Here is a 57,671-nt window from a genome sequence, read left to right on the forward strand (position 1 = left end):
TTGCGTTCGCAAAACTACGCCAAGCCGAACTCGCATTTTGACCATATATAAAACTAAATCCACAACCCCAACGGGCCGCCAGCCTAGGTGTGTGATAAGGCTTGGTCTCTTACTATACTAAAAGAGATCTAAGCATCCATGCTGTTTTTTCGTGGATCTGCATTCTTTGTGTTAGAAGATCAGCAGTAGGTTCGTCAGAGGCTTTGTCTACTAGGGGAAAAATTTCGCGTGCGGTTTTTGCAACTTGTTCGTGGCCTGCTAGTAGGCTTTTGATCATTTGTTCTGCGCTTAGCTCTCCGTCTTCTTCTTTGATGGATGAAAGTTCGATGAATTCACGATAAGAACCTGGGGCTTTGGCACCCAGTGCGCGAATTCTTTCAGCGATATCATCCACGGCTACTGCTAACTCTGTGTACTGAGTTTCAAACATCAAGTGCAAAGTGTTAAACATAGGACCTTGAACGTTCCAGTGAAACTTGTGGGTTTTAAGGTATAAAGTGTAACTGTCTGCTAAGAAATGCGCTAAACCTTTTGCAATGCTTTTTCTGTCTTCTTCATTTATGCCAATGTTGATCTTTTCCATTGAACTCTCCTTTTTGATTGATTTCTTACTTTTGACTTGAGTGTATTGTATCAAAATTATGTTTTAACTGTAGCACACCCCCTATCATAAGTAAAATATATATTGATTATTACTGCATATATATTATATATAATAATCCAATTAGAACATATTGTCTTTATGAGAATTAGGAGTTCTCGTGCCCAGTTTAACACAAATGAAGTACATCGTATCCGTTTTTGAAAACAAGAGCTTTAGCCTCGCCTCCAAAGAGTGCCACGTCTCTCAACCTAGTTTGAGCATGCAAATTCAAAAGGCTGAAGACGAACTTGAAGTCACCATTTTTGATAGAAACTCTAAGCCTATCTCTGTTACCGATAAGGGCCTTAAGCTTGTGCAGCAAATGAAAATCATTTTAAATGAGAGCAAGCGCCTCAGTGACCTGAGCAAAATCCAAGCAGGAACCTTAAGTGGGCAGATTGATCTTGCGGTGATTCCCACCGTAGCACCTTATTTGCTTCCATTGATTCTAAACCCTATTGCTCAGGATATGCCTCATGTGCAGGTGAATATTTTTGAACAGACCACTTCTGAAATCTTACAAAATTTGAAAAGCAAAGAGATAGATGCTGCTATTCTGGCGACTCCGCTTAATGAGCCCGATCTTATTGAATCCCCACTTTATTACGAGCCCTTTTATGTGCTAGCCCACAAAGCTCATCCTATTTTAAAAAACAAAGTGGTGCGCGAACAAGATATTGCTAAGTTTCCGATTTGGCTTTTAGACGAAGGACATTGCTTTCGTACACAAACACTTTCTGTGTGTTCTCCTCGTCACCATCAAGATGTCTTTGCCAATGTGAAGTACGCTGGGGGCAGCATTCATACCCTGATGCAAATTGTACTTGAAAGCGATGGTTGCACTTTGATCCCACATCTGGCTCTTAAAGATCTCTCTCCTAATACCATCAAAACTCATGTGCGCCCTCTTAAAAAACCCACCCCTTCCCGAGAGATCAGTTTAGTCATGCACAAATCCCAATGGAAGACCGATGTTTTATCCAGAATCAAAGCTCTGACTCTTCAAACTATGGACAAAGAATTATTAAAACCCCATGGACTGGAAGTCTTAGAGATTGAAAACGGATAAGAAGTATAAAATCCCTATGCAGTAGGTGTAAGACGTAAAATGAGATTGAACTCACCAAGCAGCGTGAGGCAGGGATTAAAATAAAAGAGAGGGCGTTCTTTAATTCGTATCTGGCTTGAAAGGGCTGATGTACCCCTCTGCAAGAGCTACTGAGCAGCCGTTTGGTCTGCCGTGGACTCTACGTTCACAGCGTCTACAATATCACAGTAGCTGCGTTTAGAGCCCGTACCTGCACACCCAGAGCTTAACCCTGCCAGCAAGAGTCCCAATAAAAAGTGCTTCAAACCACGCATTTTCATATAAGAATATTATGAGCGGATTTCTTGCCTTAGGCCAGCAATCTGCATATAACCATTCTACTTCTGGACTCAGGGGCAGGGCTGACACACCAATATTTTTATTGGCTCCACTCTGGGTTTAAATGAAGGCCAACAAGGCACTATTTCAACACGTGGAGGAAGACATGGGTGACGAAAACAAACTGTACGGTCAAATAGCCATCGAAAACAATCAGCTTGAGAGCTTTGATAACAGAAACCCTAAACGTGACTATATGATCGAATTCGAATGCCCAGAGTTCACTTGCCTTTGCCCTCGTAGTGGTTTCCCTGATTTTGCGACCATTTACATTTCCTATGTTCCTGATCTGAAGTGTGTGGAGCTGAAATCCCTTAAGCTTTATATCAATGGGTTTAGAAATCAAAATATCTTTCACGAAGACGTCACCAATATGATTCTTGATGACCTAGTGAACCTTCTTCAACCTCGTTGGATGGAAGTCGCCGCAGACTTTACCGTGCGCGGAAACATCCACACCCTTGTACGTGCCGTGCACAAAAAACAAGGCTACGAGCTGCCCGAAGATTTAGCTTAAATACGAATAAAGCTTTATCAGCTTATCGGGCAGTGACCCCGCGGGGCCCATAAGTACACTTTTAATCTGAACGCGTAGCTCATAGTTAGATTTAACTTAAATATTATTCTAAATTGTTTTAGTATCCTAAGTCTGCGCACCCTTAGCTCAGTTGGATAGAGTAACTGGCTTCGAACCAGTTGGTCGGGAGTTCGAATCTCTCAGGGTGCGCCAATCGCAAACTCCTCTCAAACTGAGAGGGCTACTGAGATTCGAGTATTTTGTAGATTTGGGTGTCGGTGAGATCTAGGCTTTTTAGGATGTAGCTTGCTGTAAGAGCCTCTTGAATGGAAGAGCCTATGGTTTTTGCTTGTTTGGCGGCTTCTTGAAAGCACAGGGCTGCGGCGACAGAGATATTAAAACTTTGTGTAAAACCCTTCATGGGAATCAGGATATTGCCATCACAGTATTCTAAGGCTTGATCTGTCACCCCTTCTTTTTCATTTCCAAAAATTAAAGCCACTTGCTGACCAGAACCGCGAGGAATGTCTTGAATCTCTATCGATTCTTTAGATAGATGAGTGGCATAAATTTTCACATGGCGCTCTTTTAAAAAACTCAAAGCCTCTGCCGTATTGGACCAACGATATATGTTTAACCATTTGTCCGCACCTTGAGTGACTCGCGCAGACTCTTTAAATTTTTCACTGCCCTCAATGATGTGCATTTCATAAAAACCAAAAGCTTCAGCACTTCTCATGACGGCACTGATGTTGCCCCTATCATAAATATTTTCCAACACAGGAATAAAACTTGAACTTCTTTGGGGAACAATCTTTTGAATCTTTTCTAAACGCTCTTCTGTGATCAAACCCACAAAAGTATTTACGATCTGCTGAGGGGAATACCAGCTGTCAGCAATCTTAAGTTGCTCTGGCCATTGATCCGATAAAAAACGTCCTAGCTTTAATGACATAAGGGGATGTCATACCTAGTTCTAGCTTGAATTTCAAGGCTAATCTAAATTTAAGTCTACAGCCGTAGACCACTGCTCTATGGGACGAGCAAAATGTAAATGATTAAGACCAAAACCTGAAGGCAAAGCTTGATGGCTCTTTTGTTGTAGTGCGTATTTGGAAAACTGGGGTTCATAAGGCGTCTGCGTTTCATTGTCGTAAAAGATCACATCCACAGCTTGGGGTTCAAAAAGATCACATATCTTTTCTACCCACGACTGTACATCTTCTCGTGCCACACCATTAGTTTCAAAGCTGATGTAATTTTGATCCACTTCAGGGGTGACATGCACTGTACCGTAGTGTGTTCCTTTAAAAGCATTGGCAGAGTATCCGCAAGGAGTAAACCAATAATGATCCAATTCATACTCTGGAAAAATCTGCCCTACGGCTTTTTCAATAGCTATGCGCTGTTCAGGGGTATTCTTTAAAAAAGATTCCGTCTTATTTTTGCTGATTCTATAAATCAAAACTTCAGTCAGATGTTCTTTTATAAGCCGCTTGGAATCTGCGACATATTCAAAGACATAAAGATGATGAGAGTCACGCTGACCCAAACGATAGGCTTTTCCCGCACCCAGTTCTTGCTTGAGTGTTTTAAAGTCGGCTCTGGCAAAACTTTTTTGCATGTCGGGATAATGTTCATTTTTTCGGGAAAAATATAGACTCGAAATGTTTTCTTTTCCTATATGACGAATCAACATTTGTGCTGATTTGATCAACTGAGTTTGACCGCAGGTGATCATCAACACTCGGTTTTTCCAGACAAACAGACTGGACTCTGAAATCAAAAAGGCTTTTAAATGTTCCGTCTTAACCGAATTTAAAATCAAAGCGCCACAGGACTTAAGCAGGTCGCCCCAATACTGATCAGGATAACTTAAAAAATCCACAGAGTCGTTACAGGTCAACTCTAGCTTCTTTTCTGGTCCTTCATAGTCCAAATTCATCCCTTAAGCTCCCTAGTGATCACAAAATATTTGTCTTCATCTTAGCAAACAGGTAAAGCATCAGTATATGTACACCTCAACTCGTGAACCTTTTTTTTCTGTCATCATACCCACATACAACAGACTGCCTTATCTCAAGTTGGCCCTTAATTCTGTATTACGTCAAGACTTTCAAAATTTTGAAGTCATTATTGTCGATGATGGATCCACAGATGACACTTTGGTTTGGACTCAAGAATTACAGAAAACCGAGCCACGCCTGCGAGTGCTTCATCAGCCCAATCAAGGTGTAAGCACTGCCAGAAACACGGGCATTCAGTCCGCAATCGCACCGTGGATTGCCTTGCTGGATTCAGACGATCAATGGATGCCAGAAAAACTAAGCGTCTGTCATGATTTTATTCTGAACAGACAAAGCCATCCTATTTTACATAGCGATGAGGTGTGGCTAAGAGAGGATCGTATTGTAAAACAAAAACTTAAACGCCCATCTGGAGACGCCTTTGCGGAGTGTGTAAAACAATGCTGCATCGGTCCCTCCACTTCAGTCCTTCATCGCAGCGTCTTTGCCCATGTTGGACTTTTTAGATGCGATCTGCCTGTATGCGAAGACTATGACTTTTGGTTACGAGCCACATCACGCTTTATGGTGACCCACATTCCTTTAGCTTTGATTCAAAAACATGGAGGCCATGAAGATCAACTCTCTACGCGCTTTCATTCTATGGACTTCTGGAGGCTCAAAGCTTTGGTCTTTCAACTTTGGAATCCTTTTTTAACTTCAGATAAAAAGGCTCTAGTTGCAGAAACTATGATTCAAAAAAGTGAAATTTTACTTAAGGGATATGAGAAGCATCACAACCTTGAGAATAAAAATACAGTGCTTGAACTCAAAAAGCAGGCTCAAGACTCTCTATATCACACCCAAACTAATAGCGAGCTCACGCATCGACACCACGAAAATAGATCGTGACCCGATGAGCGCTCTAGCTGTGATCTAGATATTTTAAGATACTAAATACTGCTTCTCTGATTTACGACCTAAATATTTTCAAAATGCTGATGCAGGGCTTTGCTAGTGACTTCACAAACCCAGCGCTTAAAACGCTGACCAGTGCAAAGACGTTTGATTTTGATTTCTTTTCCTAAAAGAAGGTTTTGATCTTGCCAAAGTTTAATATGAACACTTTCATTTTTTACACCTTTGATTTCAAGATGTAGAGGTTGTTTTTTTAACATCTCATCCGTTGCATAAGTGTATTTTAGGTTTGAAAGTTCTTTTTTATTTTTCTTCTTCAACTCCACCACACGATTTAGGAATTCACCTTCAGTCAGATGATCCTCAATACTTAGATGAACCTCTGTATTTGATTTTGATAATACACGGAACGACTCCCACAAATAATTAAACTCATTGATGGAGTGCAAATAATCTCTAAACTCATTTTCTAGTCTTAAAATAGGACCTGACTTTGAAGGATCAAAACTAGGTGGAGCCCACAACTTAAACTCCACAATCGGAGGCATGGCTCGATAACCTGATAAAAATTTAAGTTCATCCACTACTGTATCTGCAATATAGGCCACTTCGGATTCAGGCAGCTCAATGAATTGCCAAGTCAGAAGCTTAAGTCCTTCAGCAGGAGCCAGAAGCCTGACTCGTTCTTCTAGGTGTGTCTCCCAGATGTACTCCATCTCTACGGGTGGGCCTGGCAAAAAATAAAGCTCAGTATTTTGCGGTTTTCGTTTAAGACTAAACCCAGAGGCTGTACCCACTAGGTTCGTGTAAATTTCCGCCCCTTCAGGAAAGTAAGCCTGCCACTTATGACCCTCACGCGCTTCCACTTGCAAAATCAACACGCGCTCTTGAATGCGTTCCCACTCCTTGTCCACAAGATTCAGTTTAAGGCCCAACCAATCGGCCACTAGCTTACGAGTCAAATCATCGGTCGTAGGCCCTAGGCCTCCTGTAACAAATACCGCATCACTGCGGCCTGAGAGGTACTCTAAGGCCTCCAAGATTTTAAGGGGATCATCAGCCACTGCCCAATGATAATTTACATCTAAATTCAATTTAGAAAGTTTTTGCGCTAACCAAGCAGCATTCGTATTTATGATTTGACCTGAAACAACTTCACTACCTGTAGCTAATATACTGACTGACTTCATTTTTACACCTAAATTGCATGGTCCTATCCCGTACACTGACCCTAGAGATTGCATTGCCTTATTTCGTGCACTTGGATTAAAAGTATGTCATAACCTTAAAAAAGTAAACTTTTTGGCGAGTTTATTTTGTACCAAATGCAAGCTGAAGGTTAGCAAAAGTTTGACTCTATATGAACAAACCTTTGCCTTACTTAACGAAGGCAAACATAAGGTGAACGACTACAGCGATCAAATAAGGTAGGTGTGTTGTTCTTCCCAATGAACGCCAATTGGAGTGGGTGACATGAAAAAAGTCAAAACTGGAGTTTTTCAAAGAGGTTTTGCCCTAGCCAAACTGACCCTTAAGTCTGGAACCTTGGCCGCCACATCTGTGATGAATTCCGACAAAGAAGCACATATCATAAAACAAATGCAACTGCTTTCTAAAGAGCTTGGAATGCTTAAGGGCAGCATCATGAAAGTTGGGCAAACTCTTTCTATGTACGGCGAGCACTTCCTTCCTCCTAAAGCCAACGAATATCTAAAAAATCTACAGTTCAACTCTCCTCCTATTGAGTGGTCAGGCATTAAAAAATTTCTGCTTGAAGAGATCGGAGAAGACGTTTTGTCGGAACTTGATATCGACAAGACCTCAAGTGCTGCCGCCTCCTTGGGGCAGGTGCATAAAGCCCGACATAAAAAGACAGGTCAACTCTTAGCCATTAAGATTCAATACCCAGGAGTTGAGTCTGCCATCAAAAGTGATCTTAAATCTATTAAAGCCATTCTTGGATTATCCAAAATTCTTCCTGGAGGTTTACAAACAGATCAGTTTTTTGAAGAGATCGAAACCATGCTCATCCAAGAGACCAATTACAAACTTGAAAAGACTTGGACAGAGCAGATGTATGAGAAACTCAAACCTTATCCGCAGTTTGTGGTTCCACAGGTGCAACCTAGATACTGCTCTAAACATGTGATCACCACCAGTTACGAAGACGGTGTAGCTTTAGACTCTCCAGACGTTCAAGCTCTTTCACAAGACAGACGAAATACTTTAGCTCTTAATTATTTAGATTTGTACTTCAAAGAGCTTTTTGAGTTTAAACTTGTGCAAACCGATCCTCATCTAGGAAATTATCGAATTCGTATCTCTAAAGACCCCGCATCGCAACCAGATCAACTTATACTCTACGACTTTGGAGCCATGAGAGAGGTGCCCGATCACTTTGGGCTGCCCTTTAAACAATTAGTAGAAGGAGCCGCCCAGCAGGACAAAGAGATGATTATCGAAAGCGCCTATAAGCTGGGTTATCTTAAACCTGATGACGATCCTGAGCTTAAAAACAGATACTTCAAGGTGTGTAGCCTCATCGGTGAACCCTTTGCCGAAGACCCCACGTTTCCTTTTACCGACCAAGATGGAAACTATGATTGGAAGCGCACCGATCTTCCACAAAGAGTGTCCGTAGCGGCTAAAGAGATATTTAAATTTCATAAACTTAGAGTTCCACCTAGGGAATCCGTATTTCTAGATCGTAAACTTGCTGGAGCTTTCTTTTTGGTGAGTGTCTTAGGTCTTAAGGGTAAAGCAAGAGAAGTACTTAGAAGATACTACTAACTACTGAACTTTGGTTTTTTTATAAAACTTCTCTTGAAACTTCATAATCTTTTTAAAGTCTTCTTCTGAAGAGAGTTCTAGCATTAAACGTTTCTTGAATTTGCTTTCAATTTCGCGCATTCTTTGAATGCCTTGTTCAATGAACTTTCCGTTGATCTTTTTAGACTCTTCATGCAGTTCGCGGATCATATTGGCTTCCATGGCAATAAACGGAACCAGATTGTTTTCACTTAACTCAAGTTCATCTGTAAAGTACGCCTGAAGTTCGATGATCCATTGCTCGCGGTAATCTGCATTTAACACCTTATCCACGTAACCATTAGTGTAGAGTACAAGATCTGTGTAGTTATCTTTAAACTCATCTGATTTTTGAGGATCAAAGTATTCAAACAATGCCTCTTTAGCTTCATTCTTACGTGCTTCAACTCTTTCTGCACTTTCTTTTTTATTCACTTCTGCGATTTCACGGACTTGATCTTTGAAACGTTCTTTCAGAAAAGGGGCACCGACAAAAACCATAAACACCGCTACCACCGCAGCCACAGCAGACATCTTCCAGAATTTTTTAACACGTTTTTGCTGATTCAGAGTTTTAGCTTCAAGCATTGTTTCTAACAACTCACCTTCATCAAACACTTCACCTGTAAGTACAGCACCCACTGTGCCTTTGATGATCCCCTCAATGCTTGCTAAAGATTCGGGCTCCTGTCTATTCAGATAAGGCTTCATCTTGGTCATTAACACAAGCTCAAGTTCTTTTTTCAGTTTTTCAGCATTGGCTTGCAAACGACGTTTTTCTGTCATTTCAAAAACTTTCTTCTGCTCATCAATATGTCGAACGGCATTAAGCTTAGTCTCTTGCGCTTCCTGCTTGGCATCCTTTAGAGCTTTTTCTGCCTCACGAGTGGCTCGAGCTTTGATCTCTTCCACCTCAGCAGTTGCTCTTTCCTTAAGGGCAGCCATCGTTTTATTTGCTTCCTCTACAGATTCAGCCATCTCTTCATCAAATTTTTTCTTTTGTCTTTCGGCTTCTTCTTTGGCTTTCGCAATAATATGCTGAGATTTTTCTTGTGCCTCTTTAAGATGAGTTTGGGCATCCTCACGAGACTCATCAATGATATCTTTGGCCTTACTTTGCGCAGACGTGACAACCTTATTCGCATCTGCTTCAGCACCACTTCTTAAGGCTTCCGCCTCATCCTTTGCTGTCTTGAGGGCTATAGCTGCATTCTGCTCTGCTGTTTGAATGATCTGTGTGGACTGAACTTGAGCATCATCCACCATATTCTTGGATTTAGAGCTCGCCTCTTCTACTAAGTTTTGAGCCTTAGCATTGGCCTCGTCCATAACCTGTGTGGATTGTGTACTGGCTTCTTCAATCAAACGTTTTGATTCTTCCTGTCCACTGGCAATAATATCTGCTTTAGACTGGTTAGCCTCTGACTCAGCGTTTTGTTTATAAGTCTCGGCCTCTTGTAAAATTCTTGATTTTTCAGCATCAGCTTCTTTTAAAATACTGTCTTTTTGTGCCAAAGCCTCGGCTTCGGTATTTTGTTTAAAAGTTTCTGCTTCTTGAAGAATCCGTGCCTTTTCTGCCTCAGCCTCTTTAACAAGTGTGTCTTTGGCTGCTTGCGCTTCTTCTATTGTACGTTGATTTTCTTGTTTTTGATTTTCCAAGTCAGACAACAGCTTTGCAACTTCGGTCTTCAACGCATCAGCTTCTTGCTGAGAGTTTTGCACAATAGACTTTAGATCTTCATTTTTAGTTCTAAATTCTTCATTTTGTACTTTAAAGGTTTCAATGCTTTTTTCAAGATTTGCAATTTCAGACTTTTTACCAACAATCTCTTGTTCTAATGATTGTAACTCTGAAGTGTTATTTTTAATCGTTTCAGCTAAACTTGTTTGTTCTTCTTGTAGCTTAGCTACAGCTGTAACATGATTTTGAACTTGCTTTTCTTTTTCTTCACAAGCTTTGTGCAATTCACCTGATTTAGCAATAAGTTCACTTAATGTATTACTCAAGTCAGATAATTTTTTGTTGGTGACCTGTTGCTCTTGTTCTTTTTGCAGCACTTCCGTAGCAATAGCTTTCTTTTTTTCTTCTAAATTAGAAATTTCATTTAACAGTGCAGTTTTATCCCCTTGCAGGCTTTTTGTAGCACTGTCCATCTCTTGTCGTATTTTATCAAGCGTTGCCTTTTCAGTGCTTACTTCTGCATTTAAATTTCTAATAGTTCCACGAATCTTATCCGCTTCACCTAGAAGTTCACGAATGATCTTGCCTTTCTCTTCGCTTTCTTTGATCAGTTCTGCACTTTTAGAATCAAAACTACTGATTTCGTCTTTTAAAGCTTGTAACTTTCCTGCATAAGACTCTAACTCTTTATCTTTTTCATTAAGTTCGTCCTGCAAAGACTGCTTTTCATTCTTTAAAGACGCTACATCTTCTTCTAAAGTGGTCTTTTGTAAATTTAAAGTTTTAATCTCATTACTTAATTCACTATGGTCCGCACTTATAGCTGAATGTGAAGCCACATGAGGATTCTCATTCGAGCGGCTAGGGTGTGAGGACATAGCTCCGTAATCTGGTGCTGAACTGACAGCATGAGATGCCACCTCGTTCTGATCCTCATCAGAAGATAAGGCCACATTTAAATCTGAATCCTCAGACTTTAAAAAATTCTCGCTCACTTTACTTCGATCAATACCAGGAGGTCCTGATTGTGTTCTTGGAGGCTGAGACTTAAAGGAAGGCTCCTTAGCCTCTGAATCGAAAGATTCATCAGACTGCGAAAAGGACGCGGCACCAGAGGATTCCCCACGCAGTTTTTTCTTTTCTTCTTCAATTCTTTTTAATAACATTTCTGCATCAGACAAAGCATCATTCGAAGATATCCCAGAAGATACTGGCTCAGATGAATCTTTACTGATCTGTTCGTTATACTGCTTGATCTTTTGTTCTCGTTTACCAAGATCAGGCGCAGAAGAATCTGAAGCACTCTTGTCTTCATTGGCAACCAGCCTCAGTATAACATCTTCTTTTGCACCAAAAACCAAGCGATCCGTACTTTCATAAGCTTTAGCATAACCTGGTTTTAATTTTTCTCCGTTTAGATAGGTACCATTAGTGGAGTTTAGGTCTTCAACTAATATGATACCATCGCGGTACATGATTTTAATATGGTTTCTACTTACATTTTGAGAATCAATCTGAACGTCACTTTTTGCAGAGCGACCGATTATAAAATCAGTCGAAGAGCAGATTTTAACCTGCTCTTTTCCCTCTATTTTAAAGTATACTTCGACGTTCTTCAGTTTAAACATTTTTTACTCTATATTGCTCTCTTATGAAGCTTTTTTCCTTTTCTTTCCAAGAATCAATTCTTCGTTTAATGCTTGCTCTGCAAGAACTTCATCTGGGTTTCTGTTCTCGTCAAACTCTGTTAAGTCATCTGGAACATCATTGTTTGCACTTAGGTGCCATAATGTATCCAACGCACTTTCCATTCTTTCAACAGCAGACACAAAAAGTTTTTCTGGTGACAAACTTGTATTGAATAGGTTGAGAGTCACTGACAACGAAATACCCATTAAAGATGTACTCATCGCAAAAGCAATTTGAATCAAGAAGTTGTCCATTACAGCTTTAGTTGCATCTGGATCAGCAATGTCCATAGCACCTAGTTCTGGTAGTGCTTGCATAATACCTAAGAATGTACCAAATACCCCAAGTACGATGAAGATACCTGGTAATGTGTTGATCACATCGTTTAAAGTATTGATCGAAAAGATTCCAAAAACTTTGCTAAAGCAAGGGTTCTTTGAAAATGCCTTTTGAGTGATCGTACCTAATCTAGGATGGTTCGCCTCGTTATATCTAACATGCTTTAAGTGTTTAAGCATATCGTCTACAAGAAAAGCAGCACCTTGTTTAATCATAAATACTCTATCACCAACAGTCATCACGAAGTCAGGCTTTCTTCTTTTCATAATGAATCTGACCTTAAACAACTCATAATAAGTCTTTTCTAATAGTCGTTTAGTAATAACGTAGAATGAAAGAGAGGTCTTTGTTGATCTTTCATCTAAAAAGTTTTCAATTCTTTTTTCAAACTCTTTAGCCATCCACTCTTCACGTTTAACAGTATAGTAGATGATAAATCTTACTACTATTGCTGAAATAAACGCGAACATCATCACTGGTATTAGCCAGTGGGAGGCAAAAGCCACCAAGGCATCTACAAATCCATGCACTACTTTTTGCGTTTCCATTCCTAAACTCCTTTAAGGTTCCATATTAAATTTAATCATTACACGTTGCGATTTTTTACAGTCGTATTTTGCGCAATATTCTGCGTTAGTCATACTGCTGATCTCTCTGGCGTTTTCGCCTTCCGCCAAGAAACTTCGTCCAGTCACCTTCACCATTGGTAATATATCTTTTTGGTGTTTGTATTGGATCTTTGATGTATCAAATACATAGTCAAAGATGGCTCTTGCTCTGTAATAACTTAAATCCATGTTATAGTTTACAGCATCTCTGTTTGAAGCTTCTAAACTTACAGGGTTGACGTACTTACCTTTATACGTAGGTGATGCAAAACCCACGATTTCAATAGATTTAACCTTTTCCGCCACTTTTGGGTCTTGCAATAGACTCTTAGAATAAGCTGGCATGAATTTCTTAATTACATCTTCCATACCTGGCTTTAACTCGGCTTTGCCAGATTCAAAGTACTCTCGACCAAACGAGATCACCACATCACCTGTGTTTTCATCTACATCTGCCGTTAAACCTGATTTTGCTAAGTTTTCTTTGATAGCTTGAATGGCTTTTTTCTTTGCGTCAGCCATCTCTTTAAGTTTACTCACGTCTTTAGTAAGTTGTTGTTTTTCACCTTCTAAAGCTTGTGCTTTTTCTTCTAGTTCATTTTTAGCTAATAAAGTCTCATCTAAGTTACTTTGAACTTCTTGGGCTTTAGCTTGAAGATTTTTAATTTGTCCAGACAAAGCTCTTTCTTTAGCAGCAGCTTCTTTTTGAAACTCTGCCATTCTTTGTGCTCTTTGTTGAGCCGTAAGTTTTTGTTTGGCCAATTCACTCTCAAATTTTTGCTTTTCAGATTCAATTTGTTTTTGATGTTGAGTTTGTAAATTTGAAATCTGTTTTGTAAATTTACTTTTCTCTTCCACTAAGTTCGCAATTTGTGACCCTTGCTGTTGCAGTTCTTGGCGAGCTTGATCTAGCTCTTTATTAGACTCCTGTAGAACTTGTGTAACCTCTTGCAACTCACTTTTTGTCTTTTCGTTAATGGCTTGCAGTTGGCTGACCTTAGCTTGGCTTTCTTCTTTAAGCTCTTGGATCTGCTCGTTCATTTTATCTTTACTGATTCTATTAGCCTTATACGCATTTTGAAGTTGAGCAATTTTGATATCTAACTTTTTATTAGTATCTGCAATTTCTTTTTCACCCTTTTTAATTGCGCTTTCTTTTTCTTTGACTGTTTTGTTTAAGTCTTCAATTTGTGCCACGTTGTCTTTGATGACTTCGTTCTTTTTAACAATGGTTCTGTCACGTCGCTTAATTCGAGCTTGTGAAATCATATTGTTGTTAATAATGTTACGAACCATCTGTTGGTATTGATTTAAAGCTTCTTCTTTTTGTTCATTTTCTTCAGCAAGTTTACGTAGGTTTTCTTTTTCCTGCCCAGCTTCTTCTTTTAAGAGCACCAACTTATCCATAAGTTGTTCGTACATCTTTTGCTCATCATCAGAGGCACCGTGATGTAGATAATCTTCTTTTAAAGTATTATAAACTTTGATCTGTTGCTGCAAATCATCTCTTTGCTGTGCAATAGCCTGGTATTCCATATGGGACTGAATGTTTGACGTACCACTTCTTATGCTCGAAACAACATAGAGTAACAAGAAGATCAGAGACATCACAGAGAACAAGTCAGAATAACTTGCCCAGAAGTCACCTTGATCTTGCTTTTTGATTTTATCGTAATCAAAAGCCATATTTCACCCTTTCCTTACGCATTCTACTAAGGGTTTTATCGGCTAAAACTTTTTTTGGAACACTGGACCTGGGTCCTGTATTGGTTTTTTTTGCGACGTCTATCTATCTATTAGGACTGGATTTTTTGATAGGTCACGAGTGATGTTCTTCTGATGCGCCTCAATCGTTCCTCCGCCAATTTCCAGCAATTTGGCGTCTCTCCACAGCCTTTCGACTGTATACTCTCCAACGTAACCGTAGCCTCCAAGTACCTGAATGGCTCGATCTGAGACATTTTTTCCCATGGTGGAAGCAAAGAGTTTAACCCCGTCAGAGTCCACTCTCTCTCCACTGCCGCTTGGGCCCAGCTTTTGAGCGGTTTGATAAACATAAGCACGCGCGGCTTTAAACTCCGCATAGCTATCGCCAATGTACTTTTGAATCTGCCCAAAACGGTTCAAAGGCAACTTAAAGGCTTCTCTTTCTGAAGCATACTTGACCATAATCTCTAAACTTCTTCTGGCAATTCCTAGACTCATGGCTGCCAAAGTCAGACGTTCAATCTCTAGATTTCGCATCATGTGTTTCATCGAATCGCCTTCTTCACCAATCAACCACGACTTTGGGACTTGGCAGTCTTCAAAAACTAACTCAGCGGTGTTAGAGGCGCGCATTCCTAATTTATCTTTGATCTTTTGGCCTACACTAAACCCTTTATGCTCTTTTAATACCATAAAGGTGGAAAGATTCTGACTGGAACCCGTTTTGGCGTAAACTAAAACTCCATCACAGGCAGTCCCCTCATCGTCAATGCAACCATTAGTGATCCACATCTTTCTGCCATTCAGGATATAATCATTCCCTTTTAACACAGCTGTGGAAGACATTCCTAAAACATCTGTACCCGCATCAGGTTCTGACATGCCCATGGCTCCAACAAATTCACCAGAGCACATTTTAGGAAGTAGCTGCTGTTTTTGCTCTTCATTCGCATTCACATAAAAGTTATTTACACAAAGCATAGCATGAGCCAAGTACGCCAAACAAAATCCTGGGTCTACAGCCGCTAACTCTTCATGAGCAATCACGGCAGCTGTGGCATCCATTCCCGCACCCCCGTACTCTTCGGATACCGTGATTCCTAAAAGCCCTAACTCTCCTAAGTTTCTAAAAAGCTCAACGTTAAATTTCTCTTCGCGATCATACTGGGCAGCCTGTGGCTCAACCGCACTTTTAGCAAAGTCTCGCACCATTTCTCTTAACATCGAATGCTCTTGAGTGGGGTTAAATATATCTGCGCTCATACTCACCTGCCTGCCTGGGTATTTTGAAATTCAAAATAATAAATGTAATTCAAACAAAATATAATCTTTATCATGGATTAGGCAAACCCTTTAGACTGAGTTTGGGGGTTTTGGGCCTAAAAAACCCCTTAAGTCTTAAGATTTTCCCTACAAAAAGTGACTTTTAAGCCATAACCCGCTATGGTCCCCTCCATGTCAGATTTTATTTATTTAGATTATAATGCGTCTACACCGCTTGCAGAAGAGGTTTTACAGGCCATGATGCCTTATTTTACTCAACATTACGGCAACCCCAGCTCGATGAGCCACTCTTATTCTTGGGCCGCAGCTGGTGGAATGACTATGGCTCGCAAACAGGTGGCCCACCTGCTTCATTGCGATCCCTCTGAAATCATCTTCACCAGTGGCGCTACAGAGTCCATCAACCTTGCTTTGCGAGGGGTTTTAGAGCAGCAGCCTGAGATTCAAACATGGACCACCGAAGTCGAACACGCGGCAACTTTTCAAACCCTTAAATCCGCCGAATCCAAAGGCTACAAAATCTTTTGGTTGAAAAACGAAAAAAACGGCCTTGTGCCCATGGACACCCTACGCGCTGAACTGGAACGCGCTCCTAAAGAAACCCCCAAATTGGTCTCTTTTATTCTAGCACAAAATGAATTTGGCAGTCTTTATGATCTTAAAACTTTAAGCGACATTTGTAAGGAGCATAAGGCTCTTCTGCATGTGGACGCCACCCAAGCTGTTTTAACCCAGCCCCTTGATGTTTCAAAAACCCCTGTGGATCTCTTGTCTTTTTCTGCCCACAAGATCTATGGTCCTAAAGGCACTGGAGCTCTTTACATCAATAAAGCCACGTTAGGCCGCAGTCTTGCGCCTCAAAGTTTTGGTGGAGGACAAGAGTTTGGACTTCGTTCTGGCACTCCCAACGTTGCAGGTATTGTGGGAATGGGCGCCGCGTGTGCCCTTGTAGAAGCACGCCAAACCAAAGACCAAGAACATTTTAAAAACCTTTATCATTTTTTCTCTACAAAAATGGACCAATCAGGAGTGAAGTTTTTTCTTAATGGCGATGCCCAAAGTCGTATCTTTAATACCATTAGCATCACTTTTCCTGAACACAATAGCGACACACCACTGACTTTGGCACTAGCCCCATTTTGTCTGACTCAAGGATCAGCCTGTGGAGCTGGGTCCACAGGACCCAATCGCGTGCTGTCTGCACTAGGACTTAATGAAAGAGAAACGCAAAATACTCTACGTATAGGCCTAGGACGCCACACCAGTGTTTCAGAATTAGAAAAACTTGTGGAAAAACTCCAACAAGTGATATAATAAAGTTCACATTTACGAGGAGAACCATGATTCAAGTCAGTGACACTGCTGCAAAAAAAATTCTAGCTTTACGAAGTGAAGAAAGCCGTGGCGAGCACGAATTCTTACGCATCCGCGTAAAAAAAGGCGGCTGTTCAGGGTTTTCTTATAAGTTAGATTTTGACAGTGAACTTTCTGAAAATGACAAAGAATATGAAATCAATGGGATCAAAGTAACCATAGACAAAGAAAGTTTACTTTATTTGATTGGTATGGTTTTAGATTACGAAGGTGGTTTAAATGGCCAAGGCTTTGTCTTTTCTAATCCCAACGCCACTAAGACCTGCGGCTGCGGTTCTTCGTTTGCAGTTTAGCTCTGCTGCTTTTCATTGATTTATCTTAGATATCTTTTTCAATGCTTAAATCTCGATACACTCTTGCCACCCAGAACTGCTAGAAATTCCCTTGAAGTCGGTTTCATACATAAAGAGTGGGCGCACCTATTGGTGTTAAGTTCTAGAAACTTTGTCCATGGCAATATGGACTAGGGCTTCACCTTGGGTGACTAAGGGCAGTCTATTGATTCCTACAATAAGTCCTGTATATTCTGATAAGATTCTTCCCATTTCAATCCCATTGATATCGTAGATGCGGCACAAGAGTTGGCCCTTTTTCACTCGATCGCCAAGTTGAACATTAAAAATCGTAGTGCCACTAGCAGATGATCTCACCCAAGCGCTTTTAGCAAAAATATGGGCTCTTTCAGGAAGAAGCTTAATCAGTCCTTTGGGTAGAATTCCAATGGTGGTCATGGCTCTAAGACACCCATTAAGGCCCGCTTGTGTGATCTCTTCGTCAAATCTTAAGGCTTCGCCACCTTCAAAAACCACAATCTTGACCTTTTTCTTTGAAGCCACTTCACGTAATGATCCATCGCGCTCTTCAGAATTCAAAACCACTTTGACCCCAAAACTTTTGGCGAAGATTTTAGTTTGGTCGTCTCTGATTTTGGCGCGGATTTGCGGCAAGTTATAACGATGAATAGAGCCCGTATGCAAATCAATACCATGAGTGCATTTGCTAACGATCTCTTTTAAAAAAGTATGTGCAATTCTTGAGGCCAGACTTCCTTCATGCGAGCCAGGAAACGATCTGTTCAAATCGCGACGATCAGGCAAATATCTAGACTTATAATTGTAACCAAAAATATTTACGACAGGAATGATGATCAAAGTTCCTCGAACTTCATTCATCGCCTCATGCTCTAAGAGTTTTCTAATGATTTCTATGCCATTGATCTCATCGCCATGAATGCCTGCACAGATGAACATGCAAGGGCCGTCTTTTTCACCACGAATGACATGTACAGGAATTTCTAAGTCTGTCGCATCATACAGCTTGGCTGCTTTTAAATGAATAAGCCGCCTTTCGCCTGGAAGAATTACGTGACCCGAAATTTTAAGTTTTTTCACTTAGCCCTGTCCCCTCACTTTGTTGGTCTTTTTCTTTTCGACAGCATTCTCGATAAACTCAATGATCCGTCCAGCGATATCTTTCCCTGAAGCGGCTTCAATGCCCTCAAGCCCAGGAGATGAGTTCACTTCCAAGACTAAAGGCCCACGATTGGAACGAATGATATCTACACCTGAAATGTTTAGACCCATCGCCTTGGAGGCTTGAACTGCTAAAGCCCTCTCTTCTGGAGTGATTTTGATCGCTGAAGCTTTGCCCCCACGATGTAAGTTGGAGCGAAACTCACCCTCTGGAGCTTCCCTTTTCATCGAAGCCACCACTTTATCACCAATGACAAAACAACGAATGTCTGTGCCACGCGACTCTTTAATAAACTCTTGCACCAAAAAATTACATTTAATTCCGCGCAAAAGATCAATCACACTTTCTGCGGCCTTCTTGTGTTCGGCTAGCACCACACCTTTTCCTTGAGTCCCTTCTAAAATCTTAATAATACAAGGGGTGCCTCCCACTAAATTCAAAAGATCACCCGTCATTTTTGTGGAATCCGCAAAACCCGTGATCGGCAGTCCAATCCCCTTACGAGCCATAATTTGTAAACTTCTAAGTTTATCCCTTGAACGTGCAATGGCTACAGACTCATTCACCGCAAAAACTTTTCCCATTTCAAACTGTCTTAAAACAGCCGTACCATAAAAAGTAACTGAAGCCCCAATCCTTGGAATGATGGCATTAAAATAATCTAAAGTCTTTTCTTTATAATGCACGGTGGGCTTATGTGAAGTGATGTTCATATAACATTTGGTGGGATCAATCACCTCCACCTGATGACCGCGCTGCTTTGCCGCTTCCACGAGTCTTTGAGTCGAATAAAGAGTAGGGACTTGTGATAAAATTCCAATATACATTTGGCAACCACCTATATTTTTTTGTTTTAAATTTTATGAACCTTGTAAAAAAGATTTTGTAGGAACAATTAAAAAGTTTTTGAGTGCTTGACGTCCCAATAACATTCTAAACCCCATCAAGTCTCGATTGACCAAAGTCAGTTCAATCTCAAATTCCTTATCTGCGATTTTTACTCTAGTCTTAATCACGGGTCGAACAGAAACCTGCCCATTAGAACTTTTTACAAGCCGAAATTCTACAACTTTGGCGCGAGCCTTAATGACGGGTCTTTGTTTTCTTTGAGTGGGGTGGATCAAAAACTCCACATATTCATAACGACCTTTTCTATAAAACACCATATTGCTCACATGCAGTGCCGACGTGCGTGCCCCCGTATCAATCTTAACCTTGATGCGTTTCACTTTAAGGTCAGGTAGAAGCGCCCATTCACGCCATCCTAGAACAGTTTTTTTCATGTCTGCTTTTGTGACTTTCATAGAAGAACCCTGTCCTAACCTGACCTATTCACCGTTTTTTTGTTGTGAAGATTTGTTCTTTTTGTGGTTCCGATAACGTCTGTTGGATCGTTTGCGTCCATCTGCCTGCGCCCCCGCCCCATCGTTCGGTTTGCCATGCTGTTTATTGCCACCACTATTGTCATGACCAGAGTTTGATTTACTCTGGTACTGTTTATTACCGTTATGATGGCGCTGCGAACCTTCTTGACGTTGCCTGTGTCCGTCATGCTGCTGGGATTGATTATTATTGCCAGATCGTCGCTGCCCTTCGTAACCTTTCTGACCTTCATAGCCCTTGGACTGACGTTGTTGCTGACTAGAACCACTTGGGGTTGCCGCACTTGGGTTGTCACTTGGAGTTTGAAGGGAAATGTCTTCGTCTTCAGGCTCAACACTCCGTGCATCTTCAGGCAGACTCACCTCACCCTCTTCTTCTAGGATATTCCCCATACGAGCATGAGAGTCTTCTTTTTCTTTTACGTATCTGCCTTGGGGGTTTTTGGTGGACTTACTGGACTTTTCGATTTGCTCTGTTAAATCCACAACCACATCTCCAAAACATCTTAACTGACAGGACAAACGTCTCTGATCAATATAGTAGGCCGTGCCTATCAGCTCTAACTCGGGTTGTAGAGGAGGAACCACATTGGTCTCTCCTTCTTTGATGTGCACGCGGCATTCAGCACATGAAGGGATACCCTTACACACGGACTGAATATGAATGCCGTGATCTTGCGCCACTTTCAGTACCGATTCGTTAGGTTTGATCTCAACCTCTATATTTTGTGGTACAAATTTTACCTTCATAACTCTTCCAAACTTTCAATTGTAAGCGTTGACCTGATTCAAGGCTTTCCTTGATGAGGTCTTACTTTAAAACATTACTTTCCTTTGGCCTTCACAAACTTTTTCTTTCCCACTTTGATCAAATGTTCCACGCTGGGCTTTAAGACGACCTTCAGTTGAAAATCTGTAATCTTTGCTCCATCCATCTCTACAGCCGAACTTTGAATCATCCTGCGCCCTTCACTGCTAGAAGACACTACTCCTAATGAGTGTAGGAGCTTACAAATCCATATCTCTTCATTTGCAGGAAGCTCGATAACAGGAATGTCATCGGGAATTCCACCATCTTTAAAGATGCGTTGAAACTCTTGAAGGGCATTGTCAGCCGCAGCCTTACCATGAAATCTTTCCACCAAAAATAAAGCCAATTGATCTTTAAAAACTTTGGGGTGCAAAGATCCCTCTGCAATGTGCTTTTGCTTTTCTTCTAATTCTTTCGGTTTGATATCCGTGAGTAAGGCCCAATACTTAAACATCAACTCATCACTAATACTCATGATCTTTCCAAACATGTCTTTAGGAGAATCTTCCACACCAATATAGTTATCTAAACTCTTAGACATTTTGTTCACACCATCAGTACCTTCTAAAATAGGTACTGTGATAATACATTGAGGTGTTTGACCATAAGACTTTTGTAAATCCCTTCCCACAAGCAGGTTGAACTTTTGATCGGTTCCCCCCAGCTCCACATCTGAACGCAGAGCCACCGAGTCGTACCCTTGCACTAAAGGATATAAAAATTCATGCACACTGATGGGTTGGCCACCCTTGTAACGCTTTTCAAAATCGTCACGCTCTAACATTCTGGCCACAGTGTACTGGCTAGCAAGTTTAATAAAGTCTTGAGCTTCTAATTTTCCTACCCAATCATTATTAAAAGCGACTTCAGTTTTGGCTTCATCTAAAATTTTATACACTTGTGTGGCATAAGTTTTTGAGTTCTCCACCACTTCTTCTCGTGTCAAAGGCGGGCGGGTTTGATTTTTACCTGTAGGATCTCCGATCATCGCTGTGAAATCTCCGATCAGAAAGATCACTTGATGGCCAAAATCTTGAAACTGCTTCATCTTATTCATCAAGACTGTGTGGCCCAAATGTAAATCGGGACGAGACGGATCAAAACCTGCTTTGATTCTTAAAGGTCTTTTTTCTTTATAAGAGGACTCTAATTTTTGTAATAGCTCAGCCTCAGAAACCAAATCCACAGTGCCCTGTTTGTATATTTCCAACTGTTCTTTGGGTGTTGCCATATCCTTAGTTGCCATATTTCACCTAATCTATCTTTTTGTCTTTATCTTGCGTGTTCGATGGCTCTGGTTTCTCTTAGGACTGTCACTTTGATCTGCCCAGGGAAACTCATCTCTTTTTCAATCTTCTTGGCAATGTCTCTAGAGAGCATTAAAGACTGTTCATCGGTCACCTTAGAACTGTCAACAAGCACACGAATCTCTCGCCCTGCTTGCATTGCAAACGTTCTTGTCACTCCATCAAAGCTATTAGCAATAGACTCTAAGTCTTCTAAACGTTTAATGTAAGCGTCTTGAGTGGCTTTACGTGCTCCAGGTCTGGCTCCAGAAATCGCATCGGCTGCGGTCACAATGAAGGCCAAAGCGGTTGTCGGCTTTTCATCTTCATGGTGTGAGCGAATGGCATGGCAGATATTTTCTTTCTCGCCGTACTTTTTAGCAAAGTCGGCACCAATCACCGCATGACTTCCTTCCACGCTATGATCTAGAGCTTTACCTATGTCATGCAACAGACCCGCTCGGCGTGCAGCCATCACATCTTCATTCATCTGCTGGGCAATTAAACCCGCAATAAAACCCACTTCAATACTATGGGAGTAGTTGTTTTGTGTGTATGAAGTTCTGTATTTTAAGCTTCCCACCAAATCTAAAACTTTGGGATGCATGCCTGTAATGCCCAATTCATCACAAGCCTTTTCTCCATCCTCACGAATGGATTTAAATAACTGTTTCTTGGTTTTATTCACTGTCTCTTCAATACTTGAAGGATGAATTCTTCCATCTTGGAAAAGACTTTCCAATGTACGTCTGGCAACCTCTCTTCTAACGGGGTCAAAACCAGAGATCACAACGGAATCTGGAACTTCATCTAAGATCAGATCCACACCACAAAGGGCTTCAAAGGCACGAATGTTACGTCCTTCTTTACCAATCACTTTACCTTTCATATCTTCGCTAGGAAGTGCCAATACACTTGTGGTGTTTTGAGCGGAGTACTCGCCCGCATATCTTGCAATGGCAATGCTGATGATCTGCTTGGCTTTTCTTTCGGCTTTGTCACGAGTGTCGTCCTCTAAACGGACCAGATCTTTTGAAAACTCAAGCTTAGCTTCGTTTTCCATCATCTCCATCAGTTCTCTTTTGGCTTGATCTTTAGAGTATGACGCCACTTGAGTGAGCTTATCTGTCACTTCGGCGATCTTCTGCTCAAGTCGTTCTTGAGCACCTTGCAGTTTGCTTTCTGCGACTTTGACCACTTCTTCACGACCTTTTAAGGCGCGCTCTTTGTCTTCAAAATTTTGCGTTAAACGATTTCTTTCCTTATCCAAATCTTTCTGTTTATTTTTGAAGCTGTTTTCTAGATTTGTGATCTTTTCTTTTTCTCTTTTGATCTCTGTTTCCACATTTCTGCGGGCTCTTTTTTCAAACTCTTTGGCTCTGTTTTTTGAATCCTTTTCGATTCTTGCGGCCTCAGACATGGCTTTTTGTGTGATGCGACTGGCCTCTAGTTCGGCGTTTCTTTTTAACTTTTGATCAAAAAAACTTTTTACAACTAGGGTCAGGACAATCCCCACACTTAAACCTGAAATCGCAGCAAGTACTATAATTCCTATACTCATCTTCTACCTCATCATTCTGCTTTGAATATAAATTCATCAGTTATTATATAATCCATCTCCACATCCCAGCTGTCTTTAGGAAGTGGACCTAATACAAATAATTTATGACTGCAAAGACCTACTTTTAAGCCTTTAAAGTCTTTTAAAAAACGATCGTAATATCCCTTACCTCGGCCTAATCGAAATCCTCGATTGTCAAAGGCAAGCCCAGGAACCACAACCCCCGCCATCGCCTCAGAAGAGACGGGTTTAGCTTTTGTAAGGTCTGGCTCTGGCATCCCAAACTTGGGATGGGGTTTAAAACTTTGTGTCTGGTAAAACTCTATAGCCGTATCACTGACCACTTTGGGAAAAGCCCATTGTAAATTTTGGGCAGGCAATATCTGCTCCCATGCAATCAAGGGTTCTGGACTTAAAGATTGGAAGCCTCCCCAAATGCTGTTTAAGGGAGCACAATGCTTTAAAAAGTCTTCCAGGTAACTTACCGACGCGAACGCAGAAGATACTGGGGCTTGCTGTTGCACCCACTGTCTCCACTCGGCCTTTGTGCCAAGGCTGGGATAATCTCTTCTGGTATTTTCAATGTTCATCGCTCATCTATCCGTTCATAAAAGAGGGCTTTTAGCCCAATTTTAAAAACCTAGAGAGGTACGCATGGCTTTTTTAAGTTCTAAGGCTTCTTTTTCAATATCTTGAATGTGCTCAAGAGATTGTTGTTTAATGTCATAAAGCTCACCCGCAAGATCTAGGCAAGCTAGAAGTAGCGCGTGTTTCATATTTGCATTGGATTGTTTTTTTAGAAGTTTAGCAACTTGTTGATCTACCAGAGCGGCCAATTTTTTGACCCTCTCTTCGGGTTGATCTGAACGCAAACGCAGCTCCATACCTGCAATCTTCACTTCGTAAATACGAGATACTTGTTGTTCTTTTGCGTCCACAATTTCACCAGACATACGTCTCAAAGTTTCTTAATTTAAATTTTAGTTTCACAATGAGTGTTAAAGCTCAAAAACCCTACACCCACCATCGCTTCATTCTTGAGCCTCAGCTTAAGATGTCAGCACATCTAGGGCATCGGCCACTCTTGATTATAACACAACTTTTGCCACGCGGCATTATTGGCCATATCTGTTTTATCTTAAGACATTTATCCCAAAAGAGCTATAGATGACTTTATATTTGATGCTTTTTTGACCTAAATCTGGGGACTGGACCCGCCGCCTTATGGAGATAAAGATGAAGATCAAGAAATAGGGGGTTAAATTAACGAGTCTACAAATTCTTTTTGATTAAAGGGTCTTAAATCCACGGCGGATTCGCCTATACCGACGTATCTCACAGGTAGACCTAATTCGTTGACCACACCTAGAGCTACCCCGCCTTTAGCGGTTCCATCCATCTTGGTGAGGATCACCCCTGTCACATTGAGTTTTTCATGAAAGTTTCTAGCTTGAAATAAAGCATTCTGGCCTGAGTTGGCATCCAGAACTAACCAAGTGTGATGAGGGGCTTCGGGAATGACTTTGGTGATCACTCTTTTGACCTTACTTAGTTCATCCATAAGATTGCTCTGGGTGTGCAAGCGGCCTGCGGTATCTATAATACACACATCAAAACCTTTGGCTTTTGCTTTGGCCACAGCATCAAAAGCCACAGCACTAGGGTCCTTTACCCCTTCAGGTGAAAAGATTTCAGCTTGAGCCCTCTCAGTCCACACCTTAAGTTGCGTTTCCGCTGCGGCTCTAAAAGTGTCACCCGCTGCAATCAATACCTTCTTACCATTTTCTACTAAATTCCCAGCAAGCTTACCGATCGTGGTTGTTTTGCCCGCACCATTTACACCCACAATCAATAAAACCAATGGGCCTTCTGTGGTTTGAGCCGTATTATCTGATAACTGTTCATAAACATCATTGGAAAAATTCTTTTCACCTAAGATCTCTGACATTTTAGATTTCAAAAAAGCTCTTAGTGATTCTTCTGTAAGTTCATTTTTAGAAAAATAGGATTGAGCCTCTTCCACCAAGAACGCCACAGTCTGAGGACCAAGGTCACCCATATAAAGAGCCTCTTCGATCTTTTCTAAAACATCTGCGATTTGTAAATTTTTAGAAGTGGAAAAACTGAGATGGCTCCAAAAACTTCTACGACTTCCCTCTAAGATGTCTTGCAGTGAAGCTTTGGAAGGGTCTGGGCGTTGTGCTGCACCTTTGGCAAGAGCCTCCGCCGCCTTATCCGTTTTGTCAGTATCTTGAACACGTCTTTCAATTACGGTGTCTGTAGTTTCAAGGGCCGCAGCTTCTTTTTTTGACTCTTGCCAGTCTTGATCGACCCTTTGCCCAAACATGGAGCGAAGTAAAAAGTAGATGCCCGTAAAAAATAAACCCACAATGGTGACAACGACCAGTAACACTATCAAATTGTGATCTTGTGTTCCCATACTAAACTCCAAGTCCTTTAGTCCAGTTCACCCACTATTTTAGGTGAAGATATTTACAGCCCCTTCAGAGCGCAGTTTACTGAAAAGAGCGACATGTTTATCCTAGATAGCAATACAGCAAGTCTCTTGGGGTGTAAAATGGCAAAGATTATTTTTGGTCTATTTTTAAGTCTTTTTTGGGGTTTACAGTCCCACGCGCGTCTACACGAAGTGGAACTTCACAGCACGGAAGCCGTGGTGCAATTTGGCGATGCCACATCAGTAAATATTGAAGGTAATTATCTCTTTGAGCTGAATAGTACTTGGCAACTGCTATTTGGCCTGAAATATGATCGAGCCAATTCAGACAACATCCGTGCAGGAATTTCATTAGGCGGTGTTTTTAACTTTGGCGCCGTTGACCATAACAATAAATTTTATCTTAAACCCCAGATCACTATTGCTCGCTATGATTATCTGTACACTGAGGATGATGGTTTTGGGACATTCACCATTGAAGACGCAAGCGACACCACAACTTTTGTGTCTTTAGTCTTCGGAAAACGTTTTCCAATTTTTACAGGTGGATCTTACACTATCAACTATACCCCTGCCATTGGGGTTTCTGTGCCCTTAAGTAACACTGACAAGTATGACACAGTTGTCAGTGTTTCAGTTGTAGGGTTAAGTCTTGTATTTTAGAATCCCTAGGCGTGAGCGACTCTTTCTGTGCCGCGCCCCTCAAGGTCTACAGATACCATTTTCGATACCCCTTTTTCTTGCATGGTCACACCATAAAGTTTGTCGTTCACAGCCATTGTGTTTTTGTTGTGTGTAACAATGATAATCTGACTGCGCTTAGCCATCTCTTTGACGAGATCATTAAATCTAAATACGTTGGCATCATCAAGAGGCGCATCCACCTCATCCAGTAAACAGAACGGTGATGGTTTAACCAAGAAGATAGAAAAGATCAGTGACACTGCCGTTAAAGCCTTTTCCCCCCCAGACAGCAAAGAGACATTCTGCATCTTTTTACCAGGAGGTTTAGAGATGATATCAATTCCAGGTTCTTGATCTTCTTCTGTGCCTTCAATTAAAATCAGACGTGCTTCCCCACCTCCGAACAGAACTGGGAATACTTTCATAAATCTTTCATTCACCGCTTCATATGTTTCTTTGAATCTTCTGGAACAAATACGGTTAATACGTTCAATCACCTTCTTGAGCTGATCCTTAGCTTTCAATAGATCGTCCTGCTGTTCGCTAAGAAACTTGTATCTTGTAGACACATCTTCATAGTCTGTGATCGCCGATAAGTTCACCTCTCCGATTCGGCCAAGCTTGGATCTTAAGTCCTTCACTTCTGCTTCAATAGGTGTGAACTCGTCCATAGAAAATTTATCTGCATAATTTGTATAAGCCACCATGATATCTTCGGCGTACTTTTCTTGAGCCTGTTCTTGAATGTAGGACATTTGGGTTTCTACTTTTTCTTTTTGTAGCTGAGCTTCTGTCACTCTGGATTTCAACTGTCCCTTTTCAATGGTCATAGCTGAAACCACTTCACCTGATTCGCGGGCTTTTTCTGCCAGCTCTTCGTATTCATTTTTCAGTGCAGAAATTTTTTCTTCAATCTGTTGCACTTCTGTGATGGACCTTTCCAATTCAATCTTTTGCTTTTCCACCACGAGTTCATTTTCTGACATCACTTGCATAGACTGCTCTGACTTTAAGTTCATGCTTTCAATCTCGCGGGTCACTTCATCTAGGGCTGAACTTGTTTTTTCTAAATTCACTTTAATAGATTCAAGCTGCTCTTTGCTGGAAGCATAAGTCACCTTAGAGTCTGTAGCTTTTTGTCTTAAGTTTTCAATACCAGATTGTGTGGTTCTTAACTCTTCATCTAACTGATCCACTTCTTCTTTAAGCTCTTGGATTTGGGTCAGTTCTTGGCTTTCTTTTTCTATAAGTGCTTCTAGGCTTTGCGCTAAAGACTGCCAGCGAGTGTCTACCGTTTGCAACTGAGCTTCGTATTTACTTAGAGCGTTTTCACTGTTCTTAAGTTCGTACTCAGCTTGTTCCAAATCTTTCTTCAACCCCGCAATCGTAATCTCTTTTTGGTTGTTTTCTTCTCGGGTCTGTTCGATGTCTTTTTCTATTGTGGAAATACGTTCTACAATGGCGTCTAAATTCTTTTGTGCGGCTTTAAGCTTTTCCGTCATCACTTCTTTTTTATCCGTCAGATCTTTGATCTCACGTTTGCGACGAATTAAAGAAGTTCCCCCATCAGCTTGCATGCCACCCGTTACAAACCCTAAGGAGTCATAAACCATACCCGTTTCGGTCACACATAAGGCTTCAGGAATCTCTTTAAAAATAGCCTGAGCCTGTACGGCGTCCGTCACTAAAAATAGACGAGACAGAAAGCCTTTTAATAAAGACTCATAAGCTCCGTCTACTGTGACAAGACTAAAGAAATGAGGCGCACCTGTTGCGCTGGTTTTGATGTCTTCGCTTTGTAATAAAAATCCCACACGGCCTTGGTTTTCTTTTTCGATCGTAGCAAAGATCTCTTCGGCTTTGCGGATATCCAAGTTAGGGCTGACAAGAGTTTGAAATTTAACACCCACTACAGCAGAAAATGCGGCCTCATATTGAGGGGGCACATCCACCACATCGGCAATGGTTTTAAGACCAAGATTTGCGTTTTGAGTGAGTGCGGCTTTGACCCCATCATCAAAACCTTCCATATTTTTTTGTAAGTTCTCAAGCCCCATAAGTAAACTTGAAACTTGGGTCAGCTCTTCTTTTGTGGATTCATAGACGCTAGACGCTTCCTGCTTTTGCTGGTTTTGAATTTCAAGGTTGCTTCTCAAAGTGTCTAAGTCCTTAGACATATCTAACTGTAATTGCTTTTCGCTTTCTAATTTTTTGAAAAACTCATTTCTGCGCGTTTCAAATTCTTTTTTCTGAGTCAGAACTTCATCGTAAGCCACTTGGGATTGGGCTTTTTCCTCGCGAATCTCTTGTTCCTTCTCTTGCAAGGCTTCTTTTTTAGCACCAATAGCCACTTGATTTTGCTCAAGGCTGATCAATGCGCGACGCTTTTCAGTCAAGGCCTGGTCACAGGTTTGAACTTTTGCAAAAGCCTCATCAAATAAGCTTTGGCTCTGTTCAAAGAATGTCTCAGCTTCATCATAAGCTTCTTGGGCCTTGATAAATTTGTCTTCAATATTGGCCTTCTCTTCAGTCAAAGCTTCAAAACGAGCTTCATATTGAGTTACAAAAGACCCTGTCATCTCTGTACTGCGACGAGCCTGTTCAATTTCAAATTGCGTTTCACGAATGGATTTCTCTAACTCAATCACTTTTTGATTTAAGTCTTTAAACTTAAACTGCATGTCTTCGATGACAGTTTGTTTCTCTACTACCAATTCTTTGTGCTGTAAAAACTCAGCTTCAGCTTGTGCAAAGCTAGCTTCAAACCCTGCTTCACGATCTTCAGCCTGCTCTAAGGTAGCCAGAAGTTCTGATTGCTGAGTCAGTAATTTTCCAAACTGTGTGGAAAAGATCCACATCTCTTTGTCTGTAAGTTCATCTTTGATTTTTTTGTAGCGTTCCGCCTTTTGGGCTTGGCGCTCTAAAGACTCCATCTGCCTTTTTAGCTCAGTCACAATATCTGCCAAACGAATTAAATTCTGTTCTGTGGCTTTTAACTTTCTCTCTGATTCTTTTTTACGAACTTTAAACTTCGTAATACCCGCAGCCTCTTCAATCAAGGAGCGTCTTTCTGAAGGCTTAGAGGTGATGATCTTACCGATTTGGCCTTGCTCGATGATACTAAAGCCACGCGAACCCGCGCCTGTGTCCATAAAAATTTCTTGAATGTCTCTTAAGCGCGCAGGCTCTTTATTGATCAGATACTCGGATTCACCAGAACGATGCAAACGACGAGTCACCATCACTTCGCTGTGACTCAAATACTGAACAGGGAAAGGACCCCCATCGTTTTCTAAAGTTAAAGACACCTCAGCAAAACCTGTAGGAGCATAGTCTTGCGAACCCGCAAAGATCACGTCTTCCATTGAAGAACCACGAAGGTGCTTGGCTGACATCTCACCCATCACCCATACCAGAGCGTCCACAATGTTTGATTTTCCACAACCATTAGGGCCCACAATGCCAGTGATGCCTGTATCAAACTGAATGACAGTGCGATCCTTAAATGATTTAAACCCTACAAGTTCTAGCTTTTTGATTCTCAATGAAGTGCTCCTTTAGCTGCATTCTTCTCTTTGAGAGCGGCGTGAGCGGCTGCAAGTCTTGCAATCGGCACACGGTATGGTGAACAACTGACATAATCCAAGCCTACGCTTTGGAAAAATTCAATGCTCGAAGGATCTCCCCCATGCTCACCACAAATCCCCACCTTAAGTTGAGGCTTGGCCCTACGTCCTAATTCAACCCCAAGTGACACAAGTTTGCCAACACCTTTTATATCAATTGTGACAAATGGGTCCTTTTCCAATAGACCTTCAGAAACATAGGTGCCCAAAAACTTACCCGCATCATCACGAGATAAGCCTAAGGCTGTCTGCGTCAAATCGTTGGTTCCAAAGCTGAAAAAATCAGCATACTCCGCCACTTCGTCGGCCGTAACGGCAGCACGAGGAAGCTCGATCATGGTTCCCACTTTATATTTAAAGCTTTGCCCACTTTCTTTTTGCACATCTCTCACTGTCTTTTCCACAAGGGCTCTTAAGGCTTTCAGCTCCCCAAACACACCCACAAGTGGAATCATGATTTCGGGTTCGAAGCTTTCGCTGTTTTGAGCTTTGGAAAACTCGGCCGCGGCCATAGCAATGGCACGGGCTTGCATTTCATAAATTTCAGGGTAACTTATGGCCAATCTACATCCACGATGTCCCAACATAGGATTGGCCTCGACTAAGTTTTGAATTCTTTGTTTTAAACGCTTAGGGTTGACGTCCATCTTTTTAGCTAGGTCTTCGATGTCTTTGTCGGCATGAGGTAAAAACTCGTGCAGAGGTGGGTCCAGCAGACGAATCGTCACAGGCAAACCTACCATCTCATTAAAAATTTGTAAGAAGTCCTCTTTTTGAAAAGGCAGAAGCTTATCTAAAGCCGTGCGACGCTCTTCTGTACTTTCTGCCATGATCATTTCACGAATGGCATCAATTCTTTCTGGGCCAAAAAACATGTGCTCAGTACGGCAAAGCCCAATGCCTTCGGCACCAAAATCTCTGGCCATTTTGGCGTCTTTAGGAGTGTCAGCGTTCGTGCGCACACCCATGGTTCTGTATTTATCTGCAAGAGCCATCAGTTCAGAAAAGCTGCCATCTAGTTTCGGTTCGATTGTGGCCACTTCACCTAAGAACACCTCACCTGTAGAGCCATCTAAGGTGATCACATCACCTTTTTTGATCACATACCCTTTGACCTTCATCTCTTCAGATTTGTAATCCACGCTGATATTTTCACAACCAGACACACAGCACTTGCCCATACCACGAGCCACCACAGCGGCGTGAGATGTCATTCCTCCACGAGTGGTTAAAATTCCTTGCGCAGCCACCATACCTTCAATGTCTTCTGGTGAGGTTTCTATTCTTACAAGAATGGTTTTAATTCCGTTCTCTCTCCACTCTTTGGCTTCTTCACTGGTGAAGACCACTTTACCACAAGCTCCACCTGGGCTTGCGGGTAAGCCTTTGGCTAATAAAGTCTTTTCGGCTTTAGGGTCTAATGTGGGATGCAGCAGTTGATCTAAGCTGCTGGGTTGAATTCTAAGGATGGCTTCTTCTTCGTTGATCAAACCCTCTTTAAGCATGTCTAGCGCAATGTTCAAAGCCGCTTTAGTGGTGCGCTTCCCATTACGAGTTTGCAGCATCCATAAGTTTCCACGTTCAATAGTGAATTCCAAATCCTGCATGTCGCGATAATGCTTTTCCAAAGTGTTATAAATCTCAACCAAACGCACGTAGGACTCAGGCATCACCTCTTCTAAAGAAGAACCAGGCTCGCCCCCACCACGTTTGTTGATGGCCTGAGGTGTGCGAATTCCCGCCACCACGTCTTCGCCTTGGGCATTCACTAAAAATTCTCCGAAGAACACTTTTTCTCCAGTGGAAGGATCGCGAGTAAAAGCCACACCTGTAGCACAGTCTTCGCCCATATTTCCAAACACCATGGATTGAATGTTCACAGCCGTTCCCCACTCCGCAGGGATACCGTTAAGTTCACGGTATGTGATGGCACGAGAGTTGTTCCAGCTTTTAAACACAGCCGTGATGGCTCCCCAGAGTTGTTCCCATGGATCTGTAGGGAAAGCCTGATTGGTGAAGTCCTCGACCTGTTCTTTAAATTTTTGCACTAACCAATCTAAATCTTTTTCTGTGAGTTCTGTATCTAGTTCATAATTTTTTTCAGCTTTATAATCCTCTAAGATCACTTCTAGCAAAGAGGCATTCATGCCCATCACAACGTTAGAATACATTTGAATAAAACGTCTGTAAGAGTCTTTGGCAAAACGAGGATTTGAGGACTGTTCCGCAAGACCTTTTACAGTTTCATCATTAAGTCCCAAGTTTAAAATGGTGTCCATCATTCCTGGCATAGAGGCTCTAGCACCCGAACGCACACTCACAAGCAGAGGATTCTTAGGGTCACCAAAGGTCTTACCTAGAATTTTGCCCACTCTGTCCATCGTCTCTACGACTTGGTTTTTCACTTCTTCAGGAAGCTTTTGACCGTTTTCATAGAAGACTTTGCAAAGCTCTGTGGAAAGGGTGAAACCAGGAGGAACAGGAATTCCCATCGAGCACATTTCAGCAAGGTTGGCCCCTTTGCCCCCCAAAATATCCTTCATCTTAGCATTGCCATCTGTTTCTTTTTCAGAAAAAAAGAACAAATACTTTTTATTTTCCATAGTTTTTCCCTCTGGATTACCCTGTGTCGAGGTGGTCTGCATTTTAAAATCCCTCGAAGTTATTGATCTTATCTTTTACAAAACTGTTTAATGAATCAATAGAAACGCGTTTTTGAGTCATAAGGTCTCTGTGGCGCACGGTCACCTGTGCGTCGTCCAAAGACTCAAAATCCACAGTGATACACATGGGTGTACCGATCTCGTCCTGGCGACGATAACGTTTACCAATGCTTCCCGCATCGTCATACTGCACAGAAAACTCTTGCGAAAGTTGCGAGCACACTTTAGTGCTCAGTTCTGTTAAGCCTTCTTTTTTGGACAAAGGTAAAATGGCCACCTGCACGGGTGCTATCTTAGGGCTAAAGCCCATCACAATCCGCACATCGTTGGTTTCCTTATTGACCACCTCTTCTCTGTAAGCATCACACAGCACGGCCAAAGCCAAACGGTCCGCACCCACGGCGGTCTCAATGACATAAGGTAAATATTTTTCTTTCGCAGCTTCATCAAAGTACATGAGGTTTTTGGAACTGAACTCTTGGTGCTGACGTAAATCGTAATCGGACCTGTTGTGCACACCTTCAAGCTCTTCCCAACCAAATGGGAATTTATAGTACACATCCATCGCCGCTTTCGCATAATGAGCCAGCTCATCTGGACCGTGAGGGTGCCAGTCTAAGTTTTCAGCCTTTAAACCCAGGTCCGTATAAAACTTACGACGCTCTTCTTTCCAATACTCAAACCACTGCTCGTCCGTACCTGGTTTTACAAAAAACTGCATCTCCATCTGTTCAAATTCACGCATACGGAAAGTGAAGTTTCCTGGAGTGATCTCGTTACGAAAGGACTTTCCGATTTGAGCAATACCAAACGGAACTTTTTTGCGCATAGATTCGCGCACATTATCAAAATTCACGAAAATCCCTTGCGCAGTTTCAGGGCGAAGATAAATTGTAGACCCTTCGGTTTCTACCGCTCCCATAGTGGTTTTAAACATCAAGTTGAAATTTCTGGTTTCCGTGATCTCTGAAGACCCACAGCTAGGGCACGTCACTTGGCCCTTATCATTGACAGGAGCTTTGTCTTCGCGAAAGCGGGTCTTACATTTTTTGCAATCTACAAGCGGGTCAGTGAATTCATCAATGTGTCCTGACGCTTTCCATACTCTGGGGTGCATAAGGATGGCGGCATCCAAACCCACCACATCAAGACGCTTGGTCATGTTCTGCCACCATGCCTCTTTGATGTTACGCTTAAGCTGTACACCCAAGGGCCCGTAGTCCCAGCATGAGTTTAAGCCCCCATAAATTTCACTGCTTTGAAATACGAATCCGCGACGCTTGGATAAAGAAACTAATGTGGACAGTTGCTCAAGTGGCTTGCTTTCAAAGGACATAATTTAAACCCTCAATTTTGCGTATGTTTTGGTAATTTAGATCGCGTAATCTTAGTCATAGCTAAGGGTTCAAATTCAGTCAATTAAAGCAGTCTCAATGGCACTTAAAGCCGACTCAATTTTTTGCTTTTCACGAAGACTTGCCGCCCGTGCAATAAGAGCTGCCGCCTGGCTACGCACCTGCTCACGACTGACCCCAGGTAGTAGCCCTAAAACCGCATAGGCATCTAGGGTCTGGCCATTCCATTGGATCGTGGGATTCACCCACTGTGCCTCTTCAAAAACCTCAATGGGAGGGTCATCTTGCAAGTTTTCTGCTGCAACCCAGCGCGCCCCATCAATCTGAGTGGCATCACTCGCAGGTCGTCTCGTCTCTTTCATACGCAATTTCGAGGGCTGTTTAGGTTTGGTGGGTCTAAAGATGAGAAGCAGCACGAGGCTCACGGCTCCCATCATATAAAGTAAGATTTTTGTATCATTCATACTTGATTCTTAGCGGATTTGGAATAGAAGGGGTAGGTATGACAATCGCCAATAATCCTTATGAATTGCAAAGACCTATCGCTGGAGTCAAACACGTTATTGCCGTAGGTTCAGGCAAAGGCGGAGTAGGAAAAAGCACAGCCAGTGCCCACATCGCCATTGCTTTAAAAAACCTAGGCTTAAAAGTAGGCGTTCTAGATGCCGATATTTATGGCCCTAGTATGCCTCGCATCTTTGGGTGCTTGAATCAAAAACCTGGAATTTCTGAAGACACAGACAAGATATTACCCTTAGAAAAATATGGCCTCAAAATCATGAGCATGGGTTTTCTAGTAGATGAAGACCAAGCTGTGGTCTGGCGTGGCCCTATGCTTTTTAAAGCCATGAGCCAGTTCTTCCGCGATGTGGAGTGGGGTGATTTGGATGTCTTAGTTGTAGATCTTCCCCCAGGAACAGGTGATGTGGCTCTGACTTTGGCACAACAAGTGACAGTTTCAGGAGCGTTTGTGGTGTCCACGCCTCAAAATCTGTCTTTGACCGACGCTCGCAAAGCCTTTGATATGTTTGCGCAAATCAAAATCCCTGTGATGGGTTTTATTGAAAATATGGCAGGTTTTAAAATTCCTGGTACCGATGATGTGATTGATCTGTTCCCTAAAGGACAATCTGAGAGCTTCCTTAATGCCGATGTGGAAAAATTTAAAATCCAGTTCCAACCTCAGTTGGCTGTGGCTTGCGAAACAGGCGTGCCCTTAAATCAACTTGATCCTAATTCAGAATCCACACAGGCTTTTCAAAATATCGCTGAATACTTAAAAACAAAATTAAGTTTATAAATACTAAGATTTTTATTTATTTAAATTAAAAAGCACCCATGCTGCCCAAGCGAGTCGCCTGGACACGAGTAGAGATGCAGATCACTTCCAGCCCCTTGGTAAAATCACGCAGAACAAGGTCGATATTATTACCGAGCACCTCAATGTACTCTGGACTGAATTTTAACATGATACCGATGATCTCTAAGGTAAAAATATCTGAGGGCAGACTCATAAGCAACGGATGCTCCGCAGAGTAAGGCTCATACAGCTCAAAAGCAATAGCAGCAAAAGGGTATCTGGATTCAAAAGCACGAACAGCATCGATGTACTTTTGCTGTTCTGCCTCAGTGCGAATCTGTTGCGCAGGAATCAATTGCAATTGTTTTTTGATCAAGCTCATCTCTTCAAAGTTTTTTTGAGACAGATCAAACTCCAACACCTCTGCTGAAATAGGATTATATCTTAAAGCAATAGAACGATCTTGGAGTTGCACATTGTGCTCTTCGTTTTCTGCACGCACCCACATCACATAATCTCGCAGCAGAGTGGCCACACCCAATTCATAATAATCGAGCACAGGGGCCATTTCTCTTTGCAAGATTAAAGGGGCATGCTCAGGTAAGGGCAAATCCCAGTCCTTGCCAAGCTTCTGGCACGTTTCACGAGCTGCGTTCCAAGTTTTAACATGACCTTGTTTAGATAAATTAAAAGAACCTTGAGCTTGAACAGACACCCCTGCGCACATCAATATAAAAACAGCAGCACTGCGCATGGATTTCAAAAACATCAGGTCCCCTTCAAAAAAGAAGCTTAATTTTCCTTCTTTTTGCGAAAGGACTTCATAGCAGCTTGTTTTTACGAACTCAATGAAAAATCAGTGGAATCTCTATTTTTCAATATCGACAATGGTTTTTGCCTGCATATCACACACAAAAGCCACAGATCACTCTGTGGCTTTTCTTTTTTGTTCACACGCAATCTTCAAATTTAAAAATGTAATCGCTGTAATTATGATCTCTTATGGAATCAGAATGCTTGTACCCGCTTTAACACGAGTCCGAACGGTCATATTGTTGGCCTGTGCGAGTTTAGCCAAACCCACGCCGTACTTTTGAGCAATACCATAAAGCGTCTCGCCTCTACGAATACGATGGTATCTTTGCCCGTCTGAAGATCTTTTAGCTTGCGCATAAGTATTGGATGTCATTCCCTTACCTGGAATTTTGATCACCATTCCAGGACGAATGATCGACCTGTTACTTAAATTGTTATGACGCTGTAAAGCGGCCACTGTGGTGCCATATCGTCTAGCAATTCGATACAAGCTGTCACCACGTCTAACTCTGTGAGTTTCTGCACTCTCTTGTTGTGCTACATATCTATGTTTGCTCACACTGCTTTGAGCGGCTGCAATGGCCTTCTCTTTCATCCCTTGCGGTACCTTAAACTCTGTCGAACTTCCTCGGTAAATAGGAATAAAATCCGTGTTAAATGAAGGGTTCAGCTCTTTTAGCGCAGAGACACTGACACCTAAATTACTCGCCATCATCCTCATGCTAATGCCTTGTTTAAGATCAATAGTTTCGTAAGCTAAACCTGGCATAGGGACAATATGATCAAACCCATACTTGGCAGGCTCTTGGCATATTCTAACTGCTGCAATAAATTTAGGAACATAATTTGAAGTTTCTGTTGGTAACTGTTTCGTTAAAGCTAAGCTCCAAAAGTCTCTGTTGTAGTTACGCATGATAGATCTCATCACACGATTTTCACCTGCGTTGTAAGAGGCAAGTGCCAGTGGCCAAGAACCAAACACATTGTATAATGCTTTGAAGTACTGAGCCGCAGCTTCCGTGGCACGACTTGGATTTTTACGTTCATCCACCATAGAGTTGATCACAAGGCCATAACCTCGGCCAGTAGAACTGATAAATTGCCAGTAGCCCACAGCACTCGCATGCGAACGCGCATGGGTGCTAAATCCAGATTCAATCAACGCCACATAAATCAATTCTCTAGGAAGACCTTGATCCACCAAAATGTCGGTCATGTAAGTTTCATAACGACCTAAGCGAGATAAATATCTTTCCATGTGTGGACGACCACGTCCTTGAAAGTAAGCCACCCACTTTTGCACCAAAGCTTCACCTTCTGGCGGAACTGTTAATAAATCATGAGTGCCGATAACGGGTTTTGGTAGAGCCTCTACCTCTTCTGCTTCTTTTTCAGTGATGTCTAAACCATCCACTTTCATTTCAGCCGCAATCAGACTCTCATTAGGAGTCGCCACAGCGTTGTTTTTATAAGACGCAGGTGTGTTGTATTTGGGAGCAGGCGTAGCTGCTTTTTTTCCTCTGAACTCTGGAGCATGAACACAAGAAACACTGCCTGTCATCAAAACCATACCTAAGGCCAATAGTACCAAATCATTTCGCATCCCAAACCTCCAAAGTTTAAAGAATACTCTAATACACTCTCGGAAACAACAATCGAAAGCTAAAAGAGCCTTCATCTATTGTAACGCAGCTTTGGGGATTTGCTGCAAACTACTGCATTTTCACAAAAAAAACCGTCTTTTATCCTGTCACTGAGCTTCTTCTTGCACAGCTTCACAATTCCAAAGTCGGTAACAGGTCTTCAGTGGCTTGTAGTCTTCGAAGAGTTTGTAAAGAATATAATTTCTTAAGAGAGCTTTCACATAAAAACGAGTTTCACTCCATGGTAACTCTTCAACCCATAAGTCTTGTTCTTTCCAATCCTCATTCTGCTTATGGAGTTGCGCTTGTGTGATGAGGTCTCGTCCTGACGACCAAGTTCTTATGCGACCAGGGCCCGCATTGTAAGCCGCAAAAGCTAGAGGCAAATGTCCTTGATAGGAATTACTTAAACGACGCATGTAATGACTCCCTAATTTGATGTTCAAATCAGGTTTAAATAAAATTTTTGGAAAATTAGGAAGCCGCACTTTAAGAAAACGCGCCATCTCTCTTGCTGTAGGGGCCAAAAGTTGCATTAGTCCTCGTGCTCTGGATGGGCTTACTGCTGTGGGCTGAAATGCACTCTCTTGTCTAATCACTGCTAAAACTAAAAGAGGATCAAGGTCACTGGCTCCATGCACTTTAATCATATCCACTAGGTCTGTGGGGTACGCAATTCTCACAACATCAGGATGAATCAAGCTATGATCCAAAGTCCACACATTGTTCATAATTTTAATCGCTTGCAAAGGATAACCCGTATTCTGAAAGTGCTTAGCCAAGAGCACCTGCCCAGGTAAAGTCATCACCGCTAAAGAGCGATCCATAAATGTCATAAATTCTGAAGTGAACTTTTCTTCTACTATAAATAAAATTTGCTTAAGTATTCTAAGGTCTGATTGATTGTGCAAACTCATTTGCACTGTGAAGTTTTCTTTTTTCTGCAAGAATGGGAGCAACTGGGTCATTCCCTCTTCGTGGGCAACAAGCACGCCATAAAAAGTCAAAGGATAGGCTTTCACCAACTGTTCAGCTACAGGCTTGTATTCTTTTTTAAGTTCATGTTTAAGAATACGGTGTTTAAAGTATAAAGCCTGCAAACGGAAATCCGAATTTGAAGCGGCAAGAATATCCAACAAAGGTAGAGCCTTTTCAAAACTTCCATTGCGAATCAGATTTAACACCGACCAATATACAATCTCAGTATTGAGTATGGCATCTAGGCCAGCAAGGTTTAAATCCCCTTGTGCTGGAATTTTTACTTTTTTAGCTTTAGCAATCACACCTAAAGAGTCGATCAGTTTTGCAGCTCTCCCATAATCACCTTTGTATAAAAGAGCACGCAAAGCCTTTTTATGATGAGCCTCTGTTTTATTTTTCACTTGCTCGTATGCTTGATACACATCCTCATGCAAACCTCGGTTAGCCAAGATCCAAGCAAAGGTTTCAAAATGGATGTCCATATTGTTAAATTCATCAATAATGGCCTTGCGCACATCTTCTTTGCCATGGGCGTAGGACCAAGCTATCGCACGTGACGCAGGAACAAGATTCTTGGTATCCACAAAAGTCGACTGCTTATACAGAGGCACAATCTGGCTGTATTTTTTAGTATCATACAGCCTTTTAATCTTTTTATAATTTTCTGCGGACTCTTTTAAAAGTTTAATTTTTAAATCAATCACTTCGTCTGAAAAGTGCTGATTGATCTTCTCTAAAATTCCGATGTCTTGTAAGTCAGGTTCAAACTCCTTAAGCACTTGCTTGGCCGAGTCCTGATCATTTTTTTTCATATAAAATTCAAATAACTTTAAAACAACACTTTTACTTTTGGTGTTCCAACTTCTTCGAGCCAAAGCCTCTGTCTTCATATCATCTAGGCCTAACTCGTCAGACTTTTGAAATAAAGTCTCTCTCACATTGAGCAAAGCATCGTAAATTAAATTTTTCTCTGGCTCTAAAAAGTCTTTGTGTTGTGCTAGAGTTTCAAAATCAATGGTGTATTCCAACCAAGACTGGTGCAAGGCTCTGTTTTTGTCGGTGACAGCTAAACGTCCCAAACACTTAGCACCGAAATAAAAAATAAAGGGATAGGCACTTTGGTTTTCAATGGCTGCAATATTGGCAATGGCCTCTTCTGCGCACACTTGCAGAGAGCGTTCCCCATACAGTCTAGATAAACGCTTAGCTTTACTAAAGTGCTCGTCGGTCTTTAGCAACAGATCGAAACCATCTTTAAAGCTATTCAGATCAAGGCTTTCATAGGAGGCCACACCACGATAGACCACGCTGGCCTTCACTTCGGTTTGGCCAGCAAAAATCAAAAAAGAAAGCAAACCCAAGGTCCACTTAGGACGTCTCAACCTCATCCCTTAATGATCTTTCAAAAAGCCTCTGTAATGCAAGGCACTTTTCTTTAACTTGGTCTTTTTCATTGCCTTTTACGACTAAACTCGCGGGGGCAAAACTATATCGCTGCAAATCATGATTCAAATCCGCCAGCACAGCCTCTATTTCGCGACGAAGACTGGGCGGAAGGGCAGTCATGATGTCCTCAAGTCTCTGGCTACGAGAGATTCGACGAGAGCGCGAGTTGACAAAAAAGTACACAATATTCACAGCCTCTACTGAAGCCTCTCGCCAATGCCCGTCATCCACTAACTTAAACAGGTGCTCAAATCTGGTCTGGAGGTCTTTTTCAAAATTATAAACGATTCTTCCCGCAAAATGCTGATAAGCCAGAAACATCATGACAAGCAGCATTCCAAAAGAATACAAAACAACAAATGGCCAAGTGGACGCCACTCTAAGGTTCTTCACATTGCGACCCACTTGCTCATAAAAAGTGGGTTGAAACTTTGACGAGCCCGCATCGGTTTTAAAGAACCCCTCACTCTCGTCTTCTGTATCACCTGCACCTTCTTCAACATTGAACGAAAAGGGACGAGTCTCTAGAGTGTAATACACCCCTTCTTCGGGATCAAAAAAACTACTGCTAAAGCTATTGATATAGTTGGCATTTAAATTTTTAGGTACCAACAGATACGAATACACTTTCTCTGTTCTATTAGGTGGTACAAAACGACTGCTTTCCGCCACATCATACACCTCAAAGTCAGGACCGAAATCCACTTGAGGTTCATTCATAAATTTAGACTGTCCTATGCCTGCCACTCTGTACTTGTATGTGAAGGGTTGCCCCACAGTGATATTGCTTCGATCCACAGAGCCTTGAAGCTGGAACTCCCCCACTAAGCCTGAAAAGTCATCAGGTTTAGGCTCAGGCAAAGGCTTAATATTTAAAATGGCCTCATCACTACTGCGAACAGCTTCTTTAGTGGGCGCACCGTTAAAAAATGAATTTAGACTCGCAAGCACACACTTCACTGTATAGGCATCAATTGTAGCTCTGTCTTTGACAATAGGAGTGACCGCGTAACTGGCCAACATATAACGAGTATAGTCTTTCCCATCTCGGGTCACGGGCTCGCCTCTTAGAGCTACGGCCAAAGAGATCTCCTCTTTCCAAAATCCCTCTAAGGCGGGGTATTTCAGAGAATCAATGTCAGTAATTCGACCATTAGCATACAGGTACCACTGCACGACAAACTGCTCTCCTTGATAGGGATTCATGTTGGACACTTCCACATCCACAAAGAAGTCCAACTCACTTGATTTTTGTCCCTTACCTAAAATGTCTAAGCGACGACCCAAGAAATTAGAAAATAAACTCTCCATAGAATCAAAGGGAGACGCCCCCTTATTTTTTTTGCCTTGTATCCCCACGCTCTTTTCAGCAATTTTAAATTGTAAACCTGGGGCTCTGACTCTTTTTCCATCCACAAGAATCATAAACGGTTCAATGTGCACATCACCTTTGCGTTGCGCATGATACGTAAGCACTTTCTGAGTGGTGTTGGTCACTAGCACTTGACCTTGAACAATAGTTGTCTGCAAAGAGGAGTTTTGTGACTCTCTTAAGTAAGCCATATTACGATGCTGAGGACGAGACTCCCTAGGGACTTCTACTTTTGTGCTTCCCATTTTATCTTTTTTAATTTTCACTACAATGGAAAACACATCATCCACACCCACAGCTGATTCTGCCAGCTCTGTTGTGATCTCTTGAGCCCACACCTGTGGCCCACACCATAAGAGAATCAAGGTCACAAAAATCAAATTTATGGTCTTACCAATTCTTTTCACTTTTTTGTCCTTTGCTCTTTTTGATCTCTATACCTTGCGACCTCACCTTTTTTTCATCGCCATCAATCTCTTTCATGATCTGTTCAATTTGCTTTTCTGATAAAGGTTTCTTTTGTTGAGACTCTTCCTGTAACTTCTTCTCGTCTTTTTCAGACTGGTCGATCTTGTCGGCTTGCTTATCGCCTTTCTCCTGTTCTTCATTTGCACTGGCTGAATCGGAGTCTTTTCCGCCTTTTTTCTTTTTCTTACTTTTGCCAGAATTAGATTGAAGCAACAGTTCCATATTCTGCTTTACTTTAATATCAGTGGGTCGATACACCAGAGCCTCTTGATACGCCGCTAAAGCTTCATCCACATCACCCATTTCACCTAACACATAGGCTTTTAAAAAAAGTGTGGCAAAACTGTATGACTCTTGTGAATAACTCGTTTCTGCGCCCTCGCCCTCCATAGACAGCACATAGTCCATCTGTTTAAGGGCTCGGCCCGCATTCTCTTCACATAAAGACACAAAGATCAGGTTGTACTGATAAGCCATGCTATCAGGATTCTGCTTTAAACCCTTTAAGAGCTTATCTCTTGCGGATTCACAGTTTTTATTTTCCAAATCTTTATTCACAGATCTCAACCGCAGATAATCACAAGATGTTAAGCTCATCAGCAGGATAAAAAGAGAAAATACAGAGACAGCTTTATTTTGCTTCTTAGTCATTCATATCCTCTATGTATTTCAGTGAACGAATAGGCTTTGATTTGCCTGTCGGAGTGAAAATTAAAGATAAGAAAAAACATAAAATCGAAACTAAAAGTGGATATTGAAAGTATTCATCTTGAACATCAAAACTTTGGGCTTCAAAGCCAGTGCTTTTAATTTTAGATAAATCCGACTGAAGTGCGCCGATCATTTTGCTTCCAAAGCCCATTGTATAAAAAGAGCCATGCCCTGCCTTAGCAATAGATCTTAAAAACTTAAAATCAGGCTTAGTGATCACGGGTTGATCTTTTCGGTCTGTCAGATATCCCACGACTTGATCAAAGCTATCTCGAATAGGAATGCGAGCCCCATCCCTTGTTCCTACACCAATAACAAAAGTTCTTACGCCTTCATGATATAAGGCCTTTGCTTCAGACAGGCTGTCACTGGAATGATCTTCCCCGTCTGTAATTAAAACCACTGCTTGATTTGATTTTTGCGTTCCTTTTTCTCCACCTCGCATCAGAAGTTCTTTGGCTTCAGTTAAGGCATCTTTAATATTAGTACCTTGCTCGCTAATGGTTTCAAAATCTAAGGAGTCTAAAAATAGAGCCAGCGCTCCCATGTCTTGGGTCAGAGGGGACACCACACCCACCTGTCCCGCGAACGCCACAAGCCCCATCTTGTTTCCCTGTAAGGCTTCAAACACTTTGTTCAGTTGTAATTTCGCCAACTTTAAACGACTGGGCTTTACATCTTCAGCCGCCATAGACATCGAAATGTCTAACACAAAGACAATCTCTATCCCTTCTCCTTTTTGAGACAATTTCTTTTTGCCCCACTGGGGTTGTATCAGACTGAAAATAGCCAAGATCACTCCAAGCACGAAAAAGAAAAACCTGGCAAAGCCAAACGAGAAGAAATTTATAGAACCAAAATAAAAATTTGAAATTCTTGGACTATAACTTCTTTTTAATACAAATCTAGAATATAGCGCTCTGAGAATATATATTCCAACTAAGAGCAGTAACACGAAAAACAACACAGCATAAATATGGGCACTGGCAAATCTAAACATTAAAAGATCCTCCATACCATGATTAAATAAATAAACTGTGAGGATAAAAGCAGAATCAGACCCCAAAGATTCCACGGCGAATACAGTTCAGCGATCATAGAGATTTTTTGAATTTCCACTTCTGTCTTTTCCAGTTTATTGATTTCAGAAAACACATCATTAAGACTGGTGGAGTCCACTACACGGTAAAACTTCCCACCTGTTTCTTTAGCAATCTGGTTTAAGAGCTTTTCATTCACAGCACTGTGCATGGGACGATAATACTTTTGCACCATGCCGTTAGGAAACTTACGCAGCACTGGCAGTTGCGCCAAACCGTCCTTACCAATCCCTACTGTATAAACTTTAATTCCCGCTTCCTTAGCAATCTCCATCGCCGTGATGGGGTCAATCGCACCAATATTATTTTCACCGTCAGTCAGTAAGATGACGATATTGGTCTGATCTTTATTTTTCTCTAAACGACCAATAGCATTGGCTAGGGCTACACCAATAGCTGTCCCTTTGCGAATACGTTCTGAAGTTTGCACCATCTGTAAACTTTCAAGCAATAAATCATAATCTAAAGTGAGTGGGACACGCGTATAGGACTGTCCAGAAAAGACCAATAACCCAATACGATCACTGATGCGCTTTTCAATGAACTCTTTGATCCTAAGTTTTGCGCTCTCCAGACGGTTAGTCGGCTGCATGTCTTCAATCAACATACTGTCAGAAATGTCCAACACCATCATGATGTTAATCCCTTCTGAAGTCTGATTTACAGTTTCATTGCGTTTCTGTGGCCGTGCAAAAGCAATGATTAAAAAAATCATACCTAGAGCAAATAAGGCTAAACTGAAAAAATGCAACAACTTATGCAGATTAAGAGGTCTCGACTCTTTGAAATAATTTAAGAAGTCTTGGTCTTTAATCAAAAACCTTTGTCTTTGGCCTTTTTTGAAATACAAAAAATAGGCACTCAACACAGCAAGTGCTAATGCTAACACCACAGAACCTAAGACATTCTGAAAACTGGATCCCCACTCAAGCATCTCTAGACTCCAGTTGGTTTTGTAAAGCGTCAGCAAAATCTCGGGTTAAAGCAATGGTCGTTGATAAGTCTCTAATAAGATCGCCCGAAGCATTCTGATTTTTTTGAGTCGATCTCATTAAGGCTTTGATCTCAATCTGTAGTTCTAAATACTTTTGTGAAATTTCAGCAGAAACTTTGCGCCTTCTAAAAAATTTGTATAAGACTCGATTTTTTTTGGCCGTCGATTGATAGTAAAATAAGGGCTCTTGAATCGTTAGACTTAAATATTCCATAAGACTCTTTTCAAGTTGTCTCACCCAAGTGTACACATAAGGATGGCCCTTAGAAATATCCTCAAGTTTTGACAGCTCAATATCCAAAGCTCGCAATCTCTTATTCAGTTCATTATAGGGAGACAACGATGTTTTAAACGAATGCAATTTAAGCAGAGCACGATCATATTGTTTATTACGATGAAACCAGAAGATCACTCCAAAAAAGGCCGCAGCTATTGCCACTCCAATCAAAACCTGTGCGTACAAAGGCACATGGGATAAGGCGGTTCCAGGCGGAGGGTTCATCTCGCTGTTAGCTTCAAGCACACTCCTCACTTGAAATTTAGGGCCCTTAACCTCTATCACCTGCTCACCCACCACAAGGGTGTAGTCCGAATAATTTTTGTTCCCTGTCTTCCATGAGGTGGCTTTAATAAAAATTTTATTTTCATTTTCAATCTTTTTATCCAAAACCACCAAGTCGTATTCGACTTGCTCATTATCAGGAAATACCAAGATTTCGCTCTGGGACTCAAGAGGCGTCATGCCTTCGCACACAATGACAAACGTCTGTCCCACCGTCAGAGGGGAACTTGAACTTATTGTCACATCACAGTTCCAGTCTTTTAGTGTCTTCATACGCGCTTAGCCCTAGTTTTAAAGTACTTCAAAATAGGTTTGTAAATGTCTGACTGAGAGCTAAGATGAATCACATCTAGCCCCGAAGCCCCTAGTATTTTATCTCTGGTCTGTCGTTTTTCTTTATAAAATTTGGTGAAAAGTGATTTCGCAGGAGCAAATCCACCATTCATAATTTCTGATTCTGTCTGATCAAAGTTCACAAATCTCATCGTTCCAAAATCTTGCAAACTGCTTTCGGTCTCTTCCGTGAGCACGCAGGCGATCACTTGATGCTTTTTGGTTAAAGATTGCAGGGCGATCTTGGCTTGTGCGATATTCAAAAAATCACTAAAAATAAATATAATTGATCTTTTCTTTTGGTATTTTAACAGCATCTCGCAGGATTCCACCAGACCTTGTGCTGTTCCTGACTCTGGTTCGGCGTTGATGATTTCACTGATCAATCTACGAATATGAACTTTGCCTTTTTTGGCAGGAATAAAATCTTTCATGACATTGGAGTATAAAATCAAACCCGAAAGATCGTTGCTCTTTTGTGCAGCCATAGCCAGTGCGGCGACCGAATACAAGGCCTGCTCCATTTTTAAATATTCTTTTGAACCCTGAAACATGGTGATATTGGTGTCCACCAGAAAATACGCATTGAGTTCTCGCTCTTCTTCGTACTGTTTCACGTAAGGCTTATTAGTTTTGGCAATCAAGGACCAACTGATGTTTCGCACATCATCACCAGGAACATATTCTCTGAAATCAGAAAAGGTCATCCCTTGGCCTTTCATAACAGCACGATAATTACCAAGCACCAGAGCATTGACCAATTTTTTGGTTTTATACTCTACGTGCCTGATCTTTCTAAGTACACGGTCCTCTTTATTCACGACACCTCTACCTTAGAAAGCAAGGTGGCAATGACTTCATCACTCACAATGCCTTCCGCTTCGGCTTCAAAACTTAAAATTAACCTATGTCGCAACACACTTGTGGCCACACTCTTGACGTCTTCTGCCGTGACATAACCTCGACCACTTAAAAAAGCTTTGGCCTTCGCAGCTCTGGCCATCCCAATGGTGGCTCTAGGTGATGAGCCCACTTGGATCAGATTGCTTAAGCTTCCCAAGCCATAACTTTTAGGATCACGAGTGGCTAGCACCACCTCTACAATGTATTTCGTTAATTTATCATCAATATAAATCTGATTCACATATTCTTTGCTACGCAAGAGCTGTTCGCGATCTAAAACTTTTTGCACTTCAATCGAGTGCCCCGAAGACATTCTTTGCAAGATTCCTAATTCTTCGTCTTTGGTTGGATAACCCACAATAATTTTAAACAGAAAACGATCCATTTGTGCTTCAGGAAGCGGATATGTTCCTTCTTGCTCAATAGGGTTCTGTGTGGCCATCACTAAAAAAGGCTCTTCAAGTCGATAAGTTGTGTCGCCAATGGAAACCTGTTTTTCTGCCATACACTCTAAAAGAGCACTTTGCACTTTAGCTGGGGCTCTGTTGATCTCGTCAGCTAAAACAATATGACAAAACACAGGTCCCTTTTTAGGCGAAAACTCTCCTGTCTTAGGATTAAAGATCATCGTTCCAATCAAATCCGATGGGAGTAAGTCTGGTGTAAATTGAATTCGGTTAAAACTTAAATCTACAATTCGCGCCAAAGTGGAAATCGTTAAACTCTTGGCAAGTCCTGGAAGCCCTTCGATCAAAATATGTCCGCCCGTGAGCAGTCCAATCATGACAGCCTCAATCATATTCGTTTGACCAACGATCACTTTTTGAAACTCTTCCTGCACTCCTCGAAAGGCCTGAGCTTCTTTTTCTACCGCTGCATTTAGAACTGAAACATCCATTTCCTTACTCTCCTTAAAATAACTATACTCGAACCAAAAACCATTCTATATTTTATATAACCATTTGATCAATGAACGATGTCTTGCGATTATGGTTTTTTATGAGGAGTCATCATGAATGCAAACAAGCATTATGAGTTCAGCTTAAAACTTTTTGTAACACTAGCTATAGCTGCGGCCGCCTTCGTCATGAGCTGGTCTAGTTTTATTTTTGCGCTCTTTGCTTTGACTGTCTTTTGGGGACTTTACTCCAGAAATTCCACACGGTGGTTACTTAGAACCCTAGACCTTGGTCCTGAATCCGAAGAGAACGATCTACTTTCACTGACTCAGCAGGCGCAACACTTAGCTCAAAAATATGGCATATCCACACCTAAGATCTATCGCATTCAACATCCACTACCTGTAGTGCTTGGTCTGGGTTCTGCCCGATCTCCTATTCTCGTCGTAAGTGCCCACTTTTTTGATAAGCTCTCACCCAGTGAACGTCTGGCTCTGCTAGAGGTGGCTATTTATAAAATTGAGTGCAACTTCACACGCTATACGGAATTTATCACACTGTTCAATTTGGCTCTGATTGAAATTGGTTCCAAAATGGACTTTTTAATTGTTTTGATTACAGGCATAAAAAATAAAAAAAATCATAACCGCAGAAATTACATTCTCTTCTCAAGACTTTTTGCGATTTTAATCTATACCATAAATTCCATTTATGTCAGGACCTCTTTCTTTCTGAAAGTGGATGAAGCGGTCTATCACAATAACCCTTCGTTATTACTGGCTTTAAAAAAAACCGAACTCTACACACCTACAGAATTTAAAAGTATGGAACCCTTACTCAGTCCTTTTAACTTTTCTAATTTTGCCACACAGAGCAACCTAGAAAAGCGGTTCCAAAAGCAACCCAGTTTAAAGCAACGAGTAGAGTTTTTGCAAAAAGACAAAAACCTTATGATGGAAAGTTTGACCTTTTCCTGAGCAAGTTTTAAAAATAACTTTGCTAAGGAGGTTTCATGGACGCCAATTTTTCAACTCTTGTCATGTCTCTAGGCTCATCAACAATGATTGCCTTAGGTCAAATTCCCGATCCCAATACAGGTCACGCCAGTACAGACCTTAAGGTGGCTCAATTTAATATAGACCTTTTGCAAGTTTTAAAAGAAAAGACCTCGGGGAATCTCACTGAAGAGGAAAATAAATTTCTCACAGCTTTACTTTCTGATTTGCAGATGCAGTATTTAGATAAGAAAAAAAATGCAACTGCAAACAATTAAAAGCATTTAAAATTTCACATATACAATATTTAAATCGGAGGCCAATTATGACTTACAGATTCTTTAGTTTTATTGCTGTCATACTTTTTTCCGTGGCTTGTCATGCTCAGAAACAGTCTGAGGTTTTACAAGCCGAAAAGATTCAACTCCCCAAAGTAGAAGATGGTCAGCCCTTACCCTCAAATCTGTTCATTGAATTAGCTAAAAAGACCAACCCCAGTGTGGTGAACATCTATACCGAAACTCGCCCGAAGTTTAATCAAGGACAAGTTCCTGATTCCTTAAACTTTTTCTTTGAGCAATTTTTTGGTGCACCCAGAGGCTCTTTCCAAAATCCACAGATTCGACCCATGCAATCCTTAGGGACTGGCTTTGTGATTCGTAATGACGGTTTAATTTTAACCAATGCCCACGTTGTAGATAAAGCCGACACCATCAAAGTGAAGTTTCAAAACGATGAAACAGAACACATCGCCAAACTGATCGGCAGCGACGCTAAAACTGATGTGGCCCTTCTTAAAATTGATACTAAAAATAAATTGGCCGCTTTAAAACTTGGTGACAGCAGTCAATTGCAAGTGGGTGAATGGGTTGCGGCTTTTGGTAACCCCTATGGACACAGCAACACCATCACTAAAGGGATCGTGTCAGCATTAGAAAGAGACTCTGGAGGTCTTAATTTATTTCCCTTCATTCAAACTGATGCCAGCATTAACCCTGGAAACTCTGGTGGCCCCTTGGTCAATATGAAGGGTGAAGTTGTGGGAATGAACACCGCTATTGATGCCCGCGCACAAGGAATTGGGTTTTCTATTCCTATTAACAACGTCAAACAGCTCTTGTCTGAACTTGAAAAAACAGGAACCGTTCAACGCGGATTTTTAGGCATTGAAATGCACGGACTAGATGAGAGCATTGCCGCCTCTCTTAAGCTTCCCAATACAAAAGGTGCACTTGTGGCCAATGTGATGCCTGACTCTCCTGCAGAAAAAGCAGGTATAAAACCCTATGATGTCATCGTGGAGTTTAATGGACAAAAGATTGAATCTCCCAACGACATACAAAGAGCTGTGGCCTCTACACCCGTAGGACGCGCTTCTAAAGTGAAAGTGCTTCGTAATGGCAAATCCAACACATTAAGTGTCATCATCGGCAGTTCTGCAAAAAGTGTGGCTCAAAATGAACCCACACCCAATGCCCCTCAAAAGCAACAAAGTCTTGCCTTAAAAGATTTTGGTTTAAGCGTCAGTCTGCTCGACAATTCTCTTTTGAATCGTTTTGGGTTATCACCTAACACACAAGGCATTTTGGTCACAGGCGTTGATCCCTACTCGCCTGCATTCAAAGCTGATCTTAGGGCTGGGGATGTCATTCTGGAACTTAACCGCAGTAAAGTGACCACCGTGTCTGACTTTCAAAAGCGTTTGCAAGATAAAAACTTACTTCGCATTCAAAGAGACAGTCGCACTTTACTGACCTTAATGTCTAAATAAGTCTTTAAAATATTTTAAAGTTACAACTCTTAACTACTTGTTCTACACAGTAAGAGCATCAATGATGATGATGCTCTTTGTTGGGCTTTTGAGCGGTCTCTCTAGGTTGCATATTGAAATGCAGCAGAAGGTTTTGAGTACCATCACTAAAAGTGATCTTGACCTTTTCAGAGTCTTTGAATTTTTTAAGAGGATCAAAAAGCATAATATGGTTACCGCCTGGCTTTAACTCGAAGGTCTCATTGACCCCTAGCTTTAAAGACTCCACCTTTTGCATCTTCATCATTCCATTCTTTTCGAGGGTCTCATGCAGTTCAACAGCTTTAAACCCTTGGGCACTGACAATTTTTAGATTGAGTTCTTTATTCCCCACATTTTTAAGCGTACCGTAACCCGCAGTCACCCTCACACCATCTAAAGGTAAATACACAATCCCCTGCTCGACGGCCAACTTGGTCTGCCCGCGAACGTTGGCGTTGGCGTTGGCGTTGGCGTTGGCGTTGGCGTTGGCGTTGGCGTTGGCGTTGGCGTTGGCGTTGGCGTTGGCGTTGGCGTTGGCGTTGGCGTTGGCGTTGGCGACGGTCAGCATAGAGGTCACCCACAACATGCTGGCAAGAACAATCATACTTTTGGTGTTTATCGTTATCACTTTTTTTACTTTGATCATTATAATTTCGCCCTAATCATTTTAAAAACTTCATCTGCGTCTCTGGGGTTGGGAATAGTGCTCACCACCATGCCTTTGGAGTTTAAAAAATACAGTCTATCAGTATGTGAAATCGAATATCCTAAATAAGAACTTGGATCTTTCTCGAGTAAATAGCTGGAGTAAAATTGCGACACTGTTTTTTTAAGCTGCTCTTCACTTCCACTGAGTCCTACAAATTCAGAAAAAAACTGCTCGGCATAATTGGCCACCTCCGTGTCAGTGTCATTTTCATGATCTACACTGACAAAGACCAACTGAACTTTTTGAAGCTCTTTTTCACTCAGTTTTTGAAAGGCTTGCGCGGCCACGCTCAGACTCATAGGACAGACATCAGGACATTTTGCGTAGCCAATGTATAAAACATTAAGTTTCTTAGTGTGGTCTGAAAAACTCCAAGGCTGATCACGAAAAGAAAGTGTGAAGTCTCCGCCATAGCTGGGTTCGGTCTGCCCCCGCATCACTTCCATCATCACAAAAACCAATATGGCCGCCAAAAATGCCGAGACACCTAAGGCCTGCAGAATGTACTTGATTGAAATCTTTTGCGAAGAGGATGTGTTCATACTGTTAAAAGCTAAACCTTATTTCGCAGGGAATCTCAACTGAATGACAGGTAATGCAACACATTGTCATCCTCTTGTCAGTGGTGACCATGATGATGAGAGTCTCCGCCCCCATGACTGTGAGGGTTTCCATGTCCCGAAGGGGCTTCAGAGTCTTCCAGCACATCTAAGGCAAAAGTTTGAGTTTCAAAAGTTCCGTCTGCACCGATCAAAGTGAGGCGAACTTCCCAATCCCCACCCATAACAAAATAGATGTTAGACACTTCATACACTCCGATAAGAGCCTTTCCGTTTTCATCCACAAGATTTTGCACCAACGTAGGCGCAGACCCGTGGTTCATACTGGGCATCCACAGCACCACCTCAAAATCACCACTTGGACTCACTGACGAATGATCTAAAGCACTCTTCCATTCTACTCTTAGACGAGACTCCGCACCTACGACAGGTCCCAACTCCCACATCACATGGGCGTGCACGCCTGCCTGTGCAAAAGTCAGATGCACCATAGGAGCAGAAGAACTTGGCGCATGCACGTGTCCACTATGAGCCAAAACCTGACCTATAAAAACTCCCCAGACTACAGTCATTGCCAGAATTGCTCTTACACACACCTTTGAAATTTTCATTTCCACTCCTTTAAGCTCTTTTAACATAAACGTTTTGTGTGATTTAGCGTAATTTTTGCATTAGGACGAGTCTTTTTCATAGGCCGCAACATCATGTTGCACTTTCTATCCTTTAAACCCTATGTTACAGCTTGAACCACAGCTCACGAGGGAGTTTATGACTCGGTCTATTTTATTGTTCTTGTTTATCACATTCGGGCTATCTGGGTGCGCAGATCGTAAATATGAAGTCGTTCAAAACGATGGCTCTAGAGCTCACCAAGTTACAGCCCCAGGCTCAGATGAGGACAGTTACGATACAGAAAAATGCACTTTGAGATTTAAAAATTCCGATCTTTGTCTTCTTTGGACATGGGAGTCCCTCCCAACACCTCAAAACCCTGGGGTTCTTACTTTTAAAATCACTCGAGAAAATCTTTTAGATGGCACGCCCATTCCTGTGGACATTTCTACGCTGCCCGCAGTGGTCTTATGGATGCCCAGTATGAATCATGGCTCTACACCTACCCAAGTTGAACAGGTGGACACAGGAAGCTTCAGAGCTACTCACGTGTTTTTTATTATGCCTGGTGAATGGGACATCCGTTTTCAAATCAAAGAGGGAATGCAGGTTCAAGATGAAGCCGTTCTTACTCTTATCATTTAATGTAGCATTACATTTTTTTCTAAGCACTTCCGAGGCCTTTGCCGCCGCCTGCTGTGGAGGAGGCTTTGCTGCACCCTCTATCATTTCTGGTGATGAAAAGGCGCAATTTACAAGCTCTTACTCTTTTACTGATGTGGTCATCAACACTGTGGATGCCCGAGGAATTTGGCGCAAGTGGGACGAGAAGCAAAGCGTGATGGTGATGCAACTCGAAGGGGCGCACTTAGTTTCAGATCGCTGGCAAGTAGGAGCCGTTGTGCCCGTCATCCAACGCTCTTACATGGGACAGCAGTATTCGGGGCTGGGAGATGTGTCTGTTTCCTTAGGATACGAATATTTAACCGATTGGGACTATAACCCTCTCAAACCCAAAGGCATTGGTTTTTTACAACTCACCCTACCCACAGGAAAATCCCGCGCAGAATCAGAAGTGGGAGGACTAGACAGTCGTGGCAATGGGTTTTGGTCTATAGGAGCAGGAACCCTTTTGACTAAAACCTTAGGAGCCTTTGATGTCTTTGGACTTGCAAGTCTACGTCACTCTTTTGCTAAAGATACCACTAATTCCTATTTACAGGGCACCCTTCATCCAGGATGGGGAGGAAGTCTAGGCATAGGAGCAGGTTATAATCTTAAAGCTTTTAGGGTAGGCACTTCTCTGACATGGTTTTATGAAGACCCTATTGATATCGATGGTACAACTTCCTATATGGGTTCTGTAGAGCGATATGCGACAGCCATGTTTTCTGTAAGCTATTTAAGTTCTACACAGTGGGCCACAACTGTCAGTTACCTAGATCAAACACTATTTGGCTCACCCATCAATACTAGTCTTGGCAGAACAGTGTCTGTTCTGATACAAAAGAAATGGAATCGATAACCTTTAAGGGAGGGATGACCATGTTAAACGCATTTACACAAAAATTGAACTTACCTGTCGAAGAATTTACAACTCCAGATCCCATCACCGCAGATGAAAATGCCTCTGTAGATGCGCTGTTAGAGATCATGACCCAATACAATGTCAGACATATTCCTATCATGAAAGACGGTGTTGCCACAGGCATCATCAGCCAACGTGATCTTAAAGTGATTCAAGGTCTTAAGGATGAACATAAAAATCTGATCAAAGCCTCAGACATCATGGCCAAAAATCCTGTTACTGTCAGTTGTTCAGAAACTTTAGACGAAGTAGCCTTCACCATGTCACAAGAAAAAATTGGCAGCGTCCTAGTCAACGATGATAACGGACTGCTTGGCATCTTTACAGTCACTGATGCTTTAAATGCTTTGATTGAAGTGATCCGCTCTGCACGCTAAACTTCATTTTAGATTTTAAGCTTCCGCAGCATCTTTTTTTCACAAAAGCTTCAGAACAAGAGCGCGCGCGAGTCTAAGGTGATAACAAAGAACCCTTTCAAGCGTGACTTTAAAATAAAAAGAGAAGGTTTTACGACCTTCTCTTTTTTTAATTATTGATCTTTTTTCAGATCTTATTATCTGTAACCACAACCTGCACTTAACAGAGCATCAAAGAAGGCTCTACAGTTATTGATTCTTGGACGTTTATTACTTGGAGTGCTTGATGTTGGGTTTTGTGCTTTACCACGGCAATAGCTATTGTAGTTTTGCAAGTTCGTGGTCGTTGCAGACCCCTTACTTCTTGAGCACGAAAAATCAGGCCATAAAGCGTCTTGTGCAGGACGTGAAGGTGCGAAGATTCCACCTAAAAATCCACCAAGACCTCCGCCTCCACCATTGTTGGTGTTACCACCACCATTGCCGTAGTGCCCGCCGCCATTTCCATAATTCTGGCCATAACCATCATTTTGTCCATAACCGCCACCGTTATTATTGCCGTACTGACCGTAACCAGAACCACCGTACTCTAGATTTCGTTTTAAGTTTGTTAATAATAAATTCAACTCATCTTGATTTAGATCACCAATCCACTTTGTGCTTCTGGGAAAGGTTTCTGTAAATGTGTAAGTCAAAATATTTTGATACTTTGCAGACTTGACCTCTTCCAAAGCAGCTACAACAGGAGCATGATCTGCATCACGCACCTTAAGCGGAGTGGGAGAAAAAGAAGAGAGACCTAACATGTAGTCCACAGCGTCTTGCAGCACCTCTCCGTCAGAAGAGATCTTTGTCAAACAGTCAGAGTCCGCCACTGTGTGAAATCCACCATCAAAAAATCGAACAGGGTAAGGGTTTTTATTTTCACACTTTACAGTCTGTGGTGAATTAGGACGTGAACTGTAAATCACCTTTTTATAAGATTTTTGTCTGCTGTAAATGCTGTCAAAATCTTTAAATTTATCTAATACCATCTTGGCTTCAACAGGAATCGTATCTTTAGGACCACCGTTTAAGATCGCATCTAACATATAAAGATCGTGATCTTGTAAACGGATACACCCGTGAGACTCAAAACCTCTTCTTAAACCATCATCATCAATCTGATAGTGAAAGCCCACTTCTCTATAGCCTTCATAATAGTTTACAGAACCTGAACTGGACATTCTGCTCTTATCAATGATTCCAATAAATGGACGACCTTTGTAATAAGAAGGTTCTATACGCGCTTCTTGGTTAGGAGCACCTGTCCACACACTTCTTTTAACAAGAACTGAGTTTTCAAATTTAAAATCCGCAAAGTTACCACTACGTCCTGGCAATAACAGAGACATTGAGTTAATCAAACTTTCTTTACCCATCAATGAAGAACGAATATCTAAGGCTCCTGCAGTGATAGGAAAAACTTTTGTGATCCCATGATTATTATCGAATAAAATAGCCTTTTGTGAAGCCAACTCTACTCTCAATTCAAAGTCAGTTTCGCTCAGAGAAACTTCGTTATACACTTTTTTTACTGTGGTCTTAGCTATACTCTTAACACCACTGGCAGTAGGTACATTGACCTTGTTATGCCAGTTGGTCTCGATGTTGATCTTTCTAAAGTAATATCCACCCCTTTCTGAAGAGTGAATAAACAGCATCAAATCAATATCAAAAACTTTATCTTCACCTGTCACATCCCAAATGCGCTCATAGCTCACACCTAAAATGGCATCTCTTCTGCGATTGACTCGGGTATCTGTCACTTTAAAAGTGTTCTTGCCATCTGCATCCTTAGTCACATGCCCTAAAGGACCAATAGCACTGATCTGAGAACCTTTATCTGCATAAAAATCCACATTCGCACCTGCATATTTAGAAGCATCCGCCTCCATGTCCATAAGGATATGATTTGAAGTCCCTGGCATCGCTTTGTCGTGCTTAGCTACATCACGAAGATCATTATGCTTTAGATAATTGAATCTTTCGTTAAGAGCCTCTTGCACCAAAGAGTTGATTGTTGGTTCTGTAGCTTGGGCTTCTACATCTTCAACCGAATCATAAATGATCACAGAACCCTGTGCCCAAACAGTGGTTGATACCAAAAGACCTAGCAAAGTTTTTAAAGTAAGTTTTTTCATAGACTTAACCCCTTTTAGGCTTATTAAGGCAAATTAGATGCCAGCCTAAGAGGGAAATTGAGCCCCCTAACTGTCTAACCCCTTGACACCCACGTCGTAGATGGGCCCTCTTTGCTTGCTCGTTAGAATTTAGATTAGAGTTTTTGGTATATACGTTGGGTTTTGTAAACACTTTGTGGGCCAGAGATATATCTGCTGACTAGGCAAGCCACCAAAGCAAATGGGCCGATCTGGTAGCCAAAGATTTCCATGGCCATGATAGTGCAAGCTATAGGTGTGTTTGTCGCAGCACCAAAGACAGCAGCAAACCCTAGGGCTGCAAGGAAAGAAAACCCCAAAGGAATCATCACTGAAAGTGCGCTACCTAAAGTTGTGCCCACAAACACTAGAGGAATAAACTCCCCTCCTTTAAAACCTGTTCCTACAGTTAAAGATGTAAAAAGAGACTTGAATACAGGATCTTTAAACGACGTCACCTGCTCTAGTGAAGCTTGAATATGGGGAATTCCTAAACCCACATACTGATACGACCCTTCCCAATAAAAAAGCCCCACCAAAAGTAAGCCCCCCACAAGGGGCTTAAGTGGAGGATAAGAAATCAGACGCTGACCGAGCTTTTCTATAATATGGGTGGTGACAGTAAAAAAACGCGCAGCCATGCCAAAGGCAAGCCCCGCAACAGCCACCCAAAATACAACTTGTAAACTTAAATCAGGAACTTCTGGAATGGGATAATGTGTGTGAGGGGCATCCAATAAAATTGTAATTCCATATCCGACAAAAGAAGCGATCAAACACTGGTACAGAGCAAAAAATTTAAAACGTCCAATATAGATCATCTCCATACCAAAAATCACTCCAGCCCAAGGAGCACCAATGGCCGCCGCAAAACCTGCCCCCGCACCAGAGACCAAAAGAACTTTTCTTTCTTCTGCTTCAATTTTAAAAAAACGGGAAAGTTGGTCTGAAAGAGACGCTCCCATTTGCACCGATGTGCCCTCTCTCCCCGCAGAACCCCCAAACAGATGCGTGACTAAAGTACCAAGCAA

At 41.7% G+C, this 57,671-nt stretch carries 51 protein-coding genes and 1 tRNA gene (1 of these 52 running past the window's edge); 15 read left to right on the plus strand and 37 right to left on the minus strand.

Translation table 11 applies throughout. From position 1 onward, the window contains the following. Window positions 1-112: 112 nt before the first annotated feature. On the minus strand, window positions 113-601 hold the full coding sequence (locus M9899_10390; protein ID MCO5114564.1) for a DNA starvation/stationary phase protection protein: 489 nt from the start codon (window positions 599-601) through the stop codon (window positions 113-115). A gap of 160 nt (window positions 602-761) precedes the next feature. Between M9899_10390 and M9899_10395 the strand changes: the two genes are divergently transcribed. Then, window positions 762-1,712: a hydrogen peroxide-inducible genes activator gene (locus M9899_10395; protein MCO5114565.1), complete on the plus strand. Its 951-nt coding sequence runs from the start codon at window positions 762-764 to the stop codon at window positions 1,710-1,712. 146 nt (window positions 1,713-1,858) lie between these two features. On the opposite strand, the gene M9899_10400 is transcribed toward M9899_10395, so the two are convergent. Continuing rightward, complete coding sequence (locus M9899_10400; protein ID MCO5114566.1) at window positions 1,859-1,996, minus strand: hypothetical protein; 138 nt, start codon at window positions 1,994-1,996, stop codon at window positions 1,859-1,861. Window positions 1,997-2,133: 137 nt separating this feature from the next. Between M9899_10400 and queF the strand changes: the two genes are divergently transcribed. Next, window positions 2,134-2,586 (plus strand): preQ(1) synthase, encoded by a 453-nt coding sequence (gene queF, locus M9899_10405; GenBank protein MCO5114567.1) that lies wholly within the window; start codon window positions 2,134-2,136, stop codon window positions 2,584-2,586. A 136-nt stretch (window positions 2,587-2,722) separates the two neighbouring features. Then, window positions 2,723-2,799 (plus strand) — tRNA-Arg (locus M9899_10410). A 28-nt stretch (window positions 2,800-2,827) separates the two neighbouring features. On the opposite strand, the gene M9899_10415 is transcribed toward M9899_10410, so the two are convergent. Together M9899_10415 and M9899_10420 are read right to left on the minus strand one after the other, a co-directional pair. Then, on the minus strand, window positions 2,828-3,541 hold the full coding sequence (locus M9899_10415) for an RNA methyltransferase (protein MCO5114568.1): 714 nt from the start codon (window positions 3,539-3,541) through the stop codon (window positions 2,828-2,830). A gap of 39 nt (window positions 3,542-3,580) precedes the next feature. Beyond that, entirely contained in the window at window positions 3,581-4,531 is a 951-nt protein-coding gene (locus M9899_10420; GenBank protein ID MCO5114569.1) for an S-adenosylmethionine decarboxylase proenzyme, read from the minus strand. Window positions 4,532-4,598: 67 nt separating this feature from the next. Between M9899_10420 and M9899_10425 the strand changes: the two genes are divergently transcribed. Continuing rightward, window positions 4,599-5,504 (plus strand): glycosyltransferase family 2 protein, encoded by a 906-nt coding sequence (locus tag M9899_10425; GenBank protein ID MCO5114570.1) that lies wholly within the window; start codon window positions 4,599-4,601, stop codon window positions 5,502-5,504. A gap of 68 nt (window positions 5,505-5,572) precedes the next feature. Here the strand turns inward: M9899_10425 and M9899_10430 are convergent, their stop codons facing one another. Then, on the minus strand, window positions 5,573-6,700 hold the full coding sequence (locus M9899_10430) for a competence/damage-inducible protein A (GenBank protein MCO5114571.1): 1,128 nt from the start codon (window positions 6,698-6,700) through the stop codon (window positions 5,573-5,575). Window positions 6,701-6,983: 283 nt separating this feature from the next. Here M9899_10430 and M9899_10435 point away from each other — a divergent pair, with 283 nt between their 5' ends. Further along, window positions 6,984-8,300: an AarF/ABC1/UbiB kinase family protein gene (locus tag M9899_10435; GenBank protein ID MCO5114572.1), complete on the plus strand. Its 1,317-nt coding sequence runs from the start codon at window positions 6,984-6,986 to the stop codon at window positions 8,298-8,300. Here M9899_10435 and M9899_10440 read toward each other — a convergent pair whose 3' ends face one another. The 4 genes from M9899_10440 to M9899_10455 form a co-directional block, all read right to left on the minus strand. Beyond that, a complete protein-coding gene (locus M9899_10440) occupies window positions 8,301-11,627 on the minus strand; it encodes an FHA domain-containing protein (protein ID MCO5114573.1) in 3,327 nt (1,108 codons plus the stop codon). A gap of 21 nt (window positions 11,628-11,648) precedes the next feature. After that, entirely contained in the window at window positions 11,649-12,575 is a 927-nt protein-coding gene (locus M9899_10445) for a hypothetical protein (GenBank protein MCO5114574.1), read from the minus strand. Between the two features lie 12 nt (window positions 12,576-12,587). Next, window positions 12,588-14,321 carry a hypothetical protein gene (locus tag M9899_10450; protein ID MCO5114575.1) on the minus strand — a complete coding sequence of 578 codons (1,734 nt, stop codon included), beginning with the start codon at window positions 14,319-14,321 and terminating at the stop codon, window positions 12,588-12,590. A 99-nt stretch (window positions 14,322-14,420) separates the two neighbouring features. Next, on the minus strand, window positions 14,421-15,605 hold the full coding sequence (locus M9899_10455; GenBank protein ID MCO5114576.1) for an acyl-CoA dehydrogenase family protein: 1,185 nt from the start codon (window positions 15,603-15,605) through the stop codon (window positions 14,421-14,423). A 192-nt stretch (window positions 15,606-15,797) separates the two neighbouring features. Between M9899_10455 and M9899_10460 the strand changes: the two genes are divergently transcribed. After that, window positions 15,798-16,940 carry a cysteine desulfurase gene (locus M9899_10460; GenBank protein MCO5114577.1) on the plus strand — a complete coding sequence of 381 codons (1,143 nt, stop codon included), beginning with the start codon at window positions 15,798-15,800 and terminating at the stop codon, window positions 16,938-16,940. Window positions 16,941-16,966: 26 nt separating this feature from the next. After that, window positions 16,967-17,293, plus strand: coding sequence for an iron-sulfur cluster assembly accessory protein (locus M9899_10465; protein MCO5114578.1), 327 nt, complete (start codon window positions 16,967-16,969; stop codon window positions 17,291-17,293). Window positions 17,294-17,428: 135 nt separating this feature from the next. On the opposite strand, the gene M9899_10470 is transcribed toward M9899_10465, so the two are convergent. The 9 genes from M9899_10470 to ftsY all read right to left on the minus strand — a co-directional run bounded on the left by M9899_10470 (window position 17,429) and on the right by ftsY (window position 25,953). Then, entirely contained in the window at window positions 17,429-18,391 is a 963-nt protein-coding gene (locus M9899_10470; protein ID MCO5114579.1) for a succinylglutamate desuccinylase/aspartoacylase family protein, read from the minus strand. Then, a complete protein-coding gene (gene rimK / locus M9899_10475; protein MCO5114580.1) occupies window positions 18,392-19,300 on the minus strand; it encodes a 30S ribosomal protein S6--L-glutamate ligase in 909 nt (302 codons plus the stop codon). 33 nt (window positions 19,301-19,333) lie between these two features. Next, window positions 19,334-19,777, minus strand: a complete 444-nt coding sequence (locus tag M9899_10480) for a RimK/LysX family protein (protein MCO5114581.1) — start codon at window positions 19,775-19,777, stop codon at window positions 19,334-19,336. A 24-nt stretch (window positions 19,778-19,801) separates the two neighbouring features. Continuing rightward, window positions 19,802-20,605, minus strand: coding sequence for a 2Fe-2S iron-sulfur cluster-binding protein (locus tag M9899_10485; protein ID MCO5114582.1), 804 nt, complete (start codon window positions 20,603-20,605; stop codon window positions 19,802-19,804). A 74-nt stretch (window positions 20,606-20,679) separates the two neighbouring features. After that, complete coding sequence (tyrS, locus tag M9899_10490; protein MCO5114583.1) at window positions 20,680-21,912, minus strand: tyrosine--tRNA ligase; 1,233 nt, start codon at window positions 21,910-21,912, stop codon at window positions 20,680-20,682. 26 nt (window positions 21,913-21,938) lie between these two features. Continuing rightward, complete coding sequence (gene rny / locus M9899_10495; protein ID MCO5114584.1) at window positions 21,939-23,513, minus strand: ribonuclease Y; 1,575 nt, start codon at window positions 23,511-23,513, stop codon at window positions 21,939-21,941. A gap of 11 nt (window positions 23,514-23,524) precedes the next feature. After that, the gene (locus M9899_10500; protein MCO5114585.1) at window positions 23,525-24,103 is read right to left on the minus strand and encodes a 5-formyltetrahydrofolate cyclo-ligase; all 579 of its coding nucleotides are present in this window, start codon (window positions 24,101-24,103) and stop codon (window positions 23,525-23,527) included. 42 nt (window positions 24,104-24,145) lie between these two features. Further along, complete coding sequence (gene zapA / locus M9899_10505) at window positions 24,146-24,466, minus strand: cell division protein ZapA (protein MCO5114586.1); 321 nt, start codon at window positions 24,464-24,466, stop codon at window positions 24,146-24,148. Between the two features lie 305 nt (window positions 24,467-24,771). Next, on the minus strand, window positions 24,772-25,953 hold the full coding sequence (ftsY, locus tag M9899_10510) for a signal recognition particle-docking protein FtsY (protein MCO5114587.1): 1,182 nt from the start codon (window positions 25,951-25,953) through the stop codon (window positions 24,772-24,774). Between the two features lie 138 nt (window positions 25,954-26,091). On the opposite strand from ftsY, the gene M9899_10515 reads away from it, so the two are divergent. Beyond that, a complete protein-coding gene (locus M9899_10515; GenBank protein ID MCO5114588.1) occupies window positions 26,092-26,634 on the plus strand; it encodes a hypothetical protein in 543 nt (180 codons plus the stop codon). 5 nt (window positions 26,635-26,639) lie between these two features. On the opposite strand, the gene smc is transcribed toward M9899_10515, so the two are convergent. The 4 genes from smc to M9899_10535 all read right to left on the minus strand — a co-directional run bounded on the left by smc (window position 26,640) and on the right by M9899_10535 (window position 34,763). Further along, window positions 26,640-30,200: a chromosome segregation protein SMC gene (gene smc / locus M9899_10520; protein ID MCO5114589.1), complete on the minus strand. Its 3,561-nt coding sequence runs from the start codon at window positions 30,198-30,200 to the stop codon at window positions 26,640-26,642. Then, window positions 30,197-32,926, minus strand: coding sequence for a pyruvate, phosphate dikinase (gene ppdK, locus M9899_10525; protein ID MCO5114590.1), 2,730 nt, complete (start codon window positions 32,924-32,926; stop codon window positions 30,197-30,199). Before ppdK ends, smc begins: the two co-directional genes overlap by 4 nt. Before the next feature lies 1 nt (window position 32,927). Continuing rightward, window positions 32,928-34,280, minus strand: coding sequence for a glycine--tRNA ligase (locus M9899_10530; protein MCO5114591.1), 1,353 nt, complete (start codon window positions 34,278-34,280; stop codon window positions 32,928-32,930). A gap of 75 nt (window positions 34,281-34,355) precedes the next feature. Next, complete coding sequence (locus M9899_10535; GenBank protein ID MCO5114592.1) at window positions 34,356-34,763, minus strand: hypothetical protein; 408 nt, start codon at window positions 34,761-34,763, stop codon at window positions 34,356-34,358. 38 nt (window positions 34,764-34,801) lie between these two features. On the opposite strand from M9899_10535, the gene M9899_10540 reads away from it, so the two are divergent. Then, a complete protein-coding gene (locus tag M9899_10540; GenBank protein MCO5114593.1) occupies window positions 34,802-35,599 on the plus strand; it encodes an Mrp/NBP35 family ATP-binding protein in 798 nt (265 codons plus the stop codon). 25 nt (window positions 35,600-35,624) lie between these two features. Here M9899_10540 and M9899_10545 read toward each other — a convergent pair whose 3' ends face one another. From M9899_10545 to M9899_10590, 10 genes are all read right to left on the minus strand, one after another. Beyond that, entirely contained in the window at window positions 35,625-36,368 is a 744-nt protein-coding gene (locus M9899_10545; GenBank protein ID MCO5114594.1) for a hypothetical protein, read from the minus strand. Between the two features lie 231 nt (window positions 36,369-36,599). Then, entirely contained in the window at window positions 36,600-38,018 is a 1,419-nt protein-coding gene (locus tag M9899_10550; protein ID MCO5114595.1) for a LysM peptidoglycan-binding domain-containing protein, read from the minus strand. A 147-nt stretch (window positions 38,019-38,165) separates the two neighbouring features. After that, window positions 38,166-40,427 (minus strand): lytic transglycosylase domain-containing protein, encoded by a 2,262-nt coding sequence (locus M9899_10555; protein ID MCO5114596.1) that lies wholly within the window; start codon window positions 40,425-40,427, stop codon window positions 38,166-38,168. Continuing rightward, complete coding sequence (locus M9899_10560; protein MCO5114597.1) at window positions 40,408-42,264, minus strand: BatD family protein; 1,857 nt, start codon at window positions 42,262-42,264, stop codon at window positions 40,408-40,410. Before M9899_10560 ends, M9899_10555 begins: the two co-directional genes overlap by 20 nt. Next, a complete protein-coding gene (locus M9899_10565; GenBank protein MCO5114598.1) occupies window positions 42,248-42,976 on the minus strand; it encodes a hypothetical protein in 729 nt (242 codons plus the stop codon). Before M9899_10565 ends, M9899_10560 begins: the two co-directional genes overlap by 17 nt. Further along, on the minus strand, window positions 42,969-43,784 hold the full coding sequence (locus M9899_10570) for a VWA domain-containing protein (protein MCO5114599.1): 816 nt from the start codon (window positions 43,782-43,784) through the stop codon (window positions 42,969-42,971). Before M9899_10570 ends, M9899_10565 begins: the two co-directional genes overlap by 8 nt. Window positions 43,785-44,035: 251 nt before the next feature. Beyond that, window positions 44,036-45,070: a VWA domain-containing protein gene (locus tag M9899_10575; protein ID MCO5114600.1), complete on the minus strand. Its 1,035-nt coding sequence runs from the start codon at window positions 45,068-45,070 to the stop codon at window positions 44,036-44,038. Further along, window positions 45,063-45,965, minus strand: a complete 903-nt coding sequence (locus tag M9899_10580; GenBank protein MCO5114601.1) for a hypothetical protein — start codon at window positions 45,963-45,965, stop codon at window positions 45,063-45,065. The genes M9899_10575 and M9899_10580 overlap by 8 nt, the downstream gene beginning before the upstream one ends. Continuing rightward, the gene (locus M9899_10585; protein MCO5114602.1) at window positions 45,962-46,846 is read right to left on the minus strand and encodes a DUF58 domain-containing protein; all 885 of its coding nucleotides are present in this window, start codon (window positions 46,844-46,846) and stop codon (window positions 45,962-45,964) included. Before M9899_10585 ends, M9899_10580 begins: the two co-directional genes overlap by 4 nt. After that, window positions 46,843-47,826: a MoxR family ATPase gene (locus M9899_10590; protein MCO5114603.1), complete on the minus strand. Its 984-nt coding sequence runs from the start codon at window positions 47,824-47,826 to the stop codon at window positions 46,843-46,845. The genes M9899_10585 and M9899_10590 overlap by 4 nt, the downstream gene beginning before the upstream one ends. 114 nt (window positions 47,827-47,940) lie before the next feature. Between M9899_10590 and M9899_10595 the strand changes: the two genes are divergently transcribed. From M9899_10595 to M9899_10605, 3 genes are read left to right on the plus strand one after another with little or no spacing between them, the layout of a single operon-like run. After that, on the plus strand, window positions 47,941-48,804 hold the full coding sequence (locus tag M9899_10595; protein ID MCO5114604.1) for a hypothetical protein: 864 nt from the start codon (window positions 47,941-47,943) through the stop codon (window positions 48,802-48,804). A gap of 35 nt (window positions 48,805-48,839) precedes the next feature. Next, entirely contained in the window at window positions 48,840-49,100 is a 261-nt protein-coding gene (locus M9899_10600) for a DUF1844 domain-containing protein (protein ID MCO5114605.1), read from the plus strand. A 47-nt stretch (window positions 49,101-49,147) separates the two neighbouring features. Then, on the plus strand, window positions 49,148-50,593 hold the full coding sequence (locus M9899_10605) for a Do family serine endopeptidase (protein MCO5114606.1): 1,446 nt from the start codon (window positions 49,148-49,150) through the stop codon (window positions 50,591-50,593). 58 nt (window positions 50,594-50,651) lie between these two features. Here the strand turns inward: M9899_10605 and M9899_10610 are convergent, their stop codons facing one another. The 3 genes from M9899_10610 to M9899_10620 all read right to left on the minus strand — a co-directional run bounded on the left by M9899_10610 (window position 50,652) and on the right by M9899_10620 (window position 52,494). Next, complete coding sequence (locus M9899_10610; GenBank protein MCO5114607.1) at window positions 50,652-51,260, minus strand: copper chaperone PCu(A)C; 609 nt, start codon at window positions 51,258-51,260, stop codon at window positions 50,652-50,654. Then, window positions 51,260-51,865, minus strand: a complete 606-nt coding sequence (locus M9899_10615) for an SCO family protein (GenBank protein ID MCO5114608.1) — start codon at window positions 51,863-51,865, stop codon at window positions 51,260-51,262. The genes M9899_10610 and M9899_10615 overlap by 1 nt, the downstream gene beginning before the upstream one ends. 77 nt (window positions 51,866-51,942) lie before the next feature. Further along, window positions 51,943-52,494: a FixH family protein gene (locus M9899_10620; protein ID MCO5114609.1), complete on the minus strand. Its 552-nt coding sequence runs from the start codon at window positions 52,492-52,494 to the stop codon at window positions 51,943-51,945. A 157-nt stretch (window positions 52,495-52,651) separates the two neighbouring features. On the opposite strand from M9899_10620, the gene M9899_10625 reads away from it, so the two are divergent. From M9899_10625 to M9899_10635, 3 genes are read left to right on the plus strand one after another with little or no spacing between them, the layout of a single operon-like run. Continuing rightward, window positions 52,652-53,140, plus strand: coding sequence for a hypothetical protein (locus tag M9899_10625; protein MCO5114610.1), 489 nt, complete (start codon window positions 52,652-52,654; stop codon window positions 53,138-53,140). Beyond that, window positions 53,112-54,020: a hypothetical protein gene (locus tag M9899_10630; protein ID MCO5114611.1), complete on the plus strand. Its 909-nt coding sequence runs from the start codon at window positions 53,112-53,114 to the stop codon at window positions 54,018-54,020. The genes M9899_10625 and M9899_10630 overlap by 29 nt, the downstream gene beginning before the upstream one ends. A 20-nt stretch (window positions 54,021-54,040) precedes the next feature. Next, a complete protein-coding gene (locus M9899_10635; GenBank protein MCO5114612.1) occupies window positions 54,041-54,460 on the plus strand; it encodes a CBS domain-containing protein in 420 nt (139 codons plus the stop codon). Window positions 54,461-54,636: 176 nt separating this feature from the next. Here M9899_10635 and M9899_10640 read toward each other — a convergent pair whose 3' ends face one another. After that, window positions 54,637-56,622, minus strand: coding sequence for a hypothetical protein (locus tag M9899_10640; protein ID MCO5114613.1), 1,986 nt, complete (start codon window positions 56,620-56,622; stop codon window positions 54,637-54,639). A gap of 134 nt (window positions 56,623-56,756) precedes the next feature. Continuing rightward, window positions 56,757-57,671: the 3' portion of a chloride channel protein gene (locus tag M9899_10645; GenBank protein ID MCO5114614.1), read on the minus strand. 288 nt of this gene lie beyond the right edge of the window; the window shows 915 of its 1,203 coding nt (coding positions 289-1,203); the start codon falls outside the window, past its right edge — the gene reads right to left on this strand; the stop codon is at window positions 56,757-56,759.

Source organism: Pseudobdellovibrionaceae bacterium, assembly GCA_023954155.1.
Lineage (GTDB): Bacteria > Bdellovibrionota > Bdellovibrionia > Bdellovibrionales > UBA1609 > JAMLIO01.

Coding starts and splice junctions, on each gene's coding strand:
- queF (MCO5114567.1), top strand. CDS start 2,134: ATGAAGGCCAACAAGGCACTATTTCAACACGTGGAGGAAGACATGGGT.
- M9899_10415 (MCO5114568.1), bottom strand. CDS start 3,541: ATGTCATTAAAGCTAGGACGTTTTTTATCGGATCAATGGCCAGAGCAA.
- M9899_10420 (MCO5114569.1), bottom strand. CDS start 4,531: ATGAATTTGGACTATGAAGGACCAGAAAAGAAGCTAGAGTTGACCTGT.
- M9899_10425 (MCO5114570.1), top strand. CDS start 4,599: ATGTACACCTCAACTCGTGAACCTTTTTTTTCTGTCATCATACCCACA.
- M9899_10430 (MCO5114571.1), bottom strand. CDS start 6,700: ATGAAGTCAGTCAGTATATTAGCTACAGGTAGTGAAGTTGTTTCAGGT.
- M9899_10435 (MCO5114572.1), top strand. CDS start 6,984: ATGAAAAAAGTCAAAACTGGAGTTTTTCAAAGAGGTTTTGCCCTAGCC.
- M9899_10440 (MCO5114573.1), bottom strand. CDS start 11,627: ATGTTTAAACTGAAGAACGTCGAAGTATACTTTAAAATAGAGGGAAAA.
- M9899_10445 (MCO5114574.1), bottom strand. CDS start 12,575: ATGGAAACGCAAAAAGTAGTGCATGGATTTGTAGATGCCTTGGTGGCT.
- M9899_10450 (MCO5114575.1), bottom strand. CDS start 14,321: ATGGCTTTTGATTACGATAAAATCAAAAAGCAAGATCAAGGTGACTTC.
- M9899_10455 (MCO5114576.1), bottom strand. CDS start 15,605: ATGAGCGCAGATATATTTAACCCCACTCAAGAGCATTCGATGTTAAGA.
- M9899_10460 (MCO5114577.1), top strand. CDS start 15,798: ATGTCAGATTTTATTTATTTAGATTATAATGCGTCTACACCGCTTGCA.
- M9899_10465 (MCO5114578.1), top strand. CDS start 16,967: ATGATTCAAGTCAGTGACACTGCTGCAAAAAAAATTCTAGCTTTACGA.
- rimK (MCO5114580.1), bottom strand. CDS start 19,300: ATGTATATTGGAATTTTATCACAAGTCCCTACTCTTTATTCGACTCAA.
- M9899_10480 (MCO5114581.1), bottom strand. CDS start 19,777: ATGAAAGTCACAAAAGCAGACATGAAAAAAACTGTTCTAGGATGGCGT.
- M9899_10485 (MCO5114582.1), bottom strand. CDS start 20,605: ATGAAGGTAAAATTTGTACCACAAAATATAGAGGTTGAGATCAAACCT.
- tyrS (MCO5114583.1), bottom strand. CDS start 21,912: ATGGCAACTAAGGATATGGCAACACCCAAAGAACAGTTGGAAATATAC.
- rny (MCO5114584.1), bottom strand. CDS start 23,513: ATGAGTATAGGAATTATAGTACTTGCTGCGATTTCAGGTTTAAGTGTG.
- M9899_10500 (MCO5114585.1), bottom strand. CDS start 24,103: ATGAACATTGAAAATACCAGAAGAGATTATCCCAGCCTTGGCACAAAG.
- zapA (MCO5114586.1), bottom strand. CDS start 24,466: ATGTCTGGTGAAATTGTGGACGCAAAAGAACAACAAGTATCTCGTATT.
- ftsY (MCO5114587.1), bottom strand. CDS start 25,953: ATGGGAACACAAGATCACAATTTGATAGTGTTACTGGTCGTTGTCACC.
- M9899_10515 (MCO5114588.1), top strand. CDS start 26,092: ATGGCAAAGATTATTTTTGGTCTATTTTTAAGTCTTTTTTGGGGTTTA.
- ppdK (MCO5114590.1), bottom strand. CDS start 32,926: ATGCAGACCACCTCGACACAGGGTAATCCAGAGGGAAAAACTATGGAA.
- M9899_10530 (MCO5114591.1), bottom strand. CDS start 34,280: ATGTCCTTTGAAAGCAAGCCACTTGAGCAACTGTCCACATTAGTTTCT.
- M9899_10535 (MCO5114592.1), bottom strand. CDS start 34,763: ATGAATGATACAAAAATCTTACTTTATATGATGGGAGCCGTGAGCCTC.
- M9899_10540 (MCO5114593.1), top strand. CDS start 34,802: ATGACAATCGCCAATAATCCTTATGAATTGCAAAGACCTATCGCTGGA.
- M9899_10545 (MCO5114594.1), bottom strand. CDS start 36,368: ATGTTTTTGAAATCCATGCGCAGTGCTGCTGTTTTTATATTGATGTGC.
- M9899_10550 (MCO5114595.1), bottom strand. CDS start 38,018: ATGCGAAATGATTTGGTACTATTGGCCTTAGGTATGGTTTTGATGACA.
- M9899_10555 (MCO5114596.1), bottom strand. CDS start 40,427: ATGAGGTTGAGACGTCCTAAGTGGACCTTGGGTTTGCTTTCTTTTTTG.
- M9899_10565 (MCO5114598.1), bottom strand. CDS start 42,976: ATGACTAAGAAGCAAAATAAAGCTGTCTCTGTATTTTCTCTTTTTATC.
- M9899_10575 (MCO5114600.1), bottom strand. CDS start 45,070: ATGCTTGAGTGGGGATCCAGTTTTCAGAATGTCTTAGGTTCTGTGGTG.
- M9899_10580 (MCO5114601.1), bottom strand. CDS start 45,965: ATGAAGACACTAAAAGACTGGAACTGTGATGTGACAATAAGTTCAAGT.
- M9899_10590 (MCO5114603.1), bottom strand. CDS start 47,826: ATGGATGTTTCAGTTCTAAATGCAGCGGTAGAAAAAGAAGCTCAGGCC.
- M9899_10595 (MCO5114604.1), top strand. CDS start 47,941: ATGAATGCAAACAAGCATTATGAGTTCAGCTTAAAACTTTTTGTAACA.
- M9899_10600 (MCO5114605.1), top strand. CDS start 48,840: ATGGACGCCAATTTTTCAACTCTTGTCATGTCTCTAGGCTCATCAACA.
- M9899_10605 (MCO5114606.1), top strand. CDS start 49,148: ATGACTTACAGATTCTTTAGTTTTATTGCTGTCATACTTTTTTCCGTG.
- M9899_10610 (MCO5114607.1), bottom strand. CDS start 51,260: ATGATCAAAGTAAAAAAAGTGATAACGATAAACACCAAAAGTATGATT.
- M9899_10615 (MCO5114608.1), bottom strand. CDS start 51,865: ATGAACACATCCTCTTCGCAAAAGATTTCAATCAAGTACATTCTGCAG.
- M9899_10620 (MCO5114609.1), bottom strand. CDS start 52,494: ATGAAAATTTCAAAGGTGTGTGTAAGAGCAATTCTGGCAATGACTGTA.
- M9899_10625 (MCO5114610.1), top strand. CDS start 52,652: ATGACTCGGTCTATTTTATTGTTCTTGTTTATCACATTCGGGCTATCT.
- M9899_10630 (MCO5114611.1), top strand. CDS start 53,112: ATGAAGCCGTTCTTACTCTTATCATTTAATGTAGCATTACATTTTTTT.
- M9899_10635 (MCO5114612.1), top strand. CDS start 54,041: ATGTTAAACGCATTTACACAAAAATTGAACTTACCTGTCGAAGAATTT.
- M9899_10640 (MCO5114613.1), bottom strand. CDS start 56,622: ATGAAAAAACTTACTTTAAAAACTTTGCTAGGTCTTTTGGTATCAACC.